This window comes from Vicinamibacterales bacterium (assembly GCA_041659285.1).
Taxonomy (GTDB): Bacteria; Acidobacteriota; Vicinamibacteria; order Vicinamibacterales; family UBA2999; genus 12-FULL-67-14b.
The window spans coordinates 288004-345674 of the sequence record JBAZYO010000001.1; the positions used below are offsets into that span (position 1 = coordinate 288004).

54 protein-coding genes and 1 tRNA gene (2 of these 55 only partly in view) are annotated in these 57671 nt (G+C 66.5%); 31 read left to right on the forward strand and 24 right to left on the reverse strand.

Features of this window, described 5'->3' with window-relative positions; all coding sequences use genetic code 11:
• A protein-coding gene (locus tag WC815_01310; protein MFA5907392.1) for a UPF0182 family protein crosses the window boundary here: on the reverse strand, positions 1–1355 show its start. Its footprint begins 1360 nt before the window's first position; the window shows 1355 of its 2715 coding nt (coding positions 1–1355); the start codon lies at positions 1353–1355; its stop codon lies off the left edge, out of view.
• A 9-nt stretch (positions 1356–1364) separates the two neighbouring features.
• The gene (locus WC815_01315) at positions 1365–1748 is read right to left on the reverse strand and encodes an RNA-binding S4 domain-containing protein (protein ID MFA5907393.1); all 384 of its coding nucleotides are present in this window, start codon (positions 1746–1748) and stop codon (positions 1365–1367) included.
• A 113-nt stretch (positions 1749–1861) separates the two neighbouring features.
• Between WC815_01315 and ilvD the strand changes: the two genes are divergently transcribed.
• From ilvD to WC815_01330, 3 genes are all read left to right on the forward strand, one after another.
• Entirely contained in the window at positions 1862–3529 is a 1668-nt protein-coding gene (gene ilvD / locus WC815_01320; protein MFA5907394.1) for a dihydroxy-acid dehydratase, read from the forward strand.
• 287 nt (positions 3530–3816) lie between these two features.
• Positions 3817–7347: a TonB-dependent receptor gene (locus WC815_01325; protein ID MFA5907395.1), complete on the forward strand. Its 3531-nt coding sequence runs from the start codon at positions 3817–3819 to the stop codon at positions 7345–7347.
• Between the two features lie 116 nt (positions 7348–7463).
• The gene (locus WC815_01330) at positions 7464–9098 is read left to right on the forward strand and encodes a tetratricopeptide repeat protein (protein MFA5907396.1); all 1635 of its coding nucleotides are present in this window, start codon (positions 7464–7466) and stop codon (positions 9096–9098) included.
• Positions 9099–9140: 42 nt separating this feature from the next.
• On the opposite strand, the gene WC815_01335 is transcribed toward WC815_01330, so the two are convergent.
• Together WC815_01335 and WC815_01340 are read right to left on the reverse strand one after the other, a co-directional pair.
• Positions 9141–9962 (reverse strand): molybdopterin-dependent oxidoreductase, encoded by an 822-nt coding sequence (locus WC815_01335; GenBank protein MFA5907397.1) that lies wholly within the window; start codon positions 9960–9962, stop codon positions 9141–9143.
• A complete protein-coding gene (locus tag WC815_01340; protein MFA5907398.1) occupies positions 9866–10327 on the reverse strand; it encodes a hypothetical protein in 462 nt (153 codons plus the stop codon). The genes WC815_01335 and WC815_01340 overlap by 97 nt, the downstream gene beginning before the upstream one ends.
• A 21-nt stretch (positions 10328–10348) precedes the next feature.
• Here WC815_01340 and WC815_01345 point away from each other — a divergent pair, with 21 nt between their 5' ends.
• Positions 10349–11596, forward strand: coding sequence for a VWA domain-containing protein (locus WC815_01345; GenBank protein MFA5907399.1), 1248 nt, complete (start codon positions 10349–10351; stop codon positions 11594–11596).
• Here the strand turns inward: WC815_01345 and WC815_01350 are convergent.
• On the reverse strand, positions 11517–13625 hold the full coding sequence (locus tag WC815_01350) for a hypothetical protein (protein MFA5907400.1): 2109 nt from the start codon (positions 13623–13625) through the stop codon (positions 11517–11519). The genes WC815_01345 and WC815_01350 overlap by 80 nt on opposite strands.
• 228 nt (positions 13626–13853) lie before the next feature.
• Here WC815_01350 and WC815_01355 point away from each other — a divergent pair, with 228 nt between their 5' ends.
• The 3 genes from WC815_01355 to WC815_01365 all read left to right on the forward strand — a co-directional run bounded on the left by WC815_01355 (position 13854) and on the right by WC815_01365 (position 17990).
• Positions 13854–16001, forward strand: a complete 2148-nt coding sequence (locus tag WC815_01355; GenBank protein ID MFA5907401.1) for a DUF5916 domain-containing protein — start codon at positions 13854–13856, stop codon at positions 15999–16001.
• A gap of 48 nt (positions 16002–16049) precedes the next feature.
• The gene (locus WC815_01360; protein ID MFA5907402.1) at positions 16050–17369 is read left to right on the forward strand and encodes an aminotransferase class V-fold PLP-dependent enzyme; all 1320 of its coding nucleotides are present in this window, start codon (positions 16050–16052) and stop codon (positions 17367–17369) included.
• A 129-nt stretch (positions 17370–17498) separates the two neighbouring features.
• Positions 17499–17990 (forward strand): hypothetical protein, encoded by a 492-nt coding sequence (locus tag WC815_01365; protein ID MFA5907403.1) that lies wholly within the window; start codon positions 17499–17501, stop codon positions 17988–17990.
• Between the two features lie 35 nt (positions 17991–18025).
• Here WC815_01365 and WC815_01370 read toward each other — a convergent pair whose 3' ends face one another.
• Complete coding sequence (locus WC815_01370; GenBank protein MFA5907404.1) at positions 18026–18514, reverse strand: response regulator; 489 nt, start codon at positions 18512–18514, stop codon at positions 18026–18028.
• Positions 18515–18635: 121 nt separating this feature from the next.
• Here WC815_01370 and WC815_01375 point away from each other — a divergent pair.
• Positions 18636–18711 (forward strand) — tRNA-Phe (locus WC815_01375).
• 61 nt (positions 18712–18772) lie between these two features.
• Here the strand turns inward: WC815_01375 and WC815_01380 are convergent.
• Positions 18773–19270 carry a phosphatase PAP2 family protein gene (locus tag WC815_01380; GenBank protein ID MFA5907405.1) on the reverse strand — a complete coding sequence of 166 codons (498 nt, stop codon included), beginning with the start codon at positions 19268–19270 and terminating at the stop codon, positions 18773–18775.
• A 63-nt stretch (positions 19271–19333) separates the two neighbouring features.
• Positions 19334–20368, reverse strand: a complete 1035-nt coding sequence (recA, locus tag WC815_01385; GenBank protein ID MFA5907406.1) for a recombinase RecA — start codon at positions 20366–20368, stop codon at positions 19334–19336.
• A gap of 204 nt (positions 20369–20572) precedes the next feature.
• Here recA and WC815_01390 point away from each other — a divergent pair, with 204 nt between their 5' ends.
• Complete coding sequence (locus tag WC815_01390) at positions 20573–21073, forward strand: metal-dependent hydrolase (GenBank protein MFA5907407.1); 501 nt, start codon at positions 20573–20575, stop codon at positions 21071–21073.
• Here the strand turns inward: WC815_01390 and WC815_01395 are convergent.
• Together WC815_01395 and WC815_01400 are read right to left on the reverse strand one after the other, a co-directional pair.
• Complete coding sequence (locus WC815_01395; protein ID MFA5907408.1) at positions 21018–22199, reverse strand: acetyl-CoA C-acetyltransferase; 1182 nt, start codon at positions 22197–22199, stop codon at positions 21018–21020. The two genes, WC815_01390 and WC815_01395, sit on opposite strands and share 56 nt — an antisense overlap.
• A gap of 116 nt (positions 22200–22315) precedes the next feature.
• Positions 22316–22591: a DciA family protein gene (locus tag WC815_01400; protein ID MFA5907409.1), complete on the reverse strand. Its 276-nt coding sequence runs from the start codon at positions 22589–22591 to the stop codon at positions 22316–22318.
• Positions 22592–22662: 71 nt separating this feature from the next.
• Between WC815_01400 and WC815_01405 the strand changes: the two genes are divergently transcribed.
• From WC815_01405 to WC815_01455, 11 genes are all read left to right on the forward strand, one after another.
• Complete coding sequence (locus tag WC815_01405; protein ID MFA5907410.1) at positions 22663–23823, forward strand: VCBS repeat-containing protein; 1161 nt, start codon at positions 22663–22665, stop codon at positions 23821–23823.
• A complete protein-coding gene (locus WC815_01410; GenBank protein ID MFA5907411.1) occupies positions 23796–24392 on the forward strand; it encodes a Maf family protein in 597 nt (198 codons plus the stop codon). Before WC815_01405 ends, WC815_01410 begins: the two co-directional genes overlap by 28 nt.
• Entirely contained in the window at positions 24389–24814 is a 426-nt protein-coding gene (locus tag WC815_01415) for a cytochrome c maturation protein CcmE (GenBank protein MFA5907412.1), read from the forward strand. Before WC815_01410 ends, WC815_01415 begins: the two co-directional genes overlap by 4 nt.
• 9 nt (positions 24815–24823) lie before the next feature.
• Entirely contained in the window at positions 24824–27298 is a 2475-nt protein-coding gene (locus WC815_01420; GenBank protein ID MFA5907413.1) for a cytochrome c-type biogenesis CcmF C-terminal domain-containing protein, read from the forward strand.
• A complete protein-coding gene (locus WC815_01425) occupies positions 27298–27948 on the forward strand; it encodes a zinc ribbon domain-containing protein (GenBank protein MFA5907414.1) in 651 nt (216 codons plus the stop codon). Before WC815_01420 ends, WC815_01425 begins: the two co-directional genes overlap by 1 nt.
• Positions 27949–28028: 80 nt before the next feature.
• Positions 28029–29204, forward strand: a complete 1176-nt coding sequence (locus WC815_01430; GenBank protein ID MFA5907415.1) for a carboxypeptidase-like regulatory domain-containing protein — start codon at positions 28029–28031, stop codon at positions 29202–29204.
• Positions 29201–29908, forward strand: coding sequence for a heme ABC exporter ATP-binding protein CcmA (gene ccmA, locus WC815_01435; GenBank protein ID MFA5907416.1), 708 nt, complete (start codon positions 29201–29203; stop codon positions 29906–29908). Before WC815_01430 ends, ccmA begins: the two co-directional genes overlap by 4 nt.
• Positions 29905–30588: a heme exporter protein CcmB gene (locus tag WC815_01440; protein ID MFA5907417.1), complete on the forward strand. Its 684-nt coding sequence runs from the start codon at positions 29905–29907 to the stop codon at positions 30586–30588. The genes ccmA and WC815_01440 overlap by 4 nt, the downstream gene beginning before the upstream one ends.
• 109 nt (positions 30589–30697) lie before the next feature.
• Positions 30698–31357: a cytochrome c biogenesis protein CcsA gene (gene ccsA / locus WC815_01445; GenBank protein ID MFA5907418.1), complete on the forward strand. Its 660-nt coding sequence runs from the start codon at positions 30698–30700 to the stop codon at positions 31355–31357.
• The gene (locus WC815_01450; protein MFA5907419.1) at positions 31357–31620 is read left to right on the forward strand and encodes a CcmD family protein; all 264 of its coding nucleotides are present in this window, start codon (positions 31357–31359) and stop codon (positions 31618–31620) included. Before ccsA ends, WC815_01450 begins: the two co-directional genes overlap by 1 nt.
• Positions 31621–31788, forward strand: coding sequence for a hypothetical protein (locus WC815_01455; protein ID MFA5907420.1), 168 nt, complete (start codon positions 31621–31623; stop codon positions 31786–31788).
• Between the two features lie 51 nt (positions 31789–31839).
• Here the strand turns inward: WC815_01455 and WC815_01460 are convergent, their stop codons facing one another.
• Genes WC815_01460 through aroA form a run of 3 tightly spaced genes read right to left on the reverse strand, consistent with a single transcriptional unit; the run spans position 31840 to position 34417 of the window.
• Positions 31840–32583, reverse strand: coding sequence for a metallophosphoesterase family protein (locus WC815_01460; GenBank protein ID MFA5907421.1), 744 nt, complete (start codon positions 32581–32583; stop codon positions 31840–31842).
• Between the two features lie 21 nt (positions 32584–32604).
• Positions 32605–33108 carry a shikimate kinase gene (locus WC815_01465; GenBank protein MFA5907422.1) on the reverse strand — a complete coding sequence of 168 codons (504 nt, stop codon included), beginning with the start codon at positions 33106–33108 and terminating at the stop codon, positions 32605–32607.
• Positions 33098–34417: a 3-phosphoshikimate 1-carboxyvinyltransferase gene (aroA, locus tag WC815_01470; GenBank protein MFA5907423.1), complete on the reverse strand. Its 1320-nt coding sequence runs from the start codon at positions 34415–34417 to the stop codon at positions 33098–33100. The genes WC815_01465 and aroA overlap by 11 nt, the downstream gene beginning before the upstream one ends.
• Positions 34418–34521: 104 nt before the next feature.
• Here aroA and WC815_01475 point away from each other — a divergent pair, with 104 nt between their 5' ends.
• Both WC815_01475 and WC815_01480 read left to right on the forward strand, forming a co-directional pair.
• Entirely contained in the window at positions 34522–34965 is a 444-nt protein-coding gene (locus tag WC815_01475) for an ATP-binding protein (GenBank protein ID MFA5907424.1), read from the forward strand.
• Positions 34966–34987: 22 nt separating this feature from the next.
• Complete coding sequence (locus WC815_01480; protein ID MFA5907425.1) at positions 34988–35770, forward strand: inositol monophosphatase family protein; 783 nt, start codon at positions 34988–34990, stop codon at positions 35768–35770.
• 76 nt (positions 35771–35846) lie between these two features.
• Here the strand turns inward: WC815_01480 and WC815_01485 are convergent, their stop codons facing one another.
• Entirely contained in the window at positions 35847–37322 is a 1476-nt protein-coding gene (locus WC815_01485) for a hypothetical protein (GenBank protein MFA5907426.1), read from the reverse strand.
• A 31-nt stretch (positions 37323–37353) separates the two neighbouring features.
• Between WC815_01485 and WC815_01490 the strand changes: the two genes are divergently transcribed.
• From WC815_01490 to asnB, 3 genes are read left to right on the forward strand one after another with little or no spacing between them, the layout of a single operon-like run.
• On the forward strand, positions 37354–38325 hold the full coding sequence (locus WC815_01490) for a glycosyltransferase family 2 protein (GenBank protein ID MFA5907427.1): 972 nt from the start codon (positions 37354–37356) through the stop codon (positions 38323–38325).
• Entirely contained in the window at positions 38325–39182 is an 858-nt protein-coding gene (locus tag WC815_01495; GenBank protein ID MFA5907428.1) for an acyltransferase, read from the forward strand. Before WC815_01490 ends, WC815_01495 begins: the two co-directional genes overlap by 1 nt.
• A gap of 2 nt (positions 39183–39184) precedes the next feature.
• Positions 39185–41071: an asparagine synthase (glutamine-hydrolyzing) gene (gene asnB, locus WC815_01500; protein ID MFA5907429.1), complete on the forward strand. Its 1887-nt coding sequence runs from the start codon at positions 39185–39187 to the stop codon at positions 41069–41071.
• A gap of 148 nt (positions 41072–41219) precedes the next feature.
• Here asnB and WC815_01505 read toward each other — a convergent pair whose 3' ends face one another.
• Together WC815_01505 and WC815_01510 are read right to left on the reverse strand one after the other, a co-directional pair.
• A complete protein-coding gene (locus tag WC815_01505; protein MFA5907430.1) occupies positions 41220–41516 on the reverse strand; it encodes an SWIB/MDM2 domain-containing protein in 297 nt (98 codons plus the stop codon).
• A 129-nt stretch (positions 41517–41645) separates the two neighbouring features.
• Positions 41646–43286 carry a glycerol-3-phosphate dehydrogenase/oxidase gene (locus WC815_01510; GenBank protein MFA5907431.1) on the reverse strand — a complete coding sequence of 547 codons (1641 nt, stop codon included), beginning with the start codon at positions 43284–43286 and terminating at the stop codon, positions 41646–41648.
• Between WC815_01510 and WC815_01515 the strand changes: the two genes are divergently transcribed.
• The 5 genes from WC815_01515 (at position 43259) to WC815_01535 (ending at position 49810) form a co-directional block, all read left to right on the forward strand.
• Positions 43259–44197: a class I SAM-dependent methyltransferase gene (locus WC815_01515; protein MFA5907432.1), complete on the forward strand. Its 939-nt coding sequence runs from the start codon at positions 43259–43261 to the stop codon at positions 44195–44197. The genes WC815_01510 and WC815_01515 overlap by 28 nt on opposite strands.
• On the forward strand, positions 44173–45183 hold the full coding sequence (locus WC815_01520; protein ID MFA5907433.1) for a GDSL-type esterase/lipase family protein: 1011 nt from the start codon (positions 44173–44175) through the stop codon (positions 45181–45183). The genes WC815_01515 and WC815_01520 overlap by 25 nt, the downstream gene beginning before the upstream one ends.
• A gap of 46 nt (positions 45184–45229) precedes the next feature.
• Positions 45230–46201: a hypothetical protein gene (locus tag WC815_01525; GenBank protein MFA5907434.1), complete on the forward strand. Its 972-nt coding sequence runs from the start codon at positions 45230–45232 to the stop codon at positions 46199–46201.
• A complete protein-coding gene (locus WC815_01530) occupies positions 46198–47619 on the forward strand; it encodes an MBOAT family O-acyltransferase (GenBank protein MFA5907435.1) in 1422 nt (473 codons plus the stop codon). Before WC815_01525 ends, WC815_01530 begins: the two co-directional genes overlap by 4 nt.
• Before the next feature lie 130 nt (positions 47620–47749).
• The gene (locus WC815_01535) at positions 47750–49810 is read left to right on the forward strand and encodes a hypothetical protein (protein MFA5907436.1); all 2061 of its coding nucleotides are present in this window, start codon (positions 47750–47752) and stop codon (positions 49808–49810) included.
• On the opposite strand, the gene WC815_01540 is transcribed toward WC815_01535, so the two are convergent.
• The 8 genes from WC815_01540 to WC815_01575 all read right to left on the reverse strand — a co-directional run bounded on the left by WC815_01540 (position 49788) and on the right by WC815_01575 (position 56908).
• On the reverse strand, positions 49788–50720 hold the full coding sequence (locus tag WC815_01540; protein ID MFA5907437.1) for an NAD-dependent epimerase/dehydratase family protein: 933 nt from the start codon (positions 50718–50720) through the stop codon (positions 49788–49790). The two genes, WC815_01535 and WC815_01540, sit on opposite strands and share 23 nt — an antisense overlap.
• Positions 50717–51691 (reverse strand): sugar phosphate nucleotidyltransferase, encoded by a 975-nt coding sequence (locus WC815_01545; GenBank protein ID MFA5907438.1) that lies wholly within the window; start codon positions 51689–51691, stop codon positions 50717–50719. The genes WC815_01540 and WC815_01545 overlap by 4 nt, the downstream gene beginning before the upstream one ends.
• A complete protein-coding gene (locus WC815_01550; protein MFA5907439.1) occupies positions 51684–52388 on the reverse strand; it encodes a glycosyltransferase family 2 protein in 705 nt (234 codons plus the stop codon). Before WC815_01550 ends, WC815_01545 begins: the two co-directional genes overlap by 8 nt.
• Complete coding sequence (locus WC815_01555; protein ID MFA5907440.1) at positions 52378–52929, reverse strand: hypothetical protein; 552 nt, start codon at positions 52927–52929, stop codon at positions 52378–52380. The genes WC815_01550 and WC815_01555 overlap by 11 nt, the downstream gene beginning before the upstream one ends.
• 107 nt (positions 52930–53036) lie before the next feature.
• Complete coding sequence (locus tag WC815_01560) at positions 53037–54215, reverse strand: radical SAM protein (GenBank protein MFA5907441.1); 1179 nt, start codon at positions 54213–54215, stop codon at positions 53037–53039.
• 42 nt (positions 54216–54257) lie between these two features.
• A complete protein-coding gene (locus WC815_01565; protein ID MFA5907442.1) occupies positions 54258–55214 on the reverse strand; it encodes a lysylphosphatidylglycerol synthase transmembrane domain-containing protein in 957 nt (318 codons plus the stop codon).
• 5 nt (positions 55215–55219) lie between these two features.
• On the reverse strand, positions 55220–55945 hold the full coding sequence (locus WC815_01570; GenBank protein ID MFA5907443.1) for a class I SAM-dependent methyltransferase: 726 nt from the start codon (positions 55943–55945) through the stop codon (positions 55220–55222).
• Positions 55946–56035: 90 nt separating this feature from the next.
• Complete coding sequence (locus WC815_01575; protein ID MFA5907444.1) at positions 56036–56908, reverse strand: hypothetical protein; 873 nt, start codon at positions 56906–56908, stop codon at positions 56036–56038.
• A gap of 234 nt (positions 56909–57142) precedes the next feature.
• On the opposite strand from WC815_01575, the gene WC815_01580 reads away from it, so the two are divergent.
• A protein-coding gene (locus WC815_01580) for a hypothetical protein (protein MFA5907445.1) crosses the window boundary here: on the forward strand, positions 57143–57671 show its 5' portion. Its footprint extends 227 nt past the window's final position; only the first 529 of its 756 coding nucleotides appear in the window; it begins with the start codon at positions 57143–57145; its stop codon lies off the right edge, out of view.

Genomic DNA, 57671 nt, shown 5'->3' on the forward strand with positions numbered 1-57671 from the left:
TCGGTGATGTCGATGTCGACGGTGGTCACCGGCGGCAGGTCGCGGACGAACAGCACCGGCAGGCCCTCGCTGGTGACCTCGTTCACGGGGCCGAGCGTGAGGCCGTGGCCGTGCGTGAAGACCAGGCGCTCGTTGACCCACGTGCGGTTGGGCAGCGCCGCCGGGTTCAGCTCGCGTACCGAGAGCATGACCTGCCGGTTCTTGCCGTTGATCATGTAGCGGTCGTTGTCCACCGAGACGAAGTCGTAATAGGTGCGGATCTCCTGGATCTGCCCGAACGTCTCGAGCAGCGGCTGGTGGTCCCACAGCCGCACGTTGTCGAGCGTGCCGCGATTGGCCTCGAGATCGGCGCGGGTCAGCGCCGCGTCACCGGGCAACTCGCGCTCTTCGATCTGGTTGAGCGCGAAGGCATCGCGGGTGGCGGCGATGTTGTATTCCATGAACGGCGTTTCGCGGACCTGCTCGTTGGGCGTCACGGCGAAGCGCTGCAGCATGGTGGCGTAGCCTTCGCCGCCGAGCAGGGTGATGCCGTAGAGGGCGGCGCCGGCGATCAGGAGGCCGCGCGAGTTGCGCACCGCGGACGCGGCGGCCAGGCCGGCGGCCACCACTGCCGCGGCCGCCAGCGCGAGGGCGGCCGGCATGCGCGCGTAGACGTCGGCGTAACTGGCACCCTGGATGATGCCCGACGGCATTACGATTTCGTGGAGGCGGCCGAGCCAGGCGCCCAGCGCGAGGACCAGGAAGAAGGCGGCCGCCAGCCACGTCAGGTGGCGGCTCGCGCGCGGTTCGACGCGGACGCCGAACGGCGTCAGCGCCATCTGCCCGGCGGCCACGTAGAGCGCGCCGGCGCCGGCGGCGGCGATCACGACCAGGCCCATCGCCAGCCCGCGCGCGAGCTCGAGCGCCGGCAAGGTGAAGATGTAGAGACTGGCATCGTGCCCGAGGATCGGATCGCTCTTGCCGAACGGCCCCTGGTACCACCACGTGAGCACCGTCATCCACTGGCTGGAGGCGTAGGACGCAAACAGGAACGCGGCGACCACGACGGCGAGCATGACGAGCGGCCGCAGTTGATCGCGGGTGGGCAGTGCCACGCTGAAGCCTTCCCGCGTCGTGAAGGTGATCGGGGCCGGGGAAATGGACGACAGGGCGATGCGGACGTGAACCGTCAGCCAGGCGGCGGCCGCCACGAACACCGTCACCGCCATGCCGGCGCGCGCCGAGATTTCAGTGGAGAAGATGTCCTGGAACCCGACTTCGCCGAACCAGAGCCAGTCGGTGAGGAAGTCGACCGAGAAGGGCAGGACGAAGAAGATCGCTCCCGCCAGGAAGAGAATCAGGATCCGTAAGGGCACGGGGGCATCTTACTCCCCCCGCTTCAACCTCCGCAGCGTCCGCCGCTGATCGCGGTCGGGCCGGGTGGGAGGTGTCGCCGCGGCCCGATAGATACGCTCGAGCTTGCGCAATTCGATCTCTTCCGCCGTCGGTTTGGGGGAGGTGTCCTCGTACAGCAGCCGCGCCTCAGCCCTGGAGATGTGGCTGTCGGCCAGGCCGAGCACCGTGAGCAGTTGCTTGCGCCCCATCGGGCGCTGAACCACGAGCAGGTCGCCGGGCTTGACCAGGCGGTGCGGCTTGGCGGTCGCGCCATTGACGCTGACCTTGCCGAGCCGGCATGCCTTGGTCGCCTCCGATCGGGTCTTGAAGACGCACGCGACGTCGAGCCATACGTCGAGCCGGACGGATTCCACCGGAGAATCATACAAGCGGAGGAGATGAACAGAAGGTCAGGAGCTCAGAAGAACTCAAGTTAGTTTCTCCTGATCTTCCGATCTCCTTTTATGATTACTGGCCAATGGCATCCATGAAGCGACCGAATTCATCCCTCGTGCTCGACGGCCCTGAACGCGCGCCGGGGCGCGCCATGCTGCACGCCGTCGGGTTCACGCGCGCCGACTTCCAGAAGTCGCAGATTGGCGTGTGCTCGACCTGGAGCCAGGTCACGCCCTGCAACATGCACATCGACGCGCTCGCCCGTCATGCCGCCGACGGCGTCAGTGGCGCCGGTGGCAAGCCGTCGATCTTCAACACCATCACCGTGTCGGACGGCATCTCGATGGGCACCGAGGGCATGAAGTACTCGCTGGTGTCGCGCGAGGTGATCGCCGACTCGATCGAAGTGGTGATGGGCGCCGAGGGACTGGACGGGCTGGTCGCCATCGGCGGCTGCGACAAGAACATGCCGGCGTGCGTGATCGCCATGGCGCGCCTGAACCGTCCGTCGGTGTTCGTCTACGGCGGCACCATCCTGCCCGGCATCTTCCAGAATCGGCCGGTGGACATCGTCTCGGTGTTCGAAGCGGTGGGGCAGCACGCGGCGGGCACGCTGTCGGACGCGGCGCTGGCGGACCTCGAGCAGCACGCGTGTCCCGGGGCCGGCTCGTGCGGCGGGATGTACACCGCCAACACGATGGCCTCGGCCATTGAAGCGCTCGGCCTGAGCCTGCCCAACAGCTCGGCGCAGGCGGCGATCTCCGACGACAAGAAGCGCGACTGCGCCAGCGCGGGCGCGGCGGTCGTCAAGCTGGTGCAGGCGAACCTGCGGCCGCGCGACATCCTGACCCGCAAGGCGTTCGAGAACGCCATCACCACCGTGATCGCGCTCGGCGGCTCGACCAACGCGGTGCTGCACCTGCTGGCGATTGCGCACGCCGCGGAAGTCAAGGTGACGCTCGACGACTTCACGCGCATCGGCAAGCGTGTGCCGGTGCTGGCCGACCTCAAGCCGAGCGGCAAGTTCGTGATGGCGGAGCTGGTCAAGATCGGCGGCCTGACGCCGCTGCTGAAGCGCCTGCTCGACGCCGGCCTGCTGCACGGCGAGGCGATGACGGTCACCGGCCGCACCCTCGCCGAGAACCTGCGCGGCACCGCGGATTATCCCGACGGGCAACTGGTCGTGCGCGACGTGACCGACCCCATCAAGAAAGACAGCCACCTCGTCGTGCTGCGCGGCAACCTCGCGCCCGACGGCGCGATGGCCAAGATCAGCGGCAAGGAAGGCGAGCGCTTCAGCGGCCGCGCCCGCGTCTACGACCGCGAAGAGGCGGCGCTGGCGGCGATCCTGGCCGGCAAGATCAAGAAGGGCGACGTGGTGGTGATCCGCTACGAGGGGCCGCAAGGCGGACCCGGGATGCGCGAGATGCTGTCGCCGACCAGCGCGATCATGGGACGCGGCCTCGGCGCCGAGGTCGCGCTGATTACCGACGGCCGCTTCAGCGGCGGCACGCACGGCTTCGTCGTCGGGCACATCACCCCGGAGGCGTTCGTGGGCGGACCGCTGGCGCTGGTGAAGAACGGCGACCGCATCACCATCGATGCCAGAACGCGCACTCTTGGGATCGACATCACCGCCAAGGAGTGGCGCGCGCGCCGCACGGCGTGGCGTCCGCGCAAGCCTCGTTACACCAGGGGGGTGCTGGCCAAGTACGCGCGGCAGGTGTCAACCGCAAGCAAGGGGGCGGTGACGGATTAGGGCCGACAAAAATGTGCAATTTCGCCCCAAAGGGCGACGCAACTGTCGGAACGGGCGGTCGCCGGCGCAATGAATATCCAAAATTTCGTAGTGACGCGAGTGTCGGCCATCCCATGCGTACAAAGCTTGCAAAGGCGAAGCTGGGTGACCTACACTCCCGCATCTTTGTTAGCAAAGCGTCTCAAGAGGCTCGCTCGTTGTAATTGGCTTGATCTCTGCGGCTGCGTTGTGTCTGTGACGCCGGGTGCGGCTGGCGGCGGACTTCTTCGATTTGGAGGAAAGCGAGTATGAGTAATTCTTTGTCGCGGTGGTGCCTGCTGGCACTGCTGATGGTTCCACTGGTTGCGAGCACGGCGTGGGCGCAGACGTTCACGGGCGGTGTGCGCGGAGTGGTGAGTGACTCGGGCGGTATCGTCCCGGGCGTGACGGTCACACTCATCAACGAATCGAACGGCGCGTCGCGTGACGCCGTGTCGAACGAGCAGGGCGGCTACAACTTCTCGGCGGTACCCCCGGGCGTCTACACCCTGAAGGCGGAGCTGACCGGCTTCAAGACTTTCGAGAACAAGGGTATCCGCGTCGCCACGCAGCAGTTCGTGACGATGGACATCAAGCTCGATGTCGGCCAGTTGCAGGAGACCATCACCGTGACCGGTGAGGCGCCGCTGATTGACACGTCGAACGCCTCAACCGGCGGCGTGATCGACTCGCGCCAGCTGGAAACGCTGCCCAGCGGCGGCCGCTCGGCGTTCCTCTTCGCCGTGACGGTGCCCACCGTGGTGGCCTCGGGCGACGCGCAGTTCAACCGCCAGCAGGATCAGACCAACGCGTCGCTCCTGTCGCTCGGCGGCGGCGCGCGCCGCGCCAACAACTACCTCGTCGACGGCGTGCCGGTCACCGACCTGCGCAACCGCGCCTCGGCCAACCCCAGCATCGAGTCGCTTGAAGGCGTCAACGTGCAGGTCCACCAGTACGACGCGGAAACCGGGCGCACCGGCGGCGGCACGTTCAACGTGGCGACCAAGTCCGGCGGCAACGACTTCCACGGCAGCGGCTTCTACCAGGCGCGCCCGAAGTGGGGCGCGGCCAACGGGTTCTTTTCGAAGCTGGCGGACTCCCCGCTGCCCGACATCAAGTTCCAGCTGGGCGGCGGCGGCTTCGGCGGCCCGATCATCAAGAACCGCACCTTCTTCTGGTACGGCCAGGAAGGCTACTCGTCGAACACGACCCGCAATGGCTCGGTCCGTTTCCCGACCAGCCGCGAGCGCAACGGCGACTTCTCGCAGACGACCGACAGTTCCGGCCGCCTGGTCGTAATTTACGATCCGCTGACCGGTGATGCTTCCGGTAACGGCCGGACGCCGTTCCCGGGCAACGTCATTCCGGCCAACCGCATCAATTCCGTGGGCAAGGCCATCGCGGGGTCGTACCCGGCGCCGAAGAGCGATGTCAGCAACGGCAGCGCCAATTACTCCACCGACGCGCAGGTCAAGGACTTCGCGATGATGTACACCGCGAAGGTCGATCACCGCATCAACGACAAGATCTCGCTGTCGGGTTTCTACCTCTATAACAAGACCGACGAGCCGTGCTCCAACTTCTGGACGCCCGGTGAGCACAACCCGATCGACCCGAACGACTACCTGCTGGCCCGCCGTGTCCAGATGGTCGCCCTGAACAACACCTGGCTGCCGAGCAACAACACCGTCGTCACGCTGCGCTACGGCTACACGCGCTTCATCGACGACGACACGCTGGCGACCGAGTACGACCCATCGACGCTCGGCTTCAGCTCGAACTACCTGAACAGCCTGCAGGTCAAGAAGTTCCCGATCGTGACCGCCACCGACTACGACAGCATGGGCGCGATCGACCCGACGCCCCGCAACTGGTACTCCTGGGGTGCCAACGGCGCGGTCTCCAAGCTGCTCGGCAGCCACACCGTGAAGGTGGGCGTGGACTATCGGACCATCGGTACCAAGACGCAGTCGTTCTCGGGCGGCGCGGGTGTGCTGAACTTCGACCGTTACTACACCTCGTCGAATGCGCTCTCGAACGGCACCGGCGGGGCGACGCCCTCCGGTAACGCGCTGGCCAGCATGCTCCTGGGCTACCCCTCGGGTGACTCGGGCAACCAGAGCCGCATCGGCCTCTCGACCCCCTTCAATGCCTTCGTGCACTACCTCGGCGGCTACGCGCAGGACGACTGGCGCGTCGGTCCGAAGCTGACGTTGAACTACGGCCTTCGCCTCGAGAACGAGTCGGGCCTGATGGAAGAGAACAACGGCTTCACCGTGGCGTTCGATCGCACGCTGAACCCCGGCGGCGCCCTCGGCGCCGTCACCGTGAATGGCGCGCCGGTTCGCGGCGGCCTCGTGTATGCCGGACAGAACGGCGCCAACGAGTACCAGGGCAATCCGCCCTCGCTCAAAGTGTCGCCGCGCCTCGGCGTGGTCTACTCCTTCAACCCCAAGACCGTCATCCGCGCGGGCTACGGCGTCTACTGGGCGCCGTGGAACTACCAGGGCGTCGGTTCGGCCAACTACGGCCAGATCGGTTACAGCCGCAACACGTTCATCAGCCAGGGGCAGTTCCAGCCCACGGTGACCGTGGACAACCCGTTCCCCCGTGGTGTTGACCAGCCGGTGGGCAACGCGCTCGGCGCCATGACCGGCGTTGGCAGCCAGATCGAGTTCATCGATCAGGACAAGAAGGCGCCTTACGTCCAGCAGTATTCGGTGGACCTCTCGCGCGAACTGCCCGGCAATATCGCGGTGGGCTTCGAATACGTGGGTGCCACCGGCCGCGATCTCGGCCTCGGCGGCTCGAACGACGGCATCATCAACATCAACCAGGTGAACCCCAGCTACCTGTCGCTGGGTTCCGCGCTGCTCGACCAGGTGGCCAATCCGTTCTTCGGCCTGCCGGCCGGGCAGGGCAAGAGCGTGACCAGCCCGACGATTCAGCGTCGCGAGCTGCTCCGTCCGTTCCCGCAGTTCAACGACATCCTGATGCGTCAGTCAACGCTCGGGAAGAGCCAGTACCATGCTGCCGTGCTCAAGTTCGAGAAGCGCGTCAGTAACGGCTGGGGCGGTCGCGTCAACTACACCTACAGTCAGCTGAAGGACAACCAGTTCGGCGAGGGCAACTTCTTCTCGCGGAGCACGACCGAAATGCTGAATGCCTACGACCTCGATGCCGAGTACTCGATCGGCCTGCTGGACGTGCCCCACAAGATCACGGTCTCGCCGATCATCGAACTGCCGTTCGGTGAGGGCAAGCGGTGGGCCACCAACGGCATCGCCGCGCGAATCCTGGGCGACTGGACCCTCTCGTCGATCGTCTCGATCGAGAGCGGCTTCCCGATTGCCATCGCGTCGAGCACGAACAACACCAACATCTTCACGCGTATGCAGCGCGTGAACCTGACGGGCTCGGAACAGGCCACGACCGGTTCCGACTTCGAGCGCATTGCGCCGGCTGCCGGCGCATCCTGCAAGATCAGCGAATGCGGCACCGGCCTCTGGCTGAATGGCGCGGCCTACAGCACGCCGGCAGCGTTCACGCTCGGCACCTCGCCCCGGACCGACGGCAGCGTGCGGACCCCGGCTCGCAACAACTGGGACTTCGTGGCCAACAAGGCCCTCCGCTTCGGCAGCAAGGTCCGCGGCGAAGTTCGCCTGGAAGTGCTGAACCTCACCAACACCGTCAAGGTGCGCGGTCCCATCCACACGTTCGGCAGCTCGGCCTTCGGGCAGATCCGGACGCAGTCGGGCTTCATGCGCCTGACGCAGCTGACCTTCCGCCTGTCGTTCTAAGGCGGACGTAACACTCAAGGCCTGGGGTTCGGGAGCAGATGCTCCCGAACTTCAGGCCTTTCGCTTGTACGGAAAGGTTCAGAACCCGTTCAGAACCTCGTAGTACCATTCTCCCAATGCGACGCCTCGCTCTTGCGCTCATGGTGGCCGTTGCCGCCCTCGTCTCGCCCCTCGCGCAATCTGGGCCCGGTTTGGGCCGCGCCACCTTCACGAATTCCGGCAGTCCCAAGGCGCAAGCCGACTTCCAGCGCGGCATTGCCTGGCTCCATAGCTTTGGCTACGAAGACGCCATCGACGCGTTCCGCGCGGCGCAGAAGATCGACCCCGACTTTGCGATGGCGTATTGGGGCGAGGCGATGAGCTTCAGCCAGCCGCTGTGGTTTTTCGAAGAGGTCCCGAAAGGGCGCGCGGCACTGGCCAGGCTGGGTCCGTCGCCCGAGGCCAGGATCGCGAAGGCGAAGACCGCGCGGGAGCAAGGCTTCATGCGCGCCGTCGAGGCGCTCTTCGGGCCTGGCGACAAGCCCGCCCGGGCGGCGGCCCACGCCAGGGCTATGGCCACGGTAGCGGCGGAGAATCCCGCGGATGATGAGGCGCAGACCTTCTACGCGCTGGCCCTCCTGGCCACGATGCCCCGTGGCGACGCCTCGTTGCCGATCCGGCGGCAGGCCGGCGCGATCGCCGAGAAGGTGTTCGCCCGCAGTCCGAATCATCCCGGCGCGGCGCACTACATTCTGCATGCCTACGACCATTCGAGCCTGGCGGCCAAGGGGCTGCCGGCCGCGCGCGCCTACGCGAAGATCGCGCCGGCCGCGAGCCACGCACTCCACATGCCGGCGCATTCGTTTCTGCAGGCCGGGCTGTGGGACGAGGCGGCCTTGTCGGATGAGGCCTCGTGGAACGCGTCGATCGCCTGGGCGAAGCGGCGTGGCTTGTCCATCGTCAGCCGTGACTATCACAGCCTCGCGTGGCTGCAATACGAGTGGACGCAGCAGGGACGGTTCTCAAAGACGAAGGAGGCCATCGCCTTGGTGGAAGAGGGAATGAAGCTGTCCCCAGGCCTCCAGCCACAGGCCCCAAGCCCCCAACACGCCGGCGGGCACGGTTACGGGGAGAGCGAGATTGGGCGAGGGAGTGGCGTGGCCGCCTTGCGCAACGACCGCGCCTCGATGCGTGCCCGCTACATCATCGAGAGCGGGCGCTGGGGCGAGATGAAGGGCCAGACCACGTTCGACAACATCGAGGAGCTGTTGGCGCTGGGCCTCAGCGCCGTGAACCTGGGCGACGCGGCGCGAGTGGCCGCCGTGATCGAACAGTTACGCGGGGCCGCGGGACCCGGCCAGCCCGCCGAACTGCGCGAGCAGGCAGAAGTGATGCTGAAGGAGATGGAAGCCGTGGACCTCTTTGCCCAGGGCCGCCGGACCGAGGCCTTTGCCATGATGGACCGGGCCGCGGCGTTGCAGGCGAGGATGCCGAAGCCGATTGGGCGGCCGTTCCCGGTCAAGGGTGCGGACGAGTTGTACGGGGACCTCCTCTTGCAGGCCGGACGCCCAAAGGAAGCCGCCGTCTGGTTCGACCGTGCGCTGGCGCGGACGCCGAATCGCAGCAAGGCGGTGCTGGGGCTGGCCCGCGCGTATCGCAACTCGGGCGACGCCGCGTCGGCGAAGGCGACATACAAACGCTTTCTCGCCAACTACCGCCTCGCCGACCCCGGGCTTCCCGAGGTTGCCGAGGCGCGCGACGCGGTCAGATAGCTCCCGGCAGGAGGTGTCATCCCGACGGGAATTGCCCTCCCGTCACACTTCGTCGATCTTCACTTGCCTCATGTAGTATCCCGTCTCCAGCCGACGCTGGGGGATCGAGGCGTCGGCGACGCGCAACGCGATGTCATAGGTGCCAGGCTCGGTCGGCTTCCACCGGTATTCCCACAGCGACCACATCGTGTGCGTCTTGGGCGTGGGGCACACCGCGAACGGCTGGAACTCCGCGTCCTTCTTGAACCGGATGGCCAGGCGATCCACGGCCTTCGCCCCGCCCCACAGGATCCCGACGATGCGGTATTCGATGCCCGATGCGGTGCGGCGCTTTTCCACGCGCACGGGAGTGGCCGCGGTCTGGATGTCGGCCGGCGTGTAGTCTTTCGCCAACTTGTACGGCTCGGCTTGATGGGTCCGGTTCGCAAACTCCACCATCTGCGTCGTCGCCGGCTCATCGGGGCCGACCAGGCGGATTTCGTTGACCCACTTGATCCAAGTGCAGCCGTACCAGCCGGGCACGACCAGGCGCACGGGCCTGCCGTGATCGGCGGGCAGCGGCTCGCCGTTCATGCGGACCGCCAGGTGGGCGCCCAGCTTGTCGAGCGACGACAGCGGAAACACCCAGCTGGCGCCGACGATGGAGCGCTGCGAAACCTGGCCGATGTGGTCGAAGCCGCTCACCAGCACCGCGGTCGCGTCCTTGGCGGGCTTCAACCGGGCCACGACATCGGCAAGCGGGACGCCGTCCCATTCCGCCACGCTCATCAACCCGAAGTTCGAGGGGTTGGCGTTGCCGGAGCATTCGAACAGGTGCGGCCCCATGGGCTTCGCTTGTTTGTGGATCGCGTCGAGATCGAGCATGCCGTCCCTGGCGAGAAGGCCGGTGGTTTCGATAGTCCAGGGGCGGTGTGAGCGGCCGCCGCGGCAGGAATCTCGGTCCGGATGTATGCCAGCTCGTTGGACGTGATCAGCTTGCCCGGCTCGAGTAGCGACAGGTCGGTGACGAGGCGGGCATCGAGCCCGGCGCCGCCATACTTGACGCCGAACGCCTGCACTTGGGACCGGTCGCGAAACAACGGCAGGGTGCCCAGGAGTTCACCCGCTGGGGCTGAAGCGGTGCAGGGCACTTCCGCGGCGAGCCTGGCGAGGACCTTGCCCGGTTCGACCAGCGTGGCCGCGCCGGCGGCAGCAAGGGCGCCCAGAACCTGTCGTCGAGTCGGATGCATTTGCGCCATTATACTGTCCTCATGAAGTTCAGCTTTGCAGTGGCCGCCGGCATTGCCGCGGTAGCCGGGACGGTGGCGGTGACCGCGCAGCAGCCGACGTTTCGCACCGGGGTCACGCTGGTCAGCACCGACGTCATCCCGCGCGACGACAAGGGCCGCTTTGTCGCCGACCTGACGCGCGAGAACTTCACCCTGCTCGAAGATGGACAGCCGCAAGTCGTGACGTCGTTCTTTCTCGTCCAGGGCGGCCGGACGTTCAATCTCATGACCCCTGGGTCGGCGGCCGCGGCGCCGGAAGGCATCGTGTTGCCGCCGGCGCGCCGCCGCGTCGACGACACCGCGGGGCGGGTCTTCCTGATCTTCGTCGACGATCTCCACTTCGACCCCGAAATGTCGCCGCACGTGCGCAAGCTGCTGCAGACAATCGGCGACACCCTGATCCACGAAGGCGATCTCGTCGCCCTGGTGTCGAGCGGTCCGTCGTACATCAGCATCGGGCCGACCTACGACAAGAAGATGATGATGGAGGCGGTGGGCAAGGTGCGCGGCACCGGACTGATTCCCGCCGAGATCTTCAAGATGCTCGAGACATCGCAGGGGCCCGCCGACATCCGGGCGCGGGCCCAGACGGCGTTCTACACGGCCTACAGCATCCTGTACGACCTCGAACAGGTCACCAATAAGCGGAAGGCCGTGATCTACATCAGCAACGGCTACGATTTCGATCCGTTCGCGGAAGGCCGCGCCGGACGGGATCGCGTGCAGGGCGGCCGCTTCGCGGAACCCCTGCGCACGATGAATGACGAAGAGAACCCGTACTTCCGCCTGAGCGCCGTCACCGCGGACATCGACTTGCACCGGTTGATGCGCGAACTCACGCTGTCGGCCAACCGGGCCAATGCCACGCTCTATACCGTGGACCCGCGAGGCCTCGCGGGCGTCGTCGATCTGGCGTCGTCCGCGGACCAGAGCGAATGGCGCACGCACCTCCAGAAGACCACCAGCACGCTGCGCTACATGGCTGAGGAAACCGGCGGATTTGCGGTGGTCAACACCAACGACTACGCGTCGGAGTTCAAGCGCATCGACGCCGAGACCAGCGATTACTACGTGCTTGGCTTCTACTCGACCAACCCCGACCCGTCGAGACGCACGCGGACGCTGGAGGTGAAAGTGGACCGTCCGAACGTCACCGTGGCGTCGCGCCGGGCGTACTCGCTGAAGACGGAAGGGAAGCCGCCGGCGCCGGTGCAGCCCAAGAAGAAATAGGTTCGGAAAGGTTCTGAACCGCCTTGACCCACTCCGCTACCAGCGCCGAGTGTGGTCCGCTTTCGGCAAGGTAGGCGCGGGCGAGCGTCATGAAGCGGTCGCCATCGGCGCGACTGCCCGGTGGGTTGGTTCCTCGGACGATGCTGCCGTAGAGCGCTTGCAGCAGCAGCCATCTCGCATCTGCATCATCCGGCGCCTGGGCCAGCCTGGCGTCCAGCACCGCAATGGCGTCACGATCACGGCCGGTGGCCAGGTGCGTGGCGGCCAGGGCCCTGGTCCACGGGCCGTCCGCCGGCCGGCCGGCGAGCTCCGCCGACACCATGGCGGCCGCCCGCGTGCCATCCCCGCGCCGCAAGTACGCGTCAACCAGGAACGGCGCCGCTACGGACGAGGGAAGCCCCGCTTCGGTGGCCAACAACCAGGCCGTGATCGCATCCGGGTCGCGGTTCTGCGTGGCCCGCACGGCGCCGGTCAGGAACTGGAGTGGCCCGGCGGGCGCGCCGAGGGCCATCGCCCGCTGAAACTGCACCACGGCGGAGGCATCGCCGACCGAGTAGAGCGCGAGTCCGGTGAGCCCGGTGCGCGCGCCTTGTTCGGCCTGGGCCACCGGCTCTTCCACGAGCAGGTCGATGAACTTGCCTGCGGCGGCGGTGTCGAGGGCGCGGCGCAGGGCCGGTGACGGCGCGGGCGGCGTGAGCGCCTGCACGACCGCCGACAACACACGGGCGTCGAGCGCCGCCTCCCGCCGGAACGGCGGGCCGAGCGGCGGGGCCTCGGTCAACAGCGACAGCGGCGTGCCGACCACGCGGAACTCCGCTTCAGCGGTTCGCGCGGTGCCGGCGACGCGATCGTTGACGGCGATCTTCAACCGATAGTCGCCGCGCGGCACGGTGGCGAGCGGCGCCGCCACCGCGGCAAACAGCGGATGGCCGAGCCGCAAGTCGAAATCGGCCGGCATCGTCGCTTCGGTGTACGACTGCGAATTGAGGGAGGCGACCTGCACCTCCCGGTCGCCGTCAATGCGAACGATGCGGAATCCGACGGTGACGTCGGGCTTCCCGCTGACGTTGGGGCGCGCGTTGATGATCTGGAACGCCACCGCGAGCCGTTCGTCGCGCGTGAACACGGTGTCGCGTGCCGGCGTGATGTCGGTGGAGCCGATGGCGTAGGGATGCGCCGCCTGCTGGGCCGGGGGATACGGAGCCGCCCGCGCCGCCACGGCGTCGGCCACGATCACGCTGCTCAGTGTCAGGTCCAGGATCGTGGCGGGCGGCAGGCTCAAGGCGCGCTTCATTACGTGGATCGCCGCCGCCGGCTTGGGCGCCGCGAGATCCGTCCAGCCGACATACACGTTGTACTCGCCCGGTCCGGCCGTGAAGGCGCGGCTGATCTGGCGCGTGCCGTCGCCCGCGATCGACGACGACGCGAGGTCGAAGTCTTCAAACGGCAGCAGGTCGCGCAGGCCGACGGCCTTGCCTTCGAGCTCGGCGCGCCGCTGCTTGTCGCGCGTTTCCTGTTCCTGGCGCGCGCGCTCGCGCTCCAGTGCCATCAACTTGAGGTCCATCGATCCGGTGGACGGCGTGGAGCCGCGAACGCCAATGGCGCCCGGGCCAAACGCGGGCATTTCGCCGATGGCGATGCCGCGGCCGGGCAGCATGCGCGGATCGACCCGGCGTCCGACGAGCCAGTCGCGAATGACCGATCGCTCCGTCATCGTGGTGACGACGCCGGGCGTGGCGGTCGCGAGCCGGACGTACAACATCACCGGACCCGCGGGCAGTCTCATCGCTCCTTCCGGCTCCACGGAAAACGCGACGTAGTGCGAGCCGTCCGAGGCCCGCATCACGTGTACGGGCCACGCGCTGTCGTTGCGGGCTGGCTGGCTGGCGGCGGCGTCCACCGCGAGGACGATGGCCTGGAGCAGCGTGCGTTGGTCCTTGGATAACTGCGGGGGCGACTGCGCGGCCGCCACAGCGGCGGCGCAGATACATCCAGAGACAAGAAGCAGTCGCGTGATCGCGGCGATCATGGCGTCATCCCATTGTCATGCCAGTGGGGCTTAGCGTACACTGCATCGGTTTTCGTCGTAACACCACCACCATAAATGAAGATGTGTAGACCCAATTTCCGTCACGCGTGTTGTTTACGGCTTGTCGTCCTGATCTCAGCCGTTCTTGTTTCCACCCCCACCTTCGCCCAACAGCCTGCCGCCCCGACCTTCGCAGTTGGCAAGCTCGCCGACTCCGCCGACGCGCCGGTGATCGACGGTAGGGTCACCGAAGCGGTGTGGCAGACCGTGCAGCCGTACACCAACTTCACACAACAAGACCCCATCGAAGGGGCGCCCGCCAGCGAGAAGACCGAAGTCCGCGTCATCGTCGGCAAGGGCAACCTGTACATCAGCGTGATCGCGTTCGACAGCGATCCGTCGAAGATCATCGTGTCGCAGTCGCGGCGCGACGCCTCGCTGAGCGAGACGGATTCGATCGTGCTCGCCCTCGACACGTTCAACGACAACCAGAACGCGTTCGTGTTCGGCACCAACCCGCTCGGCATTGAATACGACGGCCAGGTGGCCCGCGAAGGGCAGAGCAGCGGCGTGTCGATCGGTGGCGGCGGTGCCGGCGGCACCCAGCGCGGCGGCATCAGCGCGTTCAACCCCAACCGGGACGGTGACTGGAACGTGAAGAGCCAGATCACGGATCGCGGATGGGAGGCGGAAATCGCCATTCCGCTCAAGACGTTGCGCTACCAGACGGGCACCAACCAGACCTGGGGCTTCAACGTGATGCGGAACATCCGTCACAAGAACGAACAGGTCTACCTGGCGCCCATCCCGCGCGGCTTCGACATTTACCGCGTGTCAATGGCCGCCAAGATGACCGGCCTCGACCTCCCGGCGCGTCGCGACATCAAGCTGATCCCGTATGCCCTGGCCTCGGCGAACAAGGACTTCACGCTGCCCACCGACCATCAGCTTGATGGCAAGTGGAACGTCGGCCTCGACGCGAAGTGGGGTATCCGTCCCAACCTGACCCTGGACGCCACGGTGAACACCGATTTCGCGCAGGTGGAAGTGGACGAAGAGCAGGTCAACCTGACGCGCTTCGACTTGTTCTTCCCGGAGAAGCGGCCGTTCTTCCTCGAGAACGCCTCGACCTTCCAGTTCGGCAACCCGCAGAACATCGACCTGTTCTTCTCGCGGAAGATCGGCCTGTCATCGGCGGGTGTGCCGCTTGATATCGAAGTCGGCGGGCGCCTGAGCGGCAAGATCGGCGGGTGGAACGTCGGCGTGCTGAACATCCAGACCGACGAAGCGGAGAACGCCGCCGGCACGCAGATCGTGGGCCAGGCCAACAACTTCAGCGTGTTGCGTCTCCAGCGCGAGATCGGCCGATCCAGCTACGGCGCCATCTTCGTGAACCGGCAGGGCACGGGCAGCTATGCGCCCGCGAACGATCACAACCGGGCCTATGGCCTGGACGCGAACATCCAGCTGTCGTCCAGCCAGCGCCTGTCGGGGTTTCTGGCGCGCACCGATTCCGGCGGCGCCGCGTCCGCCAACGGCAGCGACTACGCCGGGCGGGCGTTCTACAACTTCACCAACAACCTGTGGCAGATCTCGGGCGGCTTCTCACAGGTGGGGAAGACCTTCAATCCCGAGGTCGGCTTCCTGCCGCGCCGCGGCTACCGCCGGCCCGAGTTGCGTGTGTTCTTCCAGCCGCAGCCGAAGAACATCAAGTGGATTCGCCGCTTCGCGCCCCACGTGTCGTACGATGCCTATTACGGCTTTGACGACAAGCTGCAAACGTCGAGGGCGCATATCCACCCCCTCGAAGTGCAGCCGGCCCAGGGCGGGCGCTTCGGCTGGTTCTTCGACCACACCCGGGATAACCCGACGGCACCGTTCACCGTCTACAACCGCGACGGCAAGCGCGTCGTGATTCCGGCCGGTGAGTACTCCTGGATCCAGCACGGCTTCGAGTACTTCCATAACCCGAGCGCGCGAGTGACGGCGACCATTCGTTACCGCGTCGGCCAGTATTACGATGGCGATTTCCACGGCCCGGAAATCAACAGCGATTTCCGCATCACGCCCAAGCTGACGACGAGCGTCGGCTGGACCAACCAGAACATCACGCTGCCGTACGGGAACTTCGTCAACAACCTGGTCCCGATTAAGGCGAACTACTCGTTCACGACGCTGACCAATATCTCGGCCTTGTTGCAGTACAACGGCCAGACCGGCCAGTTCTCGTCGAACATCCGGCTGGCGATGCTGACCCGCAGCGGCACCGGCCTGTTCGTGGTGTTCAACGATCGCCGCGACCTGCTGAGTTCCACGGTGGCCGAGACGCTCGGCCGCTCGTTCGTCGTCAAGTACACCCGTCTCGTAGACTTCTAGCGCCGGCAATGCGTAGGGGCGTACTTTAGTGCGCCCGAGGAGGCAGCCATGGTCTCTCGTCGAGGATTCCTTCGTGGGTTTTCGGGTGGGGTGGTGGCCGCCGGCGCCATCGCGCGGTCCGGCGCCACCTTGGGCGCCTGGGAGGGCGGCCAGGTCATTGCGCCGACCCTGTCGGCCGCCCACCTCAAGCCGTCCGGTCCCCTGGACGAGGCGTACTGGTGGAAGGTCCGCAGCCAGTTCAACATCCTCGACGGCATGACCTTCATGAACAACGGCACCGAGGGTCCGGTGCCGCGCGTGGTGCTCGAGGCCAACGAGCGCTTCTTCCGCGAGATTGCGGAAAACCCGTCCAACAACTACCGCCGCGAGGAAATTGACGAAGTGCGGGCACTGGTCGCCGGCTTCGTCGGCGCCGAGCCCGGCGAGATTGCCCTGACCCGGAGCACCACCGAGGGCATGAACATCTTCACGCACGGCCTCGACTGGAAGGCCGGCGACGAGGTGATTTACTGCACCCACGAGCATGGCGGCGGCATCGGCTGCATCACGACCATGGCCAAGCGGGTTGGCATCAAGCCGGTGGTCATCGAAATCCCGTCGCCGCCCCAGAGCATCGAGCAGATCGTCGGCCTCTACGAGAAGGCGATCACGCCACGCACGAAGGTCATCATGGTCAGCCACATCACCTACGTGACCGGCCTGGTGACTCCGGTCAAGGAGCTGGCGGACTTGGCGCATCGGCGCGGGCTGCTGATCTCGGTGGACGGCGCGCACCCGCTCGGGATGATGGACCTGAACCTGAAGGCCCTCAACGTGGACCACTACGCGGCCGCGGGGCAGAAGTGGCTGATGTGCGGCACCGGGACGGGCGTCTGCTACGTCAAGCGCGAAGTGCAGGACCGCATCTGGCCGCTGATGGGGCCGCCGGGGGACCCGAAGGACGGCGCGAAAAAGTATGAAGCCGTCGGCCAGCGCGACGTGCCGTCGGTGCTCGGGATGACCGCCGCGGTGGAGATGCAGAAGGCGATCGGCAAGGCCAACATCGAGGCCCGGGTGCGGGCGCTCAGCACGCGGTTCCGGACCGGGCTCAAGACCATCCCGGGCGTCAAGGCGTGGACGTCGGAAGACCCCACTTTCGCCGCGGGCCTGACCCTGTTCAGTGTCCGCGACATCCCGATGGCCAACGTGCAGCAGGCCATCCTCAACCGCGACCGCATCTACATCCGCACGATGACGACCGGAAATTTGAATGCGGTCCGGGCGGCGACCCACATCTACAACATGCCGGAGGAAGTGGATCACCTGCTGGCCAGCATTCGCCACGTGTCGGAAAACTCGTCGCGCTACATGTCGACCGTCGCCAAGTAGCGCGTCGCCTGTTCGCCGTGGGCCTCGCGTGGGACGTGACACCCGCTCGAGGCCCTTTTTCTTGCCTGATTACGATTGACAAAGATTAGGTCTTCGTATAACGATATGCAGGCGTAAGCAATCCCCGCCATGGCCGGCCCCAAGCTCATGACCGCCGTCGAAGCCGCGCGCGCCGTCAGCCGATTGACGGGGCGCAAGTGCACGCCGCGCCGCGTCCGCCACTTGCTGGTGCAATGCCAGCTCGGCACCGAGCTGCAACAGCGCCAGCGCGGGCAGACTCGGCTCTTCGGCGTTTTGGATTTGGCCATCGTGCGGCTGGCCATCGAACTCGAGAAGCAGGGGGTGTCGTCGTGGGTGACCCGGGTCGTCCTGACCTACGTCCGCAACGACATTGTCATGGCCTTCAAGTCCGCGGCGCAGGTCGCGCTGGCGATTTCCGGGTTGCGGGGCAGCGTGCAGCCGGCGCTGAAGGCGAGACCGCCGGGGACCGTGGCGTGGGTGCCGCTCCGTGACGTGTGGAAGGGAATTGATGCGGAGATCGGCGAGGTCCGCGCCGCGCGGCCGACCGTGTGGATGTGGCGAGACGTGCCGTTAACGGCGGTGAAGCGCTCGACGCTCTGATTTGGATCGAACGCCAGGCCGGCGGCTGGGCGACGTCACGCGCTGGCGACCTGCTGCAGCGCCGAGCCGGCGGCGAGGCACACACCGCGCATGGCTGTGGCGATCTTGGTCTTTAGAATGTTGGCGTTGAGCGGCACCACCACCCATTCGGTGACCCCTACGCGCCGGGCAGCAAGAATCTCGTCCTCGCTTTCGTTCTTGGTCACCATCACGATTCCGATATCACGGGTGGCTTCCTTGCGGCGCAGGGCTCGCGCCAGATCGACGCCGCTCATGTCGGGGAGGTGTCGCTGAAGGATGACCAACCCGATGGGTAGTGCGACGAGGCTTCTGATTGCCTCCACGCCACTGCCGGCCTCGTGGCAGTCGTGACAGCCCATCTGGCCCAGGGTATTGATGACAATGCGCCGCATTGTTGGTGACTGGTCGACGACAAGTACGTGCATGACCCTCGCGATGCAGACGGCATGCCAGACGAGCCCTGGCCGGCTCCAGGGCCAATCTGCCCACGGCCGCACTGCCATCGCGCCAGGCCGTTACACAAACGAAGGCAGACATACGATTTTGTGGTCCGCTGGCGGCGCGACTCAATCTGATAGCTTGCGCCCTGAAAAAGGGCCGCGATATAATCAGCGTCTCTCCTGAGGCCAGGTAGCTCAGTTGGTAGAGCACACGACTGAAAATTGTGGTGTCGGGGGTTCAATTCCCTCCCTGGCCACCAACCTTCGCTCTGATTCTGGCGAAGGTTGCCCACCATAGCGGCGAAGCCGCGACGGTGGGCCTCAGCTAACGATTCGAGCTTCGGTTGGCAGGCCCTTGTCTGGCTTTCGGCCAACGAAGGTTGGTAATCTCAGTCCTCCCAAGACAAGCCACGCGCAACCCAGCCCGACGACCGCGCCGACCATGACGTCGGTCGGCCAGTGGACGCCGACGTAGACGCGCGAGATCCCCACCAGTAACGCGAACGGCCACAACACCCACCCGGCGCCCGGCAGCATGCGCGCGGCGGCGATGGATGCGGCGACCGCCCTGCCGGCGTGGCCGGACGGCATCGACGTCGCGACCGGCTTGCCAACGATTATCGATATGGTGGGGTCGGCCTGGTAAGGCCGCGGGCGATCGAAGATCGGTTTCATCACGATGTCGGTGATGACGAACGTGAAGCCGATGCAGAGCAGCAGGCGCCAGGCATCCGCCCGATAGCGGGGGAACACGGAGGCGATCAGGGCCAGGACCACCCACAGGAACCCGCCGGCCGCCAGTGCGCTGGCCAGGACCATCACGTCGTCCAGCCACGGGCGTCGCAGCTGGATGACGTGATGCAGCAGGTAGGTGTCCAGGGGTTAGGCCCCGACGGTCGCGGGCTCGGGTTCGCGGGACATACCGAGCACCTTACGCACTTTTTCCTCGATGACGGTGCGCAGCTCGATGTGTTCCTTGAGGTAGGTCTTGACGTTCTCGCGGCCCTGGCCGAGGCGCTCGCCGCCGTAGGCGAACCACGCGCCGCTCTTCTCGATGATCTTGTGCTCGACGGCAATGTCGATGAGGTCGCCTTCGCGCGACACGCCCTCGCCGTACATGATGTCGAACTCGGCCTCGCGGAACGGCGCCGCCATCTTGTTCTTGACGATCTTGACGCGCGTGCGTCCGCCGACGACGTTTTCGCCGTCCTTGATGGCGCCAATGCGGCGGATGTCGATGCGCACCGACGCGTAGAACTTGAGCGCGCGGCCGCCGGTGGTGGTTTCGGGGTTGCCGAACATCACGCCGATCTTCTCGCGCAACTGGTTGATGAAGATCAACGAGGTCTTCGACTTCGACACCGCGCCGGTCAGCTTGCGCAGCGCCTGCGACATCAGGCGGGCCTGCAGGCCCATTTGCGCCTCGCCCATGTCGCCTTCGATTTCGGCCTTGGGAACCAGGGCGGCGACCGAGTCGACCACGACGACATCGACGCTGTTGGACCGGATCAGGACCTCGACGATTTCGAGCGCCTGCTCACCGTTGTCGGGCTGCGACACCAGCAGGTTGTCGATGTCCACGCCCAGCTTCTTGGCGTAGGCCGCGTCGAGTGCGTGTTCGGCGTCCACAAAGGCCGCCAGGCCGCCGGTTTTCTGCGCCTCGGCAATGACCTGCAGGGCCAGAGTGGTCTTGCCGGACGATTCCGGCCCGAAGATTTCGATGACGCGTCCGCGAGGCACGCCGCCGATGCCCAGCGCGTAGTCGATGCTGAGGGCGCCGGTCGAGATCACATCCACCGGACCGACGGCCCTGTTCTGGCCGAGCCGCATGATGGATCCCTTGCCGAACTGCTTTTCGATCTGGCCCACCGCGATGTCGAGCGCTTTGATTCGTTCCTGTCGTTCGTCTAATGCCATGTGAATTGGGTCCTTTCGGGACAGGACTGATCCTAGAAACGCGCCAAGCGAAAGTCAAGCGTAAATCCGTGCACCCATTCGCCGCTTTGGGTTCATTTTCAACACTTTAGGGGAAGTGACCACTTTCGCCTGTTTTCAGGCCGGATCGCAGGGTTTGCCACCCATCGGTTTGACCGATGTCGCGAAAACCTCGTACGGTGAGGGATGCCGAGTCCGGTCGGACACCTGCTGGGAGGAGCAATCGTGGGGCGGGCCATGGTGCCTTCGGCAGTGCTCCTCTGCGCGATTGCCGGTGCCGCCCCCGACCTGGACTTCCTGTGGGGACGCCACAACATGGAGACCCATAGCCTGGGGGCCGCCGTCTTCGCTGGCCTCGCCGTCCTGGCCGGGACCCGCGGCAAGAATCCGCGGCTGGCCCTGGCCGTGACCCTGGCCTGGTCCACGCATGTGCTGTTTGACTGGCTGGGATCGGACGACACCCCGCCGCTGGGGGTGATGGCGCTCTGGCCGCTGAACAGCGGCTTCTATTTCGCGAACGCGTTTGTCTTCGACGCCATCTCGCGGCGGTACTGGCTGCCGAACTTCGTCACGCACAACGCGTGGGCCGTGATCAAGGAGACCCTGATCCTCGGCCCACCGTTCCTCTTGGTTACAGCACTTCGATGGCGAGGGCGACGCCGTTCCCGCCGCCCAGGCACAGCGTAGCGACGCCGCGCTTCAGGCCGCGATCCTTCAGCGCATAGATCAGCGTCGTCAGGATGCGGGCGCCGGAGGCGCCAATGGGGTGGCCGAGGGCCACGGCGCCGCCGTTCACGTTGACCTTCGCCGGGTCGATGCCCAGTTCCTGCATCACCGCGACGGCCTGGACCGCGAACGCTTCGTTCAACTCCATCAGGTCGATGTCGTTGAGCGACCAGCCGGCCTTCTTCACAACCTTGCGCGTGGCTTCCACGGGCGTCATCAGCAGCATCTTTGGCGCGAGACCGCTGGTGGCCTGCGCGACGATGCGGGCCAGGGGTTTCGCACCGAGTGCGGCGACCTTGTCTTCGGCCATCACCACGAGGGCGGCGGCGCCGTCGTTCACCGGCGGCGCGTTGCCCGCGGTCACCGAGCCGTCCTTCCTGAACGCCGGCTTCAGCTTGCGCAGGACCTCGGCCGTGGTGTCGGCGCGCACGGACTCGTCGGCCGCGAACATTAACGGATCCCCCTTTTTCTGGGCGATGGCGACCGTCAGGATCTCGGCGGCGAACTTGCCGGCGGCCTGCGCGGCCGCGGCTTTCTTGTGGCTGTTGGCCGAGTACTCGTCCTGCTGGTCGCGGGTCACCTTGAACGCATCAGCGACCGTTTCACCGGCGTTCCCCATGTGCCAGTTCTCGAACGGGCACCACAGGCCGTCGTGAATCATCAAGTCCACCACCTGCCCGTTGCCCATGCGCAGGCCCTCGCGCACCTTGGGGATGATGTAGGGGGCATTGCTCATCGACTCCATGCCGCCAGCCACCGCAATGTCGATGTCGCCGGTCTGGATGCCTTGCTGCGCGAGCATCACGGCCTTGAGGCCGGAGCCGCAGACTTTGTTGATGGTGAGCGCGGCCACGTGATCGGCCAGCCCGCCCCTGAGCGCCGCCTGCCGTGCCGGCGCCTGTCCGACGCCGCCCGACACGACGTTGCCCATGATGCACTCGTCGACGATCGCGGGATCAATCCCCGCGCGGACGACCGCCTCGCGAACGACCATCGCGCCCAGTTCAGGCGCGGTGAAGTCCTTCAGCGTGCCGAGAAATTTGCCGGTGGGGACACGGACTGCACTGACGATGAATGCGCTTCGCATGATGGGATCTATCTTGACATTAATAAGGTGCCTAGGGTGCCTAAGGTGCCTAAGGGGCCAAGGGTGCGACCGTGCGTTCGTGCACTCCAGGCACTTTAGGCACCCTAGGCACCTTGTTATCTAAACTCCAGCCGCTTGACGACGTTCTCGCCGAGCAGGTCGCCCATGCGCAGGTGAATCAGCGAGTTGGACTTGCGGACGGCGTCGAGCCAGGCGGGGGTGTCGGACTTCACGTGGAGGGTGCCGTCCGAAACCAGGCGGACGGTCGTGGCCTTGGCGATGGCCGGGCCGACGGCGAGGCGCCAGGCGAGGGTGACCTTCTCGTCGCTGAGCGGCGCCTTGCGGAGGACTTCCGCCACCACGGTGGTCATCACTTTGTTCGCCTGAATCACGCTGCTGAGAATATCATTCGCCGGGCGGGCCAAAGCCCGTCCCTACACTTGGAGCGTTTATGCGCAGGACTGTGGCCGGTTTGTTCGCGGCGGTGGTGGTGGCGTCATTCGGGTTCGTTCATCTGCAAGGCCAGGCGGCGCCCTGGAACCTGGTAGCGCACGAGATTGGGACCGGCCTGCGCGGCGGCTACCAGGTGGTGGCGACCGACATCAACAAGGATGGTCGCGTCGATCTGCTGGCCGTGGCCACGTCCGCGACGGCCGAGCTCGTGTGGTTCGAGAATCCCACCTGGACGCGTCACGTCATGGCCTCGGGCCTGCCGTCGATGATCAACGCCGACGCGTTCGACATCGACAAGGACGGCATTCCTGAAGTCGCGCTGGCCAGCGGCTTCGCGACCGCGCCCACCCGGAGCGCCGGCGTCATGACCATGCTCACGCACGGTGCCGACGTCAACGCGCCCTGGACCGCGAAAGAATTCGACCGCACGCCCACCGCGCACCGCGTCCGCTGGATTGACGCGCTGGGGAACGGGCAGAAGCTGCTGATCAACGCGCCACTGGCGGGCATCAACGGCGTGTCGCCCGACTACCGGGACGCGACGTCGATTTACGCCTACCGGACCGGCGACCTCATTCGCACGACGGTCACCGGCGCCGAGCAGGGCGTCGTGCATGGCCTGGCCGTGGTGGACTGGGACGGTAAAGGCCGCCAGTCGCTGCTGACGGCGAGCTTCCTGGGCATTCACCTGCATCGCTTCGCCAACGGCGCGTGGACGCGCACGCAATTGACGGCCGGCGATCCCGGCGCCTGGCCGAAAAACGGATCGAGCGACGTGGCGGTGTTGCGCACCAACGCCGGGCGTCAACTCGCGGCCATTGAGCCGTGGCACGGCAACCAGGTGGTGATCTACCGCGGCTCCGGTGACAAGTGGGATCGGCGCACGATGATCGACGACACGCTCAATGACGGCCACACGCTGGTGTCTGGCGATCTGGATGGTGACGGCGTTGACGAAGTGGTGGCTGGCTATCGCGGCGGCGGTGGCGGCGTGAACATCTACAAGCTCGGCGCCAACGACGCGTGGACGAAGACGGTGCTGGAGCAGAAGGGGATGGCCGCCGCCGGCTGCGCGCTGGCGCACTTGAACGCCGACAAGCGTCTTGATCTCGCCTGCATCGGCACGGCGACGGCGAATCTGAAGTGGTACGAGAACCTTCCAGTCAAATAGTCCTTGCGAGCCGCTCACCGCGGCGTGCAGAGCTCCTTGCGGCGGCCGGCATCTCGTTCGAGGTGCTGGCGGCCGACATCGACGAATCCGTGCAGCCCGGGGAAGCTCCCGCCGCGTATGTCGAGCGCCTCGCCATCGAAAAGGCCAGGGCCGTGCTGGCCTTGCGTCCTGGCGCGACCGTGCTCGGCGCCGACACCACCGTGGTGGCAGACGGGCTGATCCTCGGCAAGCCTGCGGATGAGCTGGAGGCAGCCGGCATGCTGCGCCGCCTGCGCGGACGCATGCATGACGTCTATACCGGCGTCGCCGTGGTCAGCGCCGACGGGGTGCGATCGGCGGTCGAGCACACCAGGGTATGGTTCGCGCCGATGACGGATGAAGACATTTCCTGGTATGTCGCCAGTGGCGAGCCCGTGGACCGCGCCGGCGCCTACGCCATCCAGGGACTGGCCTCCCGTTTCATCCCCAGAATCGAAGGCTCCTATACCAACGTGGTGGGGTTGCCGGTGGCGCTGGTCTCTAGTATCCTGATCGCGGAGCGGCCAATCCGGCTAAGTCCTGAATTATGAAGCACAAAGCGGTCAAAATCGGCCTGACGAGCCTGGTTCTCGCGATGACCTTCGGCGGTCTGCTGTACACGACGATGGCCGAAGGCACGGAGTACTACAAGCACGTTGACGAAGTCATGACGCAGCCGGGGGAGTGGTACGGCAAGAAGCTGCAACTGCATGGCTTCGTCGTGCCCGACTCGATCATGAAACGCAAGAACAGCCTGGACTATCAATTCAAGGTCCAGAGCAACGGGCACATCGTCAGCGCCACCTACACCGGCGTCGTGCCCGACACGTTCAAGAGCGATTCCGAAGTCGTGCTGAAGGGCGTCCTGACCCCCGAGGGCTTCACGACACAGCCCAACGGCGTGATGGCGAAGTGCCCGTCGAAGTACGAAGCCAAGCCCGGCGGCGCGACCGCGCCGTCCGGAAGATACTAAGGGGCCCCCATGGCCTCACTCGGCGCCTTTCTACTCCTGCTGACCTTCGTGACCGCGGCCTACGCGGTCGCCGCATCCGTCGCCGGCGCGCGCCGGCGCAACACCCGCCTGATTGAAAGCGGCATCGGCGCGTTCTACACCGTGGCGGCACTGATGACGGTGGCGTCGGGCGTGATCATCTACGCCTTTGTCGCCGGCGACTATTCCATCCGCTACGTCCAGCGTTACTCCGACAGCGTGCAGCCGATCTTCTACAAGATCACCTCGTACTGGGGCGGCCTCGACGGCTCGGTGATGTTCTGGGTGTTCCTGCTGTCGCTGTTCGGTTCGGTGGCCGTCAAGGTGAACCGCGTCAGCCATCGCGAGCTCATCCCCTACGTGGTGGCGGTGATTGGAGCAGTGGAGATGTTCTTCCTGTTCCTGATGATCATCCACAACAACCCGTTCTCGACCTACCTGACCGAGTCGCCGACCGACGGGCGCGGGCTGAACCCGCTGCTGCAGAACTTCTACATGGCGATCCACCCGCCGACCATGTACCTCGGGTTCGTCGGCTTGACCATTCCGTTCGCGTTCGGCATGGCCGCGCTGATCACCGGGCACCTGGATGATTCGTGGCTGCGCGCCGTGCGCCGGTGGACGATGTTCTCCTGGTTCTTCCTGTCGCTGGGACTCACGCTCGGCATGATCTGGGCGTACGAGGAACTCGGCTGGGGCGGCTACTGGGGCTGGGATCCGGTGGAAAACGCCGGCATGCTCCCGTGGTTCACGGCCACCGCGTTCCTTCACTCGGTGATGGTGCAGGAACGGCGCGGCATGCTGCGCGTGTGGAACGTGTCGCTGGTGATCATCACGTTCCTGCTGACCATTGTCGGGACCTTCCTGACGCGGTCGGGCGTCGTGCAGTCCATCCACGCCTTCGGCGAAGACCCGCAGCTCGCCCGCTATTTCGCGGCCTTCATGATCTTCACCATCGTCTTCAGCTTTGGCTGGGTAATCTACCGGCTGCCGCTGCTGAAGGCCCGCCACGAGCTCGACTCGTGGATGTCGAAAGAAGCGGCGTTCCTCGCCAATAACTGGGTCCTGTTGTTTGCGGCCATGTTCGTCCTGTTCGCCACCCTCTTCCCGACGATCACCGAGGCGATCAACGGCGAGCGCCTCACCGTGGGCCCGCCGTTCTTCAACCGCTGGATGGTGCCGATCGGCCTGATCCTGCTGGTGTTGACCGGCACCGGCCCGCTGCTGGCCTGGCGCAAGTCCACCATCATGAACCTGAAGGATCAGTTCATGTGGCCGACGCTGACCGGGCTCGTGGTCGGCGGCACGGTGGCGGCCCTGGGCGTGCGGGTGTGGGGCTCGGGCCTGTGCTTCGCGCTCAGTGGCTACGTGCTGGCCACGCTCACGCAGGAAGTCATCCGCGGCGCCAACGTCCGGCGCGGCATGACCGGCACCGACCTGCTGACGGCGATGATCGGCCTGGTGTCGCGCAACAAGCGCCGCTACGGCGGCTACATCGTGCACGTCGGCATCGTGCTGATCTTCATCGGCTTCGCCGGCGAGGGCTTCAGCCGCGATCAGCAGCTGCTGCTGAAGCCGGGTGAAGAGGCCACGGTCGGCGACTACACGCTGCACCTCGACGCCATCCGCGTCACCGACGACGGGCAGAAGCAGATGGTGACCGGCCACATCACGGTGAAAGACAAGAACGGCGCCGTGCTCGAGCAGATGAAGCCGGCGAAGTGGTACTTCCGGAAGCACGAGGAAGAGCCCACCTCCGAGGTCGCCATTCGCCGCACGTTCGCCGAAGACCTGTACGTGGTGATGCCGGCCTTCGAAATTGAAGAGCAGACCGCCAGCGTGGAGGTGCACATCAACCCGCTGGTGAACTGGGTGTGGTTCGGCTTCGGCATTCTCGCCATCGGCACCGGCATCGCGCTGCTGCCGGAAACGGCGATGAGCTTCGCCGTCGCGCGGCTGCCGTCGGACGTCGTCACCGCGTCGGTGCTCCTGCTGTGCCTGCTGCTGCCGACCGGGGTGGCGTTCGCCCAGCACGTGGAGACCGGCCAGGATCCGCGGCTGGAGAAGATCACGACCCCCGAGGCGCGCGAGATCGCGCACAAGCTGGCGTGCTGGTGCGGCGGCTGCTCGAAGCTGCCGGTGGGGCAGTGTTCGTGCGGACACTGCGCCGTTGAGCGGGCGAAGATTGACGTCATGCTCAAGGAAGGCAAGAACGAGAGCCAGATCCTGAAGTTCTACGTGGACACATTTGGCGGCAACCAGATCCTGAGCGAGCCACCCAACAGCGGCTCCGGCCGCGTCGTGTGGATGATGCCGATCGTGGTGGGGCTGGGCGGATTCATGACGGCGGCCTATCTCGCCATGCGGTGGTCCTCTCGGCGGACGTCGTTGGCCGGCATGCCCGCCGGGATTGAAGACCCCGAAATGGCGTCGCGGCTGAACGACGAATTGCGCAACCTCGATTAATGGCGCGTCACGACTCCAGGCACGACCGCCCTCGCGGCGAGTCGTCACACACGGGCGCCGGTGCCCTGCAGGACCTGTCCTCCGACGCGCGTGGCACGAAGGAGGATGCGTTTCTGCAGCCCTGGCAGTTCTTCCTCCTCGGCGGCATGCTGGCGGCCACCGCCACCGTGATCGTCGCCACCGGCCAGTCGCCGGCCAACATCATCACCCTCAGCCTGACCGTGGTGTCGGTCAGCTTCGTCGGCCTTGGCGCCTACCGCATGCTGTCGCCGCTGGTGTCGCCGGACGTGGACGCGCCGGTCATGATCGGCGGGCGCACCCGCCTCGCGCTCGATCGTGAGAAGACGCTGGTGCTGCGGTCGATCAAGGAACTCGAGTTCGACTACGCGATGGGCAAGATGTCGCAGGCCGACTTCGACGAAATGGGCGGCCGCCTCCGCCTGCGCGCGCTGGGACTGATGCGCCAGTTGGACGCCGGCGGCGGGTACCGCGAGCAGATCGCCCGGGAAGTGGCGGAGCGGCTGGCGGACGCACACGAAGCACCCGCTGCACCTGTCGCACCCGAGGCACCTGTGGCCCCTGTTTGCCACTGCGGCACGGCCAACGACCCCGACGCGCGCTTCTGCAAATCCTGCGGAGACAAACTGTGATTCGCCAGAAGGCCACAACTTCTCGACCGCCGAAGCCTTGGCGAAGGCGGTTGGTTCCGGCGTTGTTGATCGCGATGTTCATGGCCACGCCGGCCTTCGCGCAGGTGGCCATGCCGGACGCCAGCGCCATGTCGGGCCAGCCGCTGCCGGCGCCGGAACTGCCCGACGCCACGGTGACGGTGCGCGTGGTGCGCGAGCGCATGGGGAACAACCTCGCGGGCGTCGTGGTGACGCTGACGGTCGCCGGCGCGCCGCGCACGGCGACCACGGATGCGCAGGGCCGCGCCCAGTTCGAAGGCCTGGCCGCCGGCGCGCCCGTGCAGGCCACGGCCACGGTAGACGGGGAAGTGCTGACGTCGCAGGCGTTCGCGGTGCCGGTCAAGGGCGGTGTTCGCGTGGCGCTGGTGGCGGGGATCCAGCAAGCGGCCGCAGCGGAGAAGGCGGCCGCGGCTGCCGCGGCCAGCGAACCGGCCCGCCCCGGCGTGGTCGAGTTCGGTCCCGATTCGCGTCTCATTTTCGAGTTCCAGAACGACACCCTGACCGTGTTCTACCTGCTGGAAGTCGTGAACAACGCCCGCACGCCCATCGACATCGGCGGGCCGATCCTGATGGAGCTGCCCACTGGCGCGTCGGGCGCCTCCATGATGGAGGGGTCATCGCCCTCCGCCAGCGTGCGCGGTGACATCCTGACCATCACTGGTCCGTTTGCACCGGGCAAGACCATGGCGCAGGTCGGCTTTTCACTGCCGCAGGTCGACGCCGCCGCCGCGATCAGCCAGAAATTTCCGGTCGCGCTCGCGCAGGTGTTCGTGGCCGCCGAGAAGGTGGGCGCCATGCAGATGTCGTCGCCGCAGCTGACCGATGCGCGCGACATGACGTCCGACGGCCAGGCGTTCATCATGGGCACCGGCAACCGCTTGAACGCGGGCGACACCCTGGTCGTGAACCTGTCGGGGATGCCGGCCCACAGCGACCTGCTGCGCAACATCGCCCTCGGCGCGGCGGTGCTGATCTTCGCGGTGGGCACCTGGCTGTCGATCTCGCCGAAGGCCGCGCGTGCCTCCGAAGAGGCCAAGCTGACGTCGCAGCGCGACCGGTTGATGGCCGACGTGGTGGCCCTCGAGCGCAAGCGCCGGCAGAAGCCGCTGCCGCCGAATGATGAAGCGAGGCTGCAGCGCCTCACCGTGGACCTCGAGCGCGTGTTGGCGATGCTCGACCGCGGACCGCGGTCGGGAGACGAAGGCGCGGCGGCTTGAATTTGGACTTTCGCCGGCTGGCCGTCGTTGACCTCGCGCGTCACTACGGCCGTCGCAAGGCCCTTTCGCAGGTGAACTTCACCTGCGAGGCGGGCGAGATCATCGGGCTGCTCGGGCCCAACGGTGCGGGCAAGTCCACCCTCCTGAACATCCTGGCGACGCTGCTCAGCCCTTCGCGCGGGCGCGTCGAGTACGGCGAGCGCACCGCCGCGCAGACCGGCGCCGACATCCGCGCCTGCATCGGGATGCTCGGGCACGACCTGTTTCTCTATCCCGAGCTCACCGCGCGCGAGAACCTCGTGTTCTTCGGTCAGCTCTACGGCCTGTCGAGCGTCGCCGAACGGGTGACGTCGGCGCTCAGCCGGGCCGGCCTCGGCGAGCGCGCCGATGACTTCGTGTCCGGCTTCTCCCGCGGGATGCGCCAGCGCGTGGCGCTCGAGCGGGCTTTGCTCCACGAGCCACGCCTGATCCTGCTCGACGAGCCCTTCACGGGGCTCGACCAGGCGTCCAACCGGGCCCTGGTTGACCGCCTGCGCGAACGCCAGCAAGCCGGCTGCGTGATCGTGCTCGCCACCCACGACCTCGACATCGTCGATGGCGTGCTGTCGCGCGCGGTGTTCCTGCGCAATGGCCGGCAGGTCGGGGAGCCGGGCCCGGGTCACGCGCTGCGCGAGCGCTACCAGCACGCCATGGCGGAATCATGAACGCCTTCTTCCGCGTCGCCTGGATCGTGGTGAAGAAGGACCTGACCGTGGAGGTCCGCAGCCTCGAGATCCTGTCGACGACGATCTTCTTTGCGGTCACGGTCGTGCTGATGTTCTCCTTCGGCCTCGTCGTGGACGGACGGCCGCTGAACGACGTGGCCGCGGCCATCCTGTGGGTGGCCATCGCGTTTTCCGGGACGCTGGCCCTGGGCCGCACCTTCGAGCGTGAACGGCAGAACGACACGCTGCGGGCGCTGTTGATGGCGCCGGCCGACCGTCCTGCCCTGTACGTGGGGAAGCTCGCCGGCATCCTGATGCTGCTCGCGCTCGTGGAAATGGTCCTGGTGCCGCTGGTCGGGTTGCTGTTCGCGGCGCCGGTCTTCGAGCACGGCCTCCAGCTGGTGACGTTGCTGGCGGGCGGGACGATTGGCTTTGCCGCGGTCGGCACCCTGTTCGCCGCCATGCTGGTGCGGGCCAGGAGCCGCGACGTGCTGCTGCCCATCATGTTGTATCCCATGACCGTTCCGGTCATGATTGCGGGAGTCCGGGGGACGGCGGCGCTGTTTCAGCCGACGCCCGACCTGGCGGTGGCGCAGTTCTGGATGGGCCTGCTCGGCTTTTTCGACGTGGTCTTCATCACGCTCGCGCTGTGGACGTTCGATCCGGTGATGACGGATTAGTGGGGCGTATCAACAGCATGGAATGTTGTCTAGAGCATGCTCAACGACGGTATCGCGGCCGTTCCTACGGAACGGCCCGCCAGGGTTCTCGAACCTGCGAGCCACGGGAATGACCCGATCAACAGTCGTAATGCTGGCCCTGGCGGCGGGGATGTTCGCCCTGGCGCCGTGGATGATCAACGCGGCGCCGAACGAGGCGACGATGGGCCTCGTCTACAAGATCTACTTCTTCCACATGCCGTCGGCCTGGATGTTCATGGTGGCGGCCATCACGGCTGGCATCGCGAGCGCGCGGTTCCTGTTCCTGAAGCGGCCGTCGGCCGACGGCTGGGCGCTGGCCGCCGGCGAGCTGGCGGTGCTGTTCGGGGCCTTCACGCTGGTCACCGGCCCGCTGTGGGCGCGCAAGGCGTGGGGCGTGTGGTGGGTGTGGGACGCGCGGCTCACCTCGAGCCTGATGCTGTTCATGATCTTCGTCGCCTACCTGTTGCTGCGGAAGTACGGCGGCCCGGGTTCCGACAAGCTCGGCGCCGGCATGGCGTTGTTCGGCATGGCCAACGTGCCGTTCATCTACATCTCCGTGAACTACTGGCGCACGTTCCACCCGCTGACCTCGGTGGTGCCGACGCTGCCGGTCGAAATGGGCATTCCGTTGTGGTACTGCGTGACCGCGTTCACGCTGCTCTTCGTGGTGCTGTTGCGGATGCGGACGCGGCTGGAGCACCAGCGCGCGCGCGTCGAAGCGTTGTACCTTCTCGAGGACGAATCGTGATGCGACTTCAGACCGTAGTGTTGTGCGCGTGGCTGCTGGCGGTACCCGCGACGATGACGGCGTCGGCCATGCAGCAACCGCCGTCCGGCGATTTCGTGCCGGTGGACGAGACGATTCCGGGCGAACAGATCCCCGCGCTGCCGCTGATCGCGACCGCCTACGGGTTCATCTGGGTGGTGATGCTCGGGTATGTGTGGTCGATTGGCCGGCGGCTGCAGAAGGTCGAGACCGAGCTCGCCGAACTGGAATCGCGGGGGAAGTAGATGGAGTTTGGCATCCCCAACGCATCGCACTTCATTTTCATCCCCGGCATACTGATTGTCGGTGTGGTGATCGGCTGGATTCTTGGCTCGCGCGCCGCGCAGGACGCGATGGCGTCGGAACTGCGCAAGCGGGAACAGCGCGCCGAGCGCCACAACAAGACTACGTAGGGGTCAGACCCCTCGGCACATCCCGCTCGGGGTCAGACCCCGGCGCCTACCCTAGCGTCCAAGCGCCAGGCGCTGCGCGAGCACGTCCGGCAACCCTTCCTGAAGAATGCGCGCCTGCGCCTTCGCGATCGGGTACTCCACCCGGTGAAGCGTGACCTCACGCGCGGCGGTATCGACCACCGCGAAACCGGCGCGCGGGTCGCCATCGCGCGGCTGGCCCACCGAGCCCGGGTTGATCAGGTAGCGATTCGCGTCGTCCAGGGCAATCGTGAACGGCCGGCGTTCCTCCGCCGTGGACAATCCGAACTGATCGCGCGACAGGTAGTGGCCGACCTGGACGTGCGTGTGGCCGAACAGGCACAGCGGCCGGCGGGCGGCGTGCATGGCGCGCAGCGCGTCGAGGTCGTCGAACACGTAGGCGTCTTCGTCGAATGGCGTGCCGTGGCAGATCTCGATCAAATCGTCGACGACCACCGGGCCTTCCGGCAGAGCCGCCAGCCACTCGCGGTTTTCCGGCGTGAGCGCGTCGTAGGTCCAGCGGATGGCGCTGCGGGCGACCGCATTGAAGCCTGCCGAGCTTTCGACGCCCGAGCCGACCTTGTCGTGGTTGCCGCGAATGATGGCCTGGGGCGCCAGGGCCCGCACGCGCTCGCAAATCGCGTTGGGGTCGGCGCCGTAGCCGACCAGGTCGCCGAGCACCAGGACCCGCTCGCAGGTGAGCGGGACGGCGGCGGCCATGACGGTCTCATAGGCCTCGAGATTCGCGTGAATATCGCTGATTACCAGGTAACGCATCGGCCCTCGGAGTTCTGACAGTCAGGCTCCATTGAGCCACTCTACGATGTAATCGACGAGCTCCTCTACGGAGGCGCGTCCTGCATCAACCCGGAGGTGCGCCTGGCGGTAGGCCGCGAGGCGCTGATTATAAAGCTGTTCCATCTCCAGTCGATCGGCGGCCAGCGGGCGCCGGCCGTCGGACGGCACGCGGGAGAGTATCGTCGAGAACGGCGCGTCGAGCCACACCACCGCGCCGTCCCGGAGCATCAGCTCGCGGTTGGCGGGGTCCTCAAAGGTCCCGCCGCCCGAGGCGACGACCGCGCCCCGCTCGGGCAGAAGGTCGATCAGGACTTTGCGCTCGCACGCGCGGAAATAGGGTTCGCCGTCCTGGCGGAAGATCGTTGAAATGTCGCGCCGCTCGTTGCGTTCGATGCAGGCGTCGATGTCTTCCACCTTCCAGTCGAGCCGCTTGCCGAGCGCGCTGGCCGCCGTGGTCTTGCCGGCGCCCATGAAGCCGACCAGGTAAACCTTGTCAGCCTTCACGCGTCAGCCTCTCGAGGTCATCGAAGAAGGCCGGGTACGAGACCGCCACGGCGTCGGCGCCTTCGATCAGCGTCGGGCCGCTGGCGCCGAGCGCGGCGATGGCAAAGGCCATCGCGAGCCGATGATCGTGGTTGGCGTGCACGGTGCCGCCCGTGAGGCGGGTGCCGGATCGGACCTGGAAGCCGTCGGGCCGCTCCTCGGCATCGGCACCCATGGCGCGGAGGCCGGCCACCAGTTCGGCAATGCGGTCGCTCTCCTTGACGCGCAGTTCGCCGGCGCCGGACACCGTGACGCTGCCGCCGAATGTGCCAAGCGTGGCCAGTACCGGCAGCTCGTCGATTACCTCGGGCACTTCGGCCGGGGTAATCACGAGGTCGCGCATCGCGCCGTGCCGCACGCGGAGGCGGCCCACCGGCTCGCCGTGCCACTCGCCTTCGACGGTGGTGTCCACCTGGGCGCCGAACCGGCGGAGCACGTCGAGCAGCCCGGCGCGGCTCGGGTTCAGGCCGACGTCCGTGATGGTGACGTCCGACCCGGCCAAGGCCGACGCTGCCACGGCCCAGAACGCGGCAGACGACAAGTCTCCCGGCACCCGCAGCGATCGCCCGGACAGCCGTTGGCCGCCGCGCAGCGTGACCGAGCGGTGGTCCACGCCAACCGCGGCCCCGAACGCGGCCAGCGCCCGTTCCGTATGATCACGGGTAGAGGCGGGTTCAACCACGGTGGTGTCGCCGGTCGCCTGGAGGCCGGCCAGCAGCACGGCGGACTTGACCTGTGCGCTCGGCGTGTCGGGGGCGAAGCGGATGCCCACGAGGTCGCCGCCGCGAATAATCAGCGGCGGACGGTCGCCGGGCCCGGCGGTGACGAGGGCGCCCATTTGCGTGAGCGGGCCGATGATCCGGCGCATGGGCCGCCGCGACAGTGAGGCATCGCCGATCAGGGTCGATAGGAAGGGATGAGCGGCGACGACGCCGCCCAGCATCCGCATGGTGCTGCCGGAATTGCCGCAATCGAGCGGGCCGGCGGCGGCGGCCAGGCCCCGGAGCCCCCGGCCCTGGACGGTGACGAGCGGCGGATCGTTATCGCCTCCAGATGGCGTTCGTGAGACGATAGCCCCGAGAGACGCCAGGCAGGTGAGCGTCGACGCGCAATCAGCACCGGGCGCGTAGTTGGCAATGGCGGAAGGGCCATCGGCAATGGCCGCGAGCAATGCGTAACGGTGCGAGATGGATTTGTCCCCCGGCACTCGCAGCACGCCGGACACGGCGCGCGCGGGGGATACGGCAATTCGGTCGGCCACTCGCATCATGTTCAACTATAGCAACTTGACCGGCTTTGAAGCGCTATGGTACTTAACCAGCACATGTCGCGCGTCAGACCGGGGCGAGTTTCGAGTGGCCCGAACCCGACCCGATGATTCCACCGCACACGGTCCGCCTTGAATTCAACAGCGCGTTCGACATGCTCGACTTCGTGCAGGTCGTCAGCGACCATGTCGGCAAGATGGCCGGTCTCGATGAAGATCAGCTCCACTGGGTCAGCGTCGCCGTGCGCGAATCGGTGGTCAATGCCATCAAGCACGGGAACAAGAACGACAGCAGCAAGCGCGTGATTGTCGAGTTCAGCCCGGTGCCGCCCACCGCTGCCGGCGAGCTGGTGATTCGCATCGAGGACCAGGGCGAGGGCTTCGTCCCGGAAGAAGTGGCCGATCCCCTGGCGCCCGAAAATATCCTGAAGTCGAGCGGCCGCGGGATCTTCCTCATTCGCAACTTCATGGACGAAACGGTGCTGAAGAAGGTGCCCGGCGGCATGGAGATCCGGATGGTCAAGAAGATTGCCAAAGGGGCCACCGATTAGACACCGATTAGTCACAGATTCATTGACACTTCCCCCCGCATTTCTTGCTACGGCCGTTGAAGCCGTCGTTCGCGCCGGCGAGATGCAGATCGCCAAGTTTGGCACCGGTGTTCGCGTCGACAAGAAGGGCACCATCGACCTGGTGACCGAGGTGGACGTCGAGGTGGAACGCATGTTCCGCGCGATGGTCGCCGCACGCTTTCCCGATCACGACGTGCTCGCCGAGGAGTTCGCGACGCCCCCGACTGGCGCGAGGCATCGCTGGGTGTTCGACCCGCTCGACGGCACCACGAACTTCGCGCACGGGGTGCCGATCTTCTGCGCGTCGCTGGCGCTCGAGATCGACGGCGACGCCGCCGTGGCGGCCGTCTATGATCCCAATCGCCGCGAGCTCTTCACCGCGGAAGCGGGGATGGGGTCGCGCCTGAACGGCCGGCCGCTTCGGGTTTCGACCAATGCCGGCGTCATCGATGCGATGCTGGTCACGGGCTTTCCGTATCACGTCCAGCAGAACCCCGAGGAGTTCCTCAAGGTGTTCGGGCAGGTGTTACGCCGCGCGCGCGCGGTGCGGCGCCTGGGGTCGGCCGCGATCGACATCTGCTGGGTGGCGGCGGGCCGCATGGAAGGCTTCTGGGAGGCCGACCTGAAGCCCTGGGACACGCGGGCGGCCGCGTTGATCCTCCAGGAAGCGGGCGGCCGTGTGACCGCGATGGACGGCGGCCCGTGGATACCCGAGAACGGCGACATTCTCGCCACCAACGGGTTGATTCACGACGAGGTCTTGCGGATTATCGGGTCCGCCTAGCCGCCTTCGCCAAGGCTCCGGCGCCCAAGAAGGCGGACGCTACATCAGTGTGGCTACATCAATGTGGCGTCCGGCATCAGCCGGACCTCCTCCGATACAGCGCCACGTTCCCGCCCTCGCACGCGCGTTCAAAGCCGCGCAGGAACCCCGGCCACGACTGCGCCTTCTGGTGCAGCATGTCGCCACCCTCGGCGGCTTCTTCAATCAACACCCATCCAGTGAAGGCCACGGGACCGTACGCGTACGCCGCCTGCCAGGTCGGACCGCTGCCCTCGTGCAGGAAGTCGGCGAGGTCGAAGCCTGCCAGCGACAGCTCCTGCATGTAGTGCGCGAGGGCGCCCATGCTGGCCATGATCGTGGTCCCGTCATAGGCGTCGGCCAGGCACTGCGTCACCGCGCGCCGACCCAGGCCGTTCGGGCGATCCAGCTGCGCCTCGACGATCATCGGCGCCTCGCGATCGAACGGGCCGACCTGCAGCAACACCGCGGCGAGCACGGCGATGGCCACCGGCGCCGCCGCGCGCCGCAGCAGCCCGACCCCGGCGCCGATGCACGCGGCGCACCCCAGAATCAGCGGCACTTCATAGCGGATGCGAAACGGGTGACCGGAGGTGAAGGCGTAGAACGGCAGCGCCGCTGAGGCGAGCAGGACGATCGGGAAGGCCAGGCCGCTCCAGGACCGCCGCCAGACCGCCGCCAGCAGCAGGATCGGCGCGGCGATCTCCGCCGCCATCAGGAGCCGCGTGCCGCCGAGGTCGGCGACGCCCTTCAGGATCGCCTCGGCGACCACCATCGGCTGGCCCTGCAGCGCCGGATCGGGCACGTAGAAGCCGCCGGTCACGAACCATTCGCCGATCGACGCGAAGCTCATGCCCATGAAGAACAGCACGGCGCCGGCGGGGTAGCACGCCAGGCGGGCCGTGCTTTTGACGACCCGCGCCAGCGGCGCCCCGCGGCGCCACTTCACCCAGGCCGCCACCGCCATGGCCGCGCCGACTATCGGCCAGGCTTCGTAACGCGTGAGGCAGGCGGCGACAATGGTCCAGCCCGCGGCCCGCGGCACCGCGACCGCGTCCGACAGGGCCCACTCCGCCAGGTGCAGCACGACCAGGCTCGAGAGCGCGAACAGCAGCGGCTCGGTCATGGGCGTGCTCTGCAGATAGAGCACGTTCGGGTTGGCCGCGAAGAGCCCCGCGGCCAGGGCGGCGCCCCAGCGCGAGCCAGTCGCGCGCAGGACAAGCGCCGACAGGCAGGCGACCGTGACGGCAAACGACGCAATCGACATGACGATGGCGGACGCCCCGGTCCGGTACATCCAGTCGATCTGGACCGGGAGGGCGTTGAGCAAGTGCGGCAAGGGGAGCCAGACCGCGCCGATTTGCTCCCAACTGGGCGTGAGGCTGTCGAGGATGCGGCGGGCCACCACGAGGTGCGCCTTGGCGTCGTAGTGGCTCAGGGTCAGGCCGGCCGACCAATACACCGCGGCGGCGACCGCGCCCAGGAGGGCGGCCAGGGCGCCCAGCGCACGCGAAAGGGGATCGAATGAGGACACGGTCGCGTTATATAATGCCTCGTCCCGCTCAATGCAGCCTGAGCTTTCGATCGTCATCCCCGTCCACAACGAGTCGCCCAACATCAAGCCCCTCTATGAGGAGCTGACACAGACGTTGAGCACATACGGCCGTGCCTACGAGATCCTGATCGTGGACGACGGCAGCACCGACGACTCGTTCGAGCAACTGGCGGCGCTGCAGGCGCGCGACCCGCGGCTGCGGGTCATCCGCTTCCGCCGCAACTTCGGGCAGACCGCGGCCTTCGCCGCCGGCATCGCGCACGCGCGCGGCCGGCTGGTGATCACCTCCGACGGCGACCTCCAGAACGATCCGCGGGACATTCCGGCGATGGTCGCGCTCGTCGACCAGGGCAACGACATCGTGTGCGGCTGGCGCAAGGACCGCAAAGACACGTTCATCACCCGGCGCGTGCCGTCCATCCTGGCCAACAAGCTGATCTCGTGGGCCACCGGGGTGCCGCTGCACGACTACGGCTGCTCGTTGAAGGTGTTTCGCTCGGAGGTCATCAAGCCGCTGCGGCTCTACGGCGAGATGCACCGCTTCCTCCCGGCCATTGCCAGCCAGATCGGCGTCAAGATTGCCGAGATGGAAGTGAATCACCGCGCCCGGCGCGCGGGCGTCACGAAGTACGGGTTGTCGCGCACCATCCGCGTGGTGCTCGACCTGGCCACCGTCAAGTTCCTGCTGAGCTACTCGACCCGTCCGCTCCAGATTTTCGGGTTGATCGGCCTGATCGCCGGCGGCCTCGGCGCGCTCATCACCGGGTGGCTCGCCTACGTCCGCCTGTTCCAGCACCAGGGCATTGCCGACCGGCCGCTGCTGCTGCTGGGCGTGATGCTGATCTTCATTGGCGTGCAGTTGGTCACCTTCGGCCTGCTGGCCGAGGTGATGGCGCGCACGTACTACGAATCCCAGAACAAGCCCACCTACGTGATCCGCGAGGTATGCGAGACGCCCGATCTCGCCGTGGTCGCCCGTTGATGCCGGCCCGTCCCGCGCGCGAGCACGATCCGCGGATCACGGTCATCCAGCAGGAACTGTTCAACGAGAATCGCTCGAAGGCCGACAAGTACCGCGAGTTGTGCGTCGGCCGCCCGGGAGTGGGGGCGCTCGTCAAGTACGAGCTGGCGATGGTGCTGGCCAGCTGGGTGCCCGGCGCGATTGGCCTGCTCCTGAGATCGAAGCTGTATCCGCTGGTGCTCGGCTCGGTCGGCCGGAACGTCGTGTTCGGCGTCAACGTCACGCTGCGCCACCCCCACAAGATCCACATCGGCGACAACGTCGTCATTGATGACCTCTGTTGCCTCGATGCCAAGGGCACCGACAACCAGGGCATCCGGATCGGCAGCGGCGTCTTCGTCGGCCGCAACACGATTCTCAGCTGCAAGAACGGCGACATCATCATCGACGACCGGGCCAACATCGGGTTCAACTGCGAGATCTTCTCGGCCTCGCGGGTCCACGTTGGCAAGGACCTCCTGATGGCGGCCTACACCTACCTGGTGGGCGGCGATCACCTCTACGACCGCACCGACATCCCGGTGCTGCAGCAGGGGCGCACGGCGCGCGGCATCGAGGTCGGCGACGGCGTGTGGCTGGGCACCCACGTGGTGGTCACCGACGGGTCGGCGATTGGCCGTGATGCGATCATCGGCGCCGGGGCGGTCGTGGTCGGCGAGATCCCGGAGTTCGCGATCGCGACCGGCATTCCCGCGAAGGTCACGCGCGATCGCCGGGACCCGAGCCCCCAAGCCCCGAGCCCCCAGCCCTCCGCCTCCGCCGAGGCTTCCGCCTCCGCTCAAGCTACGGCGGACAAGCCGGCGGGCGAGCAAGCCTGAATATGTGCGGCATCGTCGGCATCATCGATCGTGATCAAAGCCGGCCCGTCGCCGCCGACGAGCTGCAGCAGATGGTGCGCATGCTGCACCACCGCGGCCCCGACGAAGAGGGCAGCATCACGCTCAACGGCGTCGGCCTGGGCATGCGGCGGCTGGCGATCGTGGACCTGGCCACCGGCCAGCAGCCGATCCTGAACGAGACCGGCGACATCAAGATTGTCGCCAACGGCGAGATCTACAACTACCAGGCGCTGCAGAAGGAGCTGGAAGGGCACGGCCACACGTTCCGGTCGCGCCAGTCCGACATCGAGGTGCTGGTCCATGCCTACGAGCAGTGGGGCGTGGACTTCCTCTGCCGCCTGCGCGGCATGTTCGCGGTGGCGATCTGGGACGGCCGCACCAAGACCCTGATTGCCGCGCGCGATCGCGCCGGTGAAAAACCGCTGTACTGGACGCAGACGTCGCGCGGCCTGCTGCTGGCGTCGGAAGTGAAGGCGTTGCTGGTGCGCCCGGAAGTGCCGCGCGAGCTGGATCCGATTTCGCTCGATCAGTTCCTGACCTACGAATACGTGCTGGCCCCGCGCACCATGATCAAGGGCATCCACAAGATCCCGCCTGCGCACTTCCTCCGCTATCACGACGGCGAGGTCTCGGTGCACCGCTACTGGGACGCGGCCGACGTGAGGGTGCGCGAGTGGGACGACCGCGAGGCGGCCGAGGCCCTGCGCACCGCGCTCAGGAAGGCGGTGGTCAGCCAGTTGATGGCCGACGTGCCGCTGGGCGCGTTCCTCTCCGGCGGCATCGATTCCAGCTCGCTGGTGGCGTTCATGAGCGAGTCCACCTCGCAGCCCGTGAACAGCTTCAGCATCGGGTTCGCCGACGGCACCTACAACGAGTTGCCGTACGCGCGCGAAGTGGCGGCGCTGTTCAAGACCAACCATCGCGAGCGCAGCGTGTCGCCGGACCTCGGCGATCTTTTCGAGCGGCTGGTGGTGCACCTCGACGAACCGTTTGCCGACGTCTCGATGTTCCCGACCTTCAGCGTCTCCGAGCTCGCGCGCGAGCACGTCAAGGTGGTGTTGTCGGGCGACGGCGGCGACGAGCTGTTCGGCGGCTACGACGCCTACCAGGCGCAGGCGCTGGCGGCCAAGCTCGGGTGGATGGGCGACGCGCTGATGCCGGCGCTGGCTGGTGTCGCCGCGGCCCTGCCGCCGACCGGGAAGAAGAAGGGGCTCGTCAACAAGGTCAAGCGGTTCAGCGCCGGCGCCACCACGGCCCCGGCCGACCTGGGGCACTACCGCTGGATGGTCTACCTGAACGCGCGCGAGAAGGCGCGGCTGTATCAAGGCGGGCTCCGCGACGCGCTGGGCGCGACCGACGTCTACGCCCCGGTGCGCGACGCGCTGGGGCGCTTCTCGCAGGACGATCTGCTCAACCGGCAGCTCTACGCCGACTTGAGCCTGTATCTGGCCGACGACATTCTCGTGAAGGTCGATCGGATGAGCATGGCGACCTCGCTCGAGACGCGCGCGCCCTTCCTCGACGGCGATCTCATGGAGCTGGCGTTCTCGATGCCGGGGCACCTGAAGATCCGCAACGGCGAGCGGAAATGGATCCTGAAGCAGGCCATGCGCGGCATTCTTCCCGACCGCATCCTGTCGCGCCGCAAGGAAGGCTTCAGCATCCCGATGAAGAACTGGCTGCGCCACGAGCTGCAGCCGCTGATGCGCGACCTGCTGTCACCGGCGCGCGTCGCGCGCCGCGGCCTGTTCGATCCCGCGGTGGTCACGGCGCTGATGGACGCGCACACTGCGGGCCGCGAGAACCACGCGCACACGCTGTTCCCGCTGATGGTGTTCGAACGCTGGGCCTCCGCGCATCTCTCATAGGCACCCCATAAAGGGGTGCCCTACCGCGAGTCTCTTGTAGGGCGCCCCTTTACGGGGCGCCGATCACCGTACAAAAGAGAAGGCGCACGGTTAACCCGTGCGCCCGTGATCACCGGCCGCGTCTGCGCAATCAGCGCAGGTGTGCGGTTTACTTCAGGTGCTTGCTGACCAGCTTGGTCATTTCGAACATGTTGACCGTGGCCTTGCCACCGAAGACGGGCTTCAGTGCGGCGTCAGCCTTGATCATGCGCTTGTTCTTCGCATCCTGCAGGCCGTTCTTCTTGATGTAGGCCCAGAGCTTCTTGGTGACCTCGGTACGCGGAATCGGCTTGCTGCCGACCACGGCCGCCAGCGCATCGCTGGGGGTGACGGGCTTCATGAACGCGGCGTTCGCTTTACGCGCGGGCTTCGCTTTCGCGGCTTTCTTCTTCGCAGTCTTGGCCATCTGTTCTCCTATGGGCAATCGCTCAACGACAGCGTTGCAGAGGGGAGGTTACTATAAGTTCGCACTTTTTCCCTATGAAAAGTACGCCCGCTCCCTCTGGTAACGGGGGTGGAGCCCGGTGGCGCCGCCTCAGTCACGCGGGAGGCGGTAGAAGGCTTCGACCTCGGCGACCTCGTTCCTGGCGCGCCACTCATCCCATCCGAGCGCGCGGGCCATGATGGCGCCGGCCCGTTCGAGCGCGTCGGCCCCGGGGTGCCCGGCCGCCCCGGCCTCGGTGCGGCGGATCACCGCGTCCCCCAGCTTGAGGGCCATTTCCCGGCGGGCGGCATAGAGGATTTCCGCTCCCAGCACGTCGCAGGAGCGCCCGAGCGGACGGGCCAGGGCCGGCACGTCGCGGGCGATCTGCAGCACGCTGTCATAGCCGGTGCCGTAGGTGGACGCGATGCGGCGCAGCGTGGCGGTGGGAATGCCTTCGACGTCCCGCAGGACCACCGCCTTCAGGAAGTTGTCGACGTGGTTCATGCTGCCGCCCAGGAGCGGGGTTTCCGCCGTGCGGCAGGGCGGCGGGGTGGCATGGCCCATGGCGCGAAACACGGCATCGACCGCCTGCTCGGCCGTGTGGCGCGCGGTCGTGTAGCGCACGCCGAACACCGACACCAGGCCGGGCAGCCCGTGCCGGCTGTGGTCCACGACCCGGCTCTCGCGCAGCAGGCGGACCTGGTGCCCATCCCCCGACACCATCGGCAGCAGGCCGCGATGGACCAGCAGCACGTCCGAGGTGGTCAGGCCGGCATGGGGGAACGCCTCGCGGGCGTCCTTCAGGAAGGCCTCCAGATCCCACCGCGACACCTTCAACTGGTCGGGCGAGCCGTCGTAGGCATCGTGGCTGGTGCCGAGCATCGAGACGTCGCGCCACGGCACCAGGAACAGGTAGCGGCCGCCCACCATGCCGCCGCAGGCGTGCGAGTCCACCAGCTTGCGGGTGACCACGTTCATGGCCCGCGACAGGCGCGGCGGCGGCGCCCCCTGGGCGGCGCGCGGCAGGTCGGTGAGCATCGACGCCGCCCACGGCCCGGCGGCGTTGACGACGACCGCGCCGCGGATGTCGAAGGTCGTGCCGGTCAGGCCGTCCTCGGCCTGCACCCCGACCACGCGGTCGCCGTCGCGGATGAACCGGTTCGCCTTGACGTAGTTGGCCGCGGTGGCGCCGGCGTCCACCGCCGACAGCAGGAACGACAGCGTCACGCGGTCGGTACTGGTCATCTGGTAGTCGTACCAGACCGCGCCGCCCGTCACCCCTTCCGGCGCCACGACCGGGTTGAGCCGGAGGGTCTCTTCCTTCGAGATGATCTGGCTGCGCGGCAGGTGCGACCCCGGGTCGGCCAGGCCCTCGTTGCGGTCGCGGGCCACCAGGTCGTTGATGGCCAGCGCGATGCGCATCGCCAGGGCCGAGCGCTTGGGGTTCCGCGTGGTGGCGACCACGAACGGCAGCGGGCGCACCAGGTGCGGCAGGATGCGGGCCAGGGCGCGGCGCTCCCGGATGAACAGGCGCATCTGCCGGAAGTTGAGCGACTGGAGCGAGCGCAGGCCCCCGTGCAGGGTCTTGAGGTTGTTGAAGGAGGTGGCGGCGCCGAAGTCGTCCTTGTCGATGATGGCGACCGACAGCCCGCGTTGAGCGGCATCCCACGCGACGGTGACGCCGTAAAAACCGGCGCCCACCACAATCAAGTCAAATCGGGTGTCTGCCAGCCTGCGGAGGTCGCGCGTCATGCTCGCCTTCGCTCGCCCATCGATGCACGCGAGCTTCGGCGAAGTCTCGCCGTAGCGGCCGTTGGCCGCGTAGGCGGAAACGAGTCCGCATTTTTGCCGTTGGGATACCGCATCAGAGAGCCGATATTGTACGATACAAGGTCGTGATCACCGAGATTCAACGCTACTGGAACCACCGCATCCACGATTTGGAGATGACCGACGAGCCGGTCGGCACCCGTGGGTTCTTCGACGATCTCGAGGATTACCGCTACGACAAGCTGCGCTACCTGCCGCAGCTGGTGGATTTCTCGGCCTACCAGGGCCAGCGACTGCTTGAAGTCGGCTGTGGCATCGGCACCGACCTCGCGCGATTCGCCGCCGGCGGCGCGCGCGTGACGGGCGTGGACCTGGCGCAGACGGCGATCGACCTTGCACGGAAAAACTTCGAGCTGCACGGGCTGGTCGCGGAGGACCTCCGTGTCGCCAACGGTGAGGCGCTGCCGTATCCCGACGCCTCGTTCGACGTCGTCTACGGCCACGGCGTGGTGCAGTACACGGCGGACGCCGCGCAACTGATTCGCGAATGCCACCGGGTGTTGAAGCCGGGCGGCACCGGCATCTTCATGGTCTACAACCGCGTCTCCTGGCTGAACGCGCTGTCGAAGGTGATGAAGGTCCCGCTGGAGCACGAAGACGCGCCGGTGCTGGTGAAGTACTCGATCGCGGAGTTCAAGAAGCTACTGACGCCGTTTGCCGAGGTGCGCATCGTGCCCGAGCGTTTTCCGGTGAAGTCGCGCCTGCACGGCGGCTGGAAGGGGCTGGCCTTCAACACGCTGTTTGTCGGAACCTTCAATGCGCTCCCTCGCGTCTGGGTGCGGCCGCTCGGCTGGCACCTGATGGCGTTTTGCCGAAAGTCGACAGCCGCGTGATGCGCCTGTTGTCCCTCATGTTCGTCGTCGCGGTCGTGTCAGGCTGCAATTCGAGCGCCCCGAGCACCCCGACCGCGCCCACCCCTCCGCCCACTCCGCCCCCGGTCGTGGTGGTGCCTGATCCCCCGACCGTGGTGTGCCCGTCCGCGGTGTCATCGACGACCACCGGGACCGCGCTGGCCGTCAGCTACACGACGCCGTCGGCCGAGGGGGGGCAGGCGCCGGTGACCGTGGCCTGCGCGCCGGCGTCGGGCTCGACGTTCCCGATTGGCGCGAACGAGGTGCGGTGCACGGCGACCGACTCGCTCAACCGATCGGCGTCGTGCGTGTTCGGCGTGACCGTCTCGCGCCTGGCCACCATCAGCAAGACCAAGTTCCTCGCCTTCGGTGACAGCATCACGGTTGGTACTGTGTCCACGCTCAACCCGTCGGGCGATCCGCCCTACATCAACACCGATGTGCCGGGCGCGTCGTACCCGACCGTGCTGCGGCAGTTGCTCGCGGCGCGGTACGCCTCCCAGGCCATCACCATGATCAACGAAGGGAAAGGCGGCGAGAGGGCGGTGGACGGGGTCGGCCGGGCTTCCAGCGTATTCAACGCGAATCGCCCCGAGGTGGCCTTGATCATGGACGGCTACAACGACCTCGGCGCCGGGGAAGCCGGTATTGACCCGGCCATCGCGGCCATCAACGACATGGTGAAGGACGCCCGCTTTCGCGGGGCGCGGGTGTTCGTGGCGACGCTGACGCCGCCGCCGGTGAATGTGAACCGCGGGATTTCCAATACGACCATCGTGCGGTTCAACGACAAGCTCAAGATCATGGCGCGCGGCGAGAACGCCGTGCTGGTGGACGTCTACGCCGCGTGGGCCAGCGACCCCAACCGCTATAACAGCGCCGACGGGCGGCACCCGAACGAAGCGGGCTACCGAAAGATCGCGGAAACCTTCTTCGCCGCCATTCAGGCCGAATTGGAGGTCAAATGAAGAAAGGCGTGCAATAGCGCGCAGGATTTATTAATATTGAAATATATTGCGAACGGCGCTCATCTTCGGATCGACAATATCGGTCCTCGTCGCACTGACTTACACCGCCTGGCTCACCGTGCCGGGGTTCGAGGGCCGGGCCCGGAATATCACCCTGGCCCAGCGGCCACCTGATCCTGCCTATTATCTGGCGCACGACCGCGGCGGCCATCTCGATCATCACGTCCTGTACCACGGCACCGATGCCGAGGCCATTGCCAACCTGAAGAGCGCCGACATCCTGTTCGTCGGGACGTCGCGCATGATGTTCGCGCTGCGGTCCCGCGTCCTCGCCCCGTGGGCCCAGGCCTACGGGGTCACCTATTACGCGCTGGGCTTCGGATTTCGCGAAGGCGACACGTGGGCGCTGGAGCTGATCAAGAAGTACGACCTCCGGCCGCGCATCGTCGTGGTGAACGTGGATGGGTTCTTCGGCCGGCCTCTCAGCACCTGGGCGGAACGGGTGATCAAAGATACGCCGTTCGGCGCCCGCAAGCGGTTATGGGAGGGAGAAATTGGCCACGAGGCCCGGCGGGCGATTCACCAGGTGATCCCCAACTGGATCGACCTCTACGGCCGTCCCGGTTTTCCGTTTGGCAATGAGTTCATCGCCTACCGCTCGCGCCGGGACGGGGTCTGGTCCATTTCGCCCTGGCCCAAGCCGGCGATGGCGGCGCCCAGCGAAGACTACGGGGCGGTGGCGGTTGGCCCTCGCCTCGGCGATCCCGCCCGAGCCTTCAAGGCCGAACTCGATCGGCGGGGCAGCCGCATGGTCCTGACTTACGTGCCGACCCCCGATGATGCCGGCGGCAACCCGGTGGCGCTCGGCGCGGTGCTCGGGGTGCCGGTGGTGGGCATGGACGTGGACGGCCTGACTTCGCACGACGGCAGCCACCTCAGTGAAGAGAGCGCGGTGTTCTGGAGCCGTCGCCTGATCGACGACCTCACGCCGTACCTGCCGGCGGCGGTGCCCAGGTGAGTTTCGTTTCGTGGGCCTTCGTCATCCTGTTTCTCATCGTCTTCGCGGCGCGGCTGACGGTCGGGCGCCGCAAGATCGAAACCGCTTACGTCGCGGTGCTCCTCGTCTCCAGCACCATCTTCTACGCGTGGCACGTGCCGATCTACATCCTCGTGCTGGTGACCAGCGCGGGCGTGGACTTCCTGGCGGCGCTCGCGCTGGAACGGGTACCGGTCACCGCCGTCACCAGACGACGGTGGATTCTCGCCGTGTCGCTTGGCGTCAACCTTGGATTGCTGGGATTCTTCAAGTATTCCAACCTGCTGATCGATACGACGGTCCGGGCCGCGTCGGCACTCGGCTATCGCCTCGAGCCGCCGGAGGTATCGCTGATCCTGCCGATGGGCATCAGCTTCTACACCTTCCAGTCGATGTCGTACACGATTGACGTGTACCGCGGCTTGCTGAAGCCGCAGCGCAGCTTCAAGTCCTTCTTCCTCTACATCATCTTCTTCCCGCAACTGGTGGCCGGTCCCATTGTGCGGGCGGTGGACTTCCTGCCGCAGATGCCGCGGCCGCGCCGGCTTCGATTGCGCGTTTTCTACGAGGGTGTCTGGCTGATCATCGTCGGCTTCTTCCTGAAGATGGTGTGCGCCGACAACCTGGCCGTCTACGTGGACGAGTATTGGGATCTTGGCTATCGGGAGCAGGCGAACGCCGGCTTCACCTTGTGGCTGGCGCTGATGTTCTCGGGGCAGATCTTCGCGGACTTTGCCGGCTACTCCAGCATCGCGAGGGGTCTGGCCTACCTCCTTGGCTACCGCCTGCCGGTCAACTTCAACGCTCCCTACGTCGCGGGTTCCCTGAAGAACTTCTGGGAGCGATGGCATATCACGCTGTCGAGCTGGTTACGCGACTACCTCTATGTGCCGCTCGGCGGCAACCGGCGCGGACGGGTGCGGACTTACGTCAACTTGCTGCTGGTCATGGTGCTCGGCGGCCTCTGGCACGGCGCGGCCTACACCTACATCGTCTGGGGCGCCATCCACGGCGTGGCACTGGCGGTCGAACGCGCCCTGGGGCTGCAACACGACCGGGGCCTCGGCCGCTTCGGCGGGGTGCGGCTGGTGTGGTTCGGCGTGACCCAGTGCGTGGTCCTGTGTGCGTGGGTCTTCTTCCGCAGTTCGTCGTTCGCGAACGCCAGCACGTTCATGGCCAACATCGCCACGATGGACCTGGTGAGGCCTGCCGGCTGGATGTGGGTGGGAACCCTCTTCCTGCTCCCGCTCGTGATCCACCACGCCTGGGTCTGGGCCGAAGAGCGAGGCACCGTGCCGTCGTTGCCGGCGGCCGCGCGCGCGTCCCTGGCCGCGGTGATGGTCTACGGAATCGTGACGCTCTACGCCGGCACCAGCGATTTCATCTACTTCCAGTTCTAGCCGCAGATTCTGCATAAGACGGTTCCAGCCGCAGATTCCTCGCAAGAACGGCTTCCAGCCGCAGATTCTGCGCAAGGAATAGGTTGAATTAATGCCGAACCGGGGCGGAACTCCGCAAAGATAGCGATGCGTGACTTCCTCCTCGGCGCGCCTCGCGGTTCGCCTCATTGCGGCAGTATCGCTGGCTGGCATTGCCGCGGCCTATCTCAGCGTCATTCGCCCATGGGGGGGCCTTGTCAGCACGGTGGTGCTCGGCTGGTTCATCCTTCCGGGCGTCACGTTTGCGCGCATCCTGACTCGCAGCGCCGACACCCGCGCGCACTGGCTGCTGGGGCCGGTGTGGGGCGTGGGCATTTCCGTCCTGGGGTTGCTGGCGCTATGGCAGATGGGTGGGCGCGGCGCGTGGATACTGATTCTGGCGCCCTGGCCCCTCTGGCTCCTGAACCGGCTTCCGCTCCAGCGCATCGGCATCGACTTGCGGATGCCGCGCCTCGATCGCCGCGATTTGGTGGCGGTGCTCCTGTTGTTCCTGTTGGTACCGCTCATCGCCGGCGCGCCGTTCGCGCGCGTGGCCGAGCCGGTCGATGATGGCGGCAAGGCGTATCGCGCCTACTTCACCGCCGACTTCGTGTGGGCGATGACCGTGGTGGCGGAGGTCAGCAAGGGCGATATCCCGCCGAAGAATCCATTCCAGTTTGGCGGCACGCTGCACTACTACTGGCTCGCGCACTTTCTCTCGGCGGTCGAGTACCGCGTTCTCGGGCCCTGGGGCTTGACGATCGAAGAAGTGACGCTCGCCAACTCCCTGGCGTATGGCCTGGTGTTCATCGCGTTCTTGTACGGCTTCGTGCGCGCGTTTGGCGCTACCGCCGGCGCCGCGGCCACGGCGTGCGCGCTCGTGTTTCTCGCCAACAGCTACGAGGCTCTGGATCGGCTGGTGGTGTGGTGGAGCGACGGCGCCATCATCCCGCTGCTCGGGCAGATCAATGTCGATGCCGTGACGCGGTGGTTCTATTCGGGAATGCCGGTGGACGGGTTGCACCGGATGCTCCTCTACCAGCCGCATCACCTGGGCGGCTACGCCATCGGCCTGTCGGCCTTGCTCATCGTCGCCCGGACCACCGACGCCGCCAGGCCGCTGGTCGCGCTGACCATTGGATCGTTCCTGGCCTTGAGCCTGTTGTTGACGAGCTTCGAAGCCATCATCATCGGCGTTGCCGTCTCTATCGTTTATGCCTTTCGGCTGTTGGCGCCTTCCCGGTGGAAGGCGATTCCGCTGTGCGCCATCCTCGGCGCCGTGCCGGTGTTCGCGGCCTTCGAGGTGTCTGAGGCGCTGGCCTACGTCGATCCAGCGGCGAAGACGCTGGTGCGGTTTGGACCAAATCCGGTGGCGCTGATGCACTGGCAGTACGTCCTGCTCCTCAGCTTCGGGCCGATGCTCATCCTCGGCGCCATCGGCGCGCTGGTCGCGGTAGTCGGCCGCCGGAGCGAAACGCTGCCGATCGCCGCGCTGGCCGCGGTCGCGCTGGGCTTCTACTTCCTCACCGATGTCCCGGACATGCAACACGTGTGGGTGGGCTGGCGCGCGGGGCACCTGCTGTTTGTGTCGTGCACCGTGTTCACGGCCGTCCTGCTGACGTCGGCACACCGGGCGCCGCTCGGCGTGAAGGTGGCGGCGTGGGCGCTGGTCGGCGTGCTGGCCGTGGCCGCGCTGCCGACGGTGGCCATGGACATCTACAACGCTCAGGACATTACCAACACCGGTCCGGGACCGGGATTCCCCTGGACGCTGGTGCTGTCGCGCGACGAAGTCGAGGCGCTGAACTGGCTGAAGACGCAGACGCCTCCGGATGTCATCGTCCAGCCGAATGTGGCGGAACGCGCGAATGCGTCGTGGGGCTACATTCCCGCCTTCGGTGAACGCCGCATGGCGGCCGGGCTGCCGATTGCCATGATTCCGATGCAGCCGTACCAGGATGCCTCGACGTTCGTGGGGAACGCGATCTTCGGCCAGGCCGATCCGAAGGCGCGGGCTCTGATGGCGCAACAGCTGCACATCGACTATCTGTACGTCGGGCCGGCCGAACAGGAGCGCCATTCCGAACTGGTGGCGTCGTTCGACTCGCGTTCGGACTTGTTCCCGGTGGCGTTCAGGAACAGGGAGGTCGTTATTTACCTGGTCGCGCACTGACGTCGGCGATCACGTCCTCGAGGTGGGTCTCGAGCGACCGCTGCGGCGCATAGCCGAACGCGCGCCGTGCCGCGGTGATGTCGGCGACCGAGAACCGCAGTTCGCCCTCTCGCGCCGGCTCGTAAGTGGGCGCGAGGTCCCTGCCCAAGCGATCGATCAACAACCGCGACAGCACGTTGAGCGACGTGCTGCGCCCGCTTCCCAGGTTGAACGTCCCCTCGGCGTGGCCGAGCGAGGCGAGCACGCCATCAGTGATGTCGTCCACGTGCACGAAGTCGCGCTGCTGCTCGCCGTCGCCGAGAATCACCGGCGCCTCTCCACGCAGCAGCCGCGTCACGAAGATCGTGATCACCCCAACGTACGGCGTGTAGCTTTGCCCGGGGCCGAACGTGTTGAAGAAGCGCAGGACCGTCAGCGGCACGCCCACGCTCGACAGCATCTGCCGGCACACCCGCTCCGCCGCCAGCTTGCCGATGCCGTACGGCGACAGTGGCTCGGTGGTGTAGCCCTCCGCAATGGGCATGGGCGCCGGGCAATCCGCGTAGACCGCCATCGATGACGCCAGCGTGAACCAGCGCACGCGCGCCGGATCGACCAACCTCACGATGTTCGCCGTGCCCATCAGGTTGGTGTCGAGGTCCTCGTAGAACCGATCGAAGCTGCCGCGGATGGTGACCTGCGCGGCGAGGTGGATGACGCCATCGACGCCGGCCAGGGCCGCGGTTACCGCGGCCCGGTCGCGCACGTCGCCCTGCACGAACCGCGCGCCATCCGGCACCACCTCACGACGCCCCATCGACAGGTTGTCGAGCACGGTCACCTGGAGGCCCTTCGCCAGCAGCGCCCGCGTCACGTGGGAGCCGATGAAGCCGGCGCCGCCGGTCACGAGGATGTGCGTGAGCGGCGTCACGACCGCAGGCCGGCGACCACAGTGGGGCAGTGGACGGAGTGCTCGCCGGTCAACACCACGGCATCCAGGTCGGTGGTGGAATCCACGACCACGCCCGGCATGATCACCGAATTCGAGATCCGGATGGGGTAGCGCACCTCGACGTGGGCGCCAATGACGCTGTTGTCGATCGTGGCGCCCGGCGGTATCGCGGCCGTGGGATCGATGACGGAGGCCAGCCCATGCCGCTTCAGCTCCAGCAGGTTGATCAGGAGCAGGTCCTCGGGCTTGGTCAGGTTGAGGTCGCGCTCGACAATGGGGTGGTGCTTCACGACGTAGCCGTCGTCGATCAGGATCTGGATGCTGGTGGTGATCTCGTATTCGTCGCGCATGGCGGTGCGCGGCGTGCGGCGGATGGCGTCGAAGATGTGCTGGTCGAACACGTAGAGGCCGCAGCCCTTCAACTGGCTGTCGACGTAGCGCGGCTTCTCGATCACGCGGGACACGCGGCCGGTGCCGTCCGCCTGGATCACGAAGTTGCGCCGGACCATGGCCGGGTCGGGCTCGTACATGCTGACCAGACTGGCGTTGCAGCGGCCCTCGAACACGTCGTCCATCAGCGGTCGCAGCGGCGCCTTCAGGTGGAAGTGAATGTCGCCGAGCATTAGCAGGAACGGCGCCTGCACGTACGGCTCCAGCGCCCCCACCGCGTGGGCGAGGCCGAGCGTGCCTTCCTGCCCGACCATGTGCAGGTCCACGCCGAGGGTGGCGCCCCCGCCGAGGACGCTGGCGATCTGGTAGCCGAGGTGGCCGACCACCACGTAGATCGTGGTGATGCCGAGGTCCCGCATCACGTCGATCTGCCGCGAGATCAGCGGCCGGTTGAGGATGGGCAGGATCGGCTTGGGATGTTGATCCGAGAAGGGGAACATCCGCGCGCCCTTGCCGGCGGCCAGGATCACGCCGACCATTCGCGAACCGAGATCAGGCACGGGACTCTCCCTCGAACTTGCAGCGGACCAGCTCGCGCATCACGCGCACCGCGTCAAAGGCGCGGATCTTCTTGCCTTCCTCGAAGGTGCGGCCGTAGAAGCTGACTGGCACTTCCGCGAACCGCGCCCCGCGTTGCGCCAGCCGCGCCGTGAACTCGGCCTCGAAGTCGAAGCCGTTGGCGCGAATGCGCAGGCCCTCGATCAACGGCCGGCGGTACATCTTGTAGCACGTCATCAGGTCGGTCAGCTGCACGCCGTAGAGCCCACGGCTGGCGCCGGTCATGACCAGGTTACCCATGCGATTCAGCCACCGCATCCGCTCGATCGAGCCCTTGAAGCGGCTGCCGTAGACGACGTCGGCCTGCCCGGCGAGAATGGGCGCCACCAGCTGCTTGTAGTCCTGGGGGTCGTACTCGAGGTCGGCGTCCTGGTGCACGATGATGCTGCCGGTGGCCAGCGTCCACAGGTGCTTGATGACGCCGCCGCGCCCGACGTTTTCGTCCATGAAGATGACCTTCACGCCTGGCAGCTGAATGGCCGACAGGATCTCGCGGGTGCCGTCCGTGGACCCGTCGTCGGCGACCAGGACCTCGAGGTCCACGCCGGCATCCACCGCGACCACGGCGTTGAGGAGTTTCTCGATGGTGGGGCGCTCGTTCCACACGGGCACCAGCACGCTCAGGCGTTCACGAGGCATGGGACGTCCTGGAAGCACCGAGGATTGACGACAGCGCCCGGCCGCGGACGTTCACGGGCTGGCGCCTGGCGACGATGATGGAGCGGGACTCGAACTCGATGCCGTCCTGACGCCACTGCTTCAGTTGCTGGCGCAGCAGCGGCAGGGCGGTGCGCTCCGCGGCGCTGAGTGACTTAGCCTCGAGCCGATCGATCACCGCCAACTCGAGGTCGGCGACGCCGCGTCCGGCGTCGAGCGCGAGAAAGCCGCGCCCGTCGGCGAGTGGAATGATCGAGATGCCCTTGAGGTTCTGGAACGGCTCCGGCTTCACCAGGATGAGGGCGCGCTGCCCGGGCAGCTGGACCAGCTCGGCGAGGCTGTTCTGGCGCTTCCTCTCCGTCTTGAGCGTGCGTTCGTGCAGCTTCACCACGGCCCAGCCCAAGTCGGCGTCTATGGTGGACAGCCAGTCCACGACATCGTCCGGCAGGGTGAGGGTGACCAACTGGGCGGGCCGGCCGAATTTCAGGGGCCGGCCGCGTTTGCCTTCGGAAGCGGGTCTCATTGGGGCCAGTGCGACAACCCCGAATTATTACAAGAAAACAGCCGCCGAGTCATCAGCCATTCGCTGGGCCGGGCGGCGTTCCCTCTGGCGGATTTGTTTGAAACAAATCAGAGCGCGGCGGCCGGCGGCACCGCGGGGACCGACGGCGGCGGCAGCGGCGCGCGCGAACCGCTGCGCCGCTTCTCCATCGAGGCGCGCACCAGGAAACGCGCGTACGGCACCACCTGCTTGATGGCGGCCACGTTCATCTGGCACGGGCTGAGGCAGGTCGGGCACTTGTGGTCGCGGATTTCCTTGCGATGGGCCTGTGACGTCTCGCGGAAGTAGATGGCTTCCGCGTCCTCCTTGGTCACGTTGCCCATAATCTCGCTGTTCTCGCAGAAGAACAGGTCGCCGTTCGGGTTCAACATGACGCCCTGCGTCTGGAACGGGCAGGGCGCGGTGCGGTGATAGCCGTTGGCGATCATGTCCGCATAGTGCATGTAGATGTAGTTCTGGCCGTCGAGCAGCGGATCCTGCCGCACGCGATCCATGAAGAAGTTCCGCATCGTCTGCTCTTCGGCGCCGATCGGCTTCATGCCCGCCTCGAGCTCGCTGTTGCCGAGCATGGCGTCGGTGAAGCGCACCATGTTGAAGACGATGTCGAGCTTTTCCTTCTTCGCCCACGCCAGGATGTTGTCGGCGTCGGCGAGGTTCTGCGAGAAAATGGTCGACGAAATCCCGAAGTTGAACTTGTAGGTCTTCTGCAGTTCCTGCATCGCGGCAATGGTCTTGCCGGCCTTTTCGAAGGCGTTGCGGACGTTGCGGACCGAGCCGTGCATCTCGTTCACGCCGTCGATCGAGACGCGCATCGAGAAGATGATGTTGCGCTCGTTGCACAGCTGGACCACCTTGGTCAGCATCGGAATGGCGCGATGATGCGTGATGCCGGTGGTGTTGAGCGTCAGCTTGCGCAGTTTCGGGAACTTGTCGATCATCACGCGGCAGATCTCGACCATGTCGTTGCGCGTGGTGGGCTCGCCACCCGACAACGACGCGTTCTCGATGTCCTTCCACAGCGGCGAGCTGAACGCTTCTTCGATCTGCTCGAGCGTCATGTCTTCCTTGCGGTTGCCGCGCGTCCAGTTGCTGCACATCTCGCAGCGGGCGTCGCACACAAACGTGCAATGGAAGATGAAGACCGTCGGATGAAGCGGGGTGTACTTGGCGACCGCGGCGCGAACGAAATCGCGGGGGGCGCTCATCGCCGCTTTGGCGAGGTACTTGGCGGCGTATGTCTGTGCCATGCTAAGTACAAGATTCTACAGGATTTTCAGGCCGATGGCGACCTAACCTTCAGGTTGTCGGATCCCTCGCGCCTTCAGCCACAACCACAGCCCAGGCAGGTTCCCGGCGAGCCCGGTCAGGACGATGAGCGTAGACAAGGCGAAGGCGGCGCTGTCGTCCACGCCCATCGGCCGGAGCAGCCACACGATCACGCCCTGCGGCAGACCGAAACCGCTGATCGAGATGGGGAGCAGCAACATCAGCAGCCCGACCGGCATGAACAGCAGGAAGTAGCTGAACGGCACGGTCATGCCCAGCCCAAGACCCAGCAGGTAAGCCTGGGTAATCCGCAGCAACTGGACCACCAGGGACCACGCCATCACGTGGGCCAGCACGCCGCGGCGGGTGCGGTACCGGCTCACGGCGTCGCTCAGGCGGAGCACCCGCCGTGTGACCGACCGCCCGTGGCGATGCGCGGGCACCGCCCAGCGGATCCACTGGTCCGCCCAGAAGGCCGCCACGCAGGCGCCGCCGACCACGGCCACGGCGCCGACCATCCGCCAGTCGCTGCGGCCTTCGGGCGCCCACGCCACGACGCCAGCCACGCCCATCGACACCAGGGACAGCACCCCGAGGACGCGATCCACCGCCACCGACGCCAGCGCCTCGCTGCCGGTCGTGGACTCGCGGGCCAGACCGTAGGCCCGCGCCGCATCCGCGCCGACCCCCGCGGGCAGGAAGCTGCCGACAAACGAACTCACCAGGAACAGCCGCGTGGCGTCGGCCGTGGAAATGGCAATGCCGCTGGCCCGCAGCAGCAGGATCCAGCGCAGGATCATCACGGCGCGATCGACCAGCACCAGCACCAGGACGACGGCGAGGTGGGGCCGGCTGATCGCCGCCACCGCGCGCGCGGCGTCGCCCATGTCGATGCGGGTGGAGAGGTAAGCGAGGATGGCCCCGGTGATGACCAGCCGGACCAGCGTGGACCGGGTCGCGCGGGCGAGGAGGTCCTGCACGCCGCTCACCCGGCCGCGGGTTTTCTGGCGACGAAGGTCAGGGTTTCGAAGAGGTTCTTGCGGATCTTGAAGAGCAGGTCTACCGTCCCGGTGTAGCGCGACAGCGCGTCCATCCCGGGAATGTTCACCAACAGCGCGCCGGCCGCCAGCGCGTCACGCGCCACGCCCGTCGCCATGCCAATGCCGCGTTCGACGTGTTGAATCTCGAAGCCGCCATCGTTGAACAGCTGCTTGACGCGGCGCTCGGTCGTCACGAAGTTGTGCGTGTAGTCCACGTCCCAGAAAAAGGTGCGCTCCTTGAGATAGTCGGGCACCACCACGAACAACACCCCGCCCGGGCGCAGCGCCCGCAGCGCCTCGGCCGTGAACGCCCGTGCCGCATCGATGCCGCTCATGTGCTCGAGCACCTGGTCGGCGTAGACCACGTCCATGCTGGCGTCCGGCACGGGAATCGGCGGTGCCCAGGATTCGATCACGCGCAGGCCTTTCTGGCGCAGCACGTCGATCAGGATGGGGCTCGCCTCGATGGCCGTGTAGTTCCAGCCGGCCTCGACCGCCTGCTCGGCCAGCGTGCCGTGACCTGGGCCCACTTCGACCATGTCGCCTGGGGCCGGCTTGAAGCGATGGAGCAGACCGAGGCGATGCTGCTCGATGCGCCCTCGGCGCGAGCTGCCATAGGTGGTCAGCTTCTTTTCGGAGAACGACTTGTAGAAGGTGGACGGCTCAGCCACGGTTTGTGAGTGTACATGAAGCGGGGGTGACCGCCGAAGCGATCACCCCCGCAGGTTTGTTAAACGACAACCCTTCCAGGCGGGTCGAGGCTACGAGCCGATGAAGCCCAGCGAGCCGCGGCCCGGAGGATAGACGTTCTGGTTCGACGGCAGCCTGCCGAGGTAGTCCTGGTGCCACCCGTAGTTGTTGCCACCAGCGCCCGAGATCAGGTCCCACGCCTCGCGCGTGTTGCAGCGGACCAGCACGTCGTCTGACGGCGGACGGCCGCCGCCGGCGTCCTTCACGCACCAGTTCGAGTCAGGTCCTTGCGGGTTGTAGCGGGCGTGGCCGTAGTGGATGGCCGCGACCGCGCCGAACATGAAGTTGATGCGATAGTCGCGTGTCGAGCTACCGCCCAGGTTGAAGCGGCCGGCGTTGTGAATGCCCACGATGATGTTGAACGCCTCGTTGAAGCTGATCGTGCGGGCCGGGCCAATCGTGCCGCCGGTCGGCGTCGTCACCACCACCACCACCGGCGCCAGCACGGTGCGGAAGATGCCCCACACCGACCACGGTCCGCGTTCACTGTCGAGGCCGGCGCGGATGCGCCACGCATAAACCGTGTCGTACGCCAGGTCGGTCGGCACCTGGTGCGAGCCGCCGTTTGCCGTTTCACCGACCGTCTGTGTGTAGATGACCTTGTCGGTGGAGTCGACCACTTCGATCTCGTAGAAGAAACCGAAGGGGGTGTGCTTGCCGGACGCGTTGGTCCAGATCAGCGTCGGGCGGCGGCTGTCGGTCCGTTCGCTGTCGAACGGGGAGACGATGCCAGGTGCAGTCACCTTCAGCGTCGAGCCATCGCCGTTGGCGGCAGTCTGACCGCCGGCGGCCGCTGACGGTGACGTAGGGGACATGGGGGTTCCGGTGCAGGACACACCCAGAGCGACAATCGCCACGACGGCGACCACGGACACGTGCTTCATCAAGTTCAGTTCTCCTCTGACTCCACCAAGACACCTTGCGCATCGCCGCTGGGAGACGATGTCTTGGAAGAGCAAACGCCGCCAATTATAGCAAAGGACGGCGGAAATTCTAAGCTCAACCGCCAGAACATGCCTGTTTACTTTGATTTAAGTGCTATTTACAGTCTTTCACCATGTTAGGATGTCTCGTTTGGGTCTGCTCAGGACCCCCTTAGATTTGGAGCGAAGGATACGATGCGAAAACTCGCAGTGTTGATGATGTTGGGTCTGGTGCTTGGCGGCACGCGTGAAGCGGCCGCGCAAGGCGCCCCGGATGATCGCGTCTACCTGAGTATCGGTTTTGGCGTGGAATCAGGATCCTCGGACTCGAACGACACGAAGCAGTACACGCTGTACGACGAGCCGGCGACGACAAATACCAGTGCCACGTGGACATCGGGCAGTCTATTCGGTGGCGGAGTCGATTTCCGGGTCATCAAGAACCTGACGGTTGGCATCAGCTATCACCAGGAGACCAACACCTCCGATACGGCGATTACCGGGACCGTGCCCCACCCGATCTTCTTCAACCGTAACCGCACCTTCAGCACCACCGCGGGGGGCCTCTATCGCCGCGAGAACGCCACCCATGTGAGCGTGGGTTGGATTGTGCCGATCGGCTCCAAGCTCGACGTGCTCGTGTCCGGCGGCCCGTCGTTCTTCCGCCTGGAGCAGGACATTGTCAGCGACGTCATCGTCGTCGAGCGCGACCAGACGTTCGCTG

What these genes read in the sequence shown, in the direction of transcription:
- ilvD (MFA5907394.1), top strand. Translation starts at nt 1,862, where the DNA reads ATGAAGCGACCGAATTCATCCCTCGTGCTCGACGGCCCTGAACGCGCG.
- WC815_01325 (MFA5907395.1), top strand. Translation starts at nt 3,817, where the DNA reads ATGAGTAATTCTTTGTCGCGGTGGTGCCTGCTGGCACTGCTGATGGTT.
- WC815_01330 (MFA5907396.1), top strand. Translation starts at nt 7,464, where the DNA reads ATGCGACGCCTCGCTCTTGCGCTCATGGTGGCCGTTGCCGCCCTCGTC.
- WC815_01335 (MFA5907397.1), bottom strand. Translation starts at nt 9,962, where the DNA reads ATGCTCGATCTCGACGCGATCCACAAACAAGCGAAGCCCATGGGGCCG.
- WC815_01340 (MFA5907398.1), bottom strand. Translation starts at nt 10,327, where the DNA reads ATGCATCCGACTCGACGACAGGTTCTGGGCGCCCTTGCTGCCGCCGGC.
- WC815_01345 (MFA5907399.1), top strand. Translation starts at nt 10,349, where the DNA reads ATGAAGTTCAGCTTTGCAGTGGCCGCCGGCATTGCCGCGGTAGCCGGG.
- WC815_01350 (MFA5907400.1), bottom strand. Translation starts at nt 13,625, where the DNA reads ATGATCGCCGCGATCACGCGACTGCTTCTTGTCTCTGGATGTATCTGC.
- WC815_01360 (MFA5907402.1), top strand. Translation starts at nt 16,050, where the DNA reads ATGGTCTCTCGTCGAGGATTCCTTCGTGGGTTTTCGGGTGGGGTGGTG.
- WC815_01365 (MFA5907403.1), top strand. Translation starts at nt 17,499, where the DNA reads ATGGCCGGCCCCAAGCTCATGACCGCCGTCGAAGCCGCGCGCGCCGTC.
- WC815_01370 (MFA5907404.1), bottom strand. Translation starts at nt 18,514, where the DNA reads ATGGCAGTGCGGCCGTGGGCAGATTGGCCCTGGAGCCGGCCAGGGCTC.
- WC815_01380 (MFA5907405.1), bottom strand. Translation starts at nt 19,270, where the DNA reads ATGGTCCTGGCCAGCGCACTGGCGGCCGGCGGGTTCCTGTGGGTGGTC.
- recA (MFA5907406.1), bottom strand. Translation starts at nt 20,368, where the DNA reads ATGGCATTAGACGAACGACAGGAACGAATCAAAGCGCTCGACATCGCG.
- WC815_01390 (MFA5907407.1), top strand. Translation starts at nt 20,573, where the DNA reads ATGCCGAGTCCGGTCGGACACCTGCTGGGAGGAGCAATCGTGGGGCGG.
- WC815_01395 (MFA5907408.1), bottom strand. Translation starts at nt 22,199, where the DNA reads ATGCGAAGCGCATTCATCGTCAGTGCAGTCCGTGTCCCCACCGGCAAA.
- WC815_01415 (MFA5907412.1), top strand. Translation starts at nt 24,389, where the DNA reads ATGAAGCACAAAGCGGTCAAAATCGGCCTGACGAGCCTGGTTCTCGCG.
- WC815_01420 (MFA5907413.1), top strand. Translation starts at nt 24,824, where the DNA reads ATGGCCTCACTCGGCGCCTTTCTACTCCTGCTGACCTTCGTGACCGCG.
- WC815_01425 (MFA5907414.1), top strand. Translation starts at nt 27,298, where the DNA reads ATGGCGCGTCACGACTCCAGGCACGACCGCCCTCGCGGCGAGTCGTCA.
- WC815_01430 (MFA5907415.1), top strand. Translation starts at nt 28,029, where the DNA reads ATGGCCACGCCGGCCTTCGCGCAGGTGGCCATGCCGGACGCCAGCGCC.
- WC815_01440 (MFA5907417.1), top strand. Translation starts at nt 29,905, where the DNA reads ATGAACGCCTTCTTCCGCGTCGCCTGGATCGTGGTGAAGAAGGACCTG.
- ccsA (MFA5907418.1), top strand. Translation starts at nt 30,698, where the DNA reads ATGACCCGATCAACAGTCGTAATGCTGGCCCTGGCGGCGGGGATGTTC.
- WC815_01450 (MFA5907419.1), top strand. Translation starts at nt 31,357, where the DNA reads ATGCGACTTCAGACCGTAGTGTTGTGCGCGTGGCTGCTGGCGGTACCC.
- WC815_01455 (MFA5907420.1), top strand. Translation starts at nt 31,621, where the DNA reads ATGGAGTTTGGCATCCCCAACGCATCGCACTTCATTTTCATCCCCGGC.
- WC815_01460 (MFA5907421.1), bottom strand. Translation starts at nt 32,583, where the DNA reads ATGCGTTACCTGGTAATCAGCGATATTCACGCGAATCTCGAGGCCTAT.
- aroA (MFA5907423.1), bottom strand. Translation starts at nt 34,417, where the DNA reads ATGATGCGAGTGGCCGACCGAATTGCCGTATCCCCCGCGCGCGCCGTG.
- WC815_01475 (MFA5907424.1), top strand. Translation starts at nt 34,522, where the DNA reads ATGATTCCACCGCACACGGTCCGCCTTGAATTCAACAGCGCGTTCGAC.
- WC815_01490 (MFA5907427.1), top strand. Translation starts at nt 37,354, where the DNA reads ATGCAGCCTGAGCTTTCGATCGTCATCCCCGTCCACAACGAGTCGCCC.
- WC815_01495 (MFA5907428.1), top strand. Translation starts at nt 38,325, where the DNA reads ATGCCGGCCCGTCCCGCGCGCGAGCACGATCCGCGGATCACGGTCATC.
- asnB (MFA5907429.1), top strand. Translation starts at nt 39,185, where the DNA reads ATGTGCGGCATCGTCGGCATCATCGATCGTGATCAAAGCCGGCCCGTC.
- WC815_01505 (MFA5907430.1), bottom strand. Translation starts at nt 41,516, where the DNA reads ATGGCCAAGACTGCGAAGAAGAAAGCCGCGAAAGCGAAGCCCGCGCGT.
- WC815_01510 (MFA5907431.1), bottom strand. Translation starts at nt 43,286, where the DNA reads ATGACGCGCGACCTCCGCAGGCTGGCAGACACCCGATTTGACTTGATT.
- WC815_01550 (MFA5907439.1), bottom strand. Translation starts at nt 52,388, where the DNA reads ATGCCTCGTGAACGCCTGAGCGTGCTGGTGCCCGTGTGGAACGAGCGC.
- WC815_01555 (MFA5907440.1), bottom strand. Translation starts at nt 52,929, where the DNA reads ATGAGACCCGCTTCCGAAGGCAAACGCGGCCGGCCCCTGAAATTCGGC.
- WC815_01560 (MFA5907441.1), bottom strand. Translation starts at nt 54,215, where the DNA reads ATGGCACAGACATACGCCGCCAAGTACCTCGCCAAAGCGGCGATGAGC.
- WC815_01575 (MFA5907444.1), bottom strand. Translation starts at nt 56,908, where the DNA reads ATGAAGCACGTGTCCGTGGTCGCCGTCGTGGCGATTGTCGCTCTGGGT.